Here is a 56,461-nt window from a genome sequence, read left to right on the forward strand (position 1 = left end):
CGGGGGGGGGGGGCCCCCCCGCGGGGCCGGGGCGCTGCTGGCGGGGGCTGGGCCGGGCGGCTTTGATGCCCTTTCTTTTCCCGTCTCGGGGGGGGGGGGGGGGGGCCCCCCGGGCCCCCCCCGCGCCGACGTGTTCAGCCCTTCCGGGCAGACACGCGTTACGTCGTGAACCGGTGACTGCCGGAACCGACCCGGTACACCACGCTGCCATCCTCCTCGCGCAGGAAGGTCGCGCGGGTGTGGACGACCGCGTCCGGGCTGTCCGCGGGGATCCATACCTCGGCGGTCGTGTTGGCAGGCACCGTGCACGTCAGGACGAAGCCGCCGGACCGCTGTTGCCACCGCGTGGAGATCAGACCGTGGATCGAGGTGAACTTGGCTCGTGCGGAGGTGACATCACCGCCCGGACGGGGCCGGATGACGATCTCCCGGTAGCCGGGCCGGCCCGCCGAGATGCCGGCGATGTTCGTGTACATCCACTCGCCCACCGAGCCGTAGGCGTAGTGGTTGAAGGAGTTCATGTCCGGTGTCTGGAAGTCGCCGTCGGGCTCGATGGAGTCCCAGCGTTCCCACATCGTGGTGGCGCCCTTGTCGATCTGGTAGCCCCAACTGGGGAAGGAGCGCTGTTGGAGCAGCCGGTAGGCGACGTCGGTGTGCCCGGACTCGGTGAGGACGGGCAGCAGCCGGGGCGTACCGAGGAAGCCCGTCGACAGGTGCCAGTCCTTGGCCTCGATCAGCGCGACGAGCCGGTCGGCCGCCGCCTTCCGCAGGGCGTCCGGCACCAGGTTCATCGACAGGGAGAGGACGTACGCGGTCTGTGTGTCGCCCTTCACCTTGCCGTCGGCGGTGACGTAGGCGGCCTGGAACGCCTTGCGGACGCGTTCGAAGAGGTCGAGGTAGGGAGCGGGGTCCTTGCCGAGTTCCTTGGCCGTCCGGGCCGCGAGGTCGGCGCTGTGCGCGAAGTACGCGGTGGCGATGACGTCCTTCGGTGTCTCGTCCAGGATGTTGAGCCAGTCTCCGTACCCGCTGGCCGGCCGCAGCAGGCCGGTGCTGTTCTTCTCCAGGTACTTCAACCAGGCCTGGATGGACGTCCAGGCGTCCTCCAGCACCTGCCGGTCCCCGTACGCCTGGTACAGGGACCAGGGGACCGTGACGCCCGCGTCGCCCCATCCGGCGACGCCGTTGCCGATCGTCCCGACCATGGGCGCCACATCGGTGAAGGCACCCTCGGCGGTCTGTGCGTCACGCAGGTCCACGAGCCACTTGCTGAGGAAGCGGGCCGATTCCATGGTGTACGCGGCCGTGGGCGCGAAGACGTTGATGTCTCCCGTCCATCCCAGGCGTTCGTCGCGCGCGGGTGTGTCGGTCGGGATGGAGAGGAAGTTGCCGCGCTGCCCCCAAGTGATGTTGCTGTGCAGCTTGTTGAGCATCGGGACGTTCGTCTCGAACTCGAAGGTGAAGGGCGCCGCCGTGTGCATGACGCGGCCGGTCATGGCCTTCGCCGAGGGCGTGCCGGGGAACCCGGTCACCTCGACGTAACGGAACCCGTGGAAGGTGAAGCGCGGCTCGTACGTCTCCTCGCCACGGCCTTTGAGGATGTACGTGTCGGTGGCCGCGGCCGTGCGCAGGTTCGCGGTGTAGAGGGTGCCGTCCGGGTTGAGGACCTCGGCGTGTCTCAGCCGCACGGTTGTTCCCGCGGGGCCCGCGACCCGCAGCCGGACCGAGCCGACCATGTTCTGGCCCAGGTCGAAGACGAAGACTCCCGGCTTGGGTTCCGTCACCTTCTTGACCGGGAGTTCCCTGGCCACGCGGACCGCGCCGTCCACCTGGGCGACGATCAGGTCGGGAGCGGCCTCGCCTGCGGCGCGGACACCGAGCCATGTCCGGTCGTCGAAGCCGGGTGAGGTCCAGCCCGCGGTCTCCTTGCGGGCGTCATACGTCTCGCCGCCCAGCAGGTCGGCGGAGACGATGGGCCCGGAGGCGGCCCGCCACTGGGTGCCCGACATGATGCGCTCGCTCGTGCCGTCGGCGTACTCGACCTCCAACTGCGCCAGCAGCGCCGGGCGTTCACCGTACTGGTGAGGCCCGAACATGCCGACGTTGCCCGAGTACCAGCCCGGCGCCACGTACGCGCCGATGGCGTTTCCGCCGGCCCGTACGAGCTTGGTGACGTCGTACGTCTGGTACTGGACGCGTTCGCGGTAGTCGGTCCAGCCGGGGGCCAGCTCGTCGCGGCCCACGCGGCGGCCGTTGAGGTGGGCCTCGTACACGCCGAGGGCCGTGGCGTACAGGCGCGCTCGTGACACCTTCTTGCGCGGCAGCCGGAACTCGTGCCGCAGTTGGTTGGCGGCGTACACCACCGGGACGACCCTCCCCCACGGCCCGGCTCCCCACGCGGCTGCCTTCTTCGCCGCCGGCCAGCCGTTGTCGTCGAAGTCGGTGCCGCGCCAGTCGTCGGCGGGTTCCTTGTCCGTCGACTTCCAGGAGGTGTCGGTGACGATCTTCTGTTCGCCGGCGGGCGTCCGGACGGTCAGGACGGCGATCAGGCCGGCCGGTCCCACGCTCGCGTTGGTCGCCGAGACCGCGAGGACGTTCTTGCCGGAACGCACCTGGGCGAGTACGTCGAGGACGGCCGGGCGGCGCCAGCCGTCATGGTCCGTCGCCAGGTCGGTGCGGGCCACCTCGGTGCCGTTCACGGAGACGGCGTACACGTTGTCGACGGTGATGGCCAGGGTCGCCGACGTGACTCCGTCCGGGAGGTCGAAGGTGCGACGGAACCAACGGGTTGCCGCGGGCGCGCTGTTGGCCGGGTCGCCCTCGGGGAACCAGACCCAGTCACAGCCTTCGAGGGACGGCGCGTCCGTGAGTGCCGCGGGGGCGGAGATCCAGTCCGCGGACCACTGCGCGGCGCCCATGAGGCCGGTCTCCCACCACGCCGGCGCGCTCCAGCCGGACGCCTCGCCGTTGCCGTCCCACACACGTACCGACCAGAAGTAGCGTGTCCGCGGCTTGAGTTGAGGGCCCGCGTACGGAACGAGGGACGAATCGCCGGAGACGACCTTCCCGCTGTCCCAGACATCCGGGCGGGACAGGCGCGACTCGCTGGAGGCGACGCGGACCTGATAGGCGCTCTGGCGCGAGCCCGCCTTCTCCGAGGCCATCGGCCAGCTCAGGCGGGGGTGTTGTGCGTCCAGGCCCAGTGGATGCTGAACGTACTCGACGGTCGGCACGGTGACGCGCAGGGCGCCGCGCTGTGCGGACGCCTGAGCGGTTGCGGACGCGGGCGCGGCGACGGCCGGCCCTGCTCCGGCGGCAACACCGGCCACCGTGGCCGCCGCGCTCGCCAGGATGTTCCTCCTACTTATCACTGCAGGCCCCTAACGCAGAATGATGAATCGATTCACGCCGTTGGACGTAGGTGAACGTAGGGGCGTGCGAGGCATGGGTCAATGAGCGTGCAGGGATTTCTTGACGGGCAGTTGGATGAGGGTGCGTCTTCGGCTGGGTCCATTACGGCCACGACGGGGGACGATTGAACGGTTTCAATTCCCAGGGGATGCAGGCGTCGCATCAGGCGCGAGGCACCGATCCCGACACGTACACGACGGAACGCTCAGGGGCGGCGACGGCCCGCCTGGCGTGACGGCTTCAACCGGTTCTCGGTCCTGAGCAGTCATCCGGTACGCGGGCTCCCTCAGGAGTGACGGGTACGCGCTGGTCGAGGCCGGTGTCGTCCCCGCCGGGCGTGGGCCCGGGGAACCGTTGCAGGCTCGATTCGAGGTCGTCGAGGGCCCGGCGCGCGGCCATGATTCGCTCGCGCAGTTCGCGTCCGGCCTCCTCCGCCGTCGCGGCGGGCGGCTGTTCGGCCGGCCTGCGCGCCTCCTCCTGCTGCGACTCCTGCTCGCGCTCCAGTTCGCGGGCCTCGTCCAGCGAGCTGATGACGACTCCGATGAGGACGTTGACGAGAACGAAGGAGGCGAGCAGGACGTAGGAGGCGTAGTAGACGATGCTCCAGCGGGAGATCTCCAGACCGGCGCGAACCGCGTCGCCCAGGCCGTCCAGGGTCATCAGGAGGAAGAGGGTGAGCACGGCGCGGCCGAGGGAGCCGAAGTGCCCGGGGTCGTTGTCGGCGAAGAAGACCCAGCCCACCATCGCGTAGACGTACAGCAGCAGCGCGCCGATGAGCAGGAAGCTGAAGGTTCCGGGCAGGCTGCGGCCGACGGCGACGAGGAAGACGCGCAGTTGGGGCAGGAAGCGGGCCGTGCGCAGCACGCGGGCCAGGCGCAGCAGCCGTAGGATGGTGCCGTTCTCCCGGACGACGGGCAGGAACACGGAGACCACGACGGCCAGGTCGAAGAGGTTCCACGGGTCGCGGAAGAAGTCGCGCGGACGGTCGGCGTGCGCGCAGACCCGGAGCAGTATCTCGACCGTGAAGGCCACCAGAAAGCTGTGCTCGACGAACTTCAGCACCTCCTGCCAGCGGTGGACGACACCCGCGTAGGTCTCGACGCCGAGGACGACCGCGTTGGCGAGGATCAGCGCGAAGACCAGGATGGCGAACCAGCGGGCCTCGGTGAGGGCGCGACAGCGTTCGGCCAGGGCCTGGCGCGTGGTCAAGCCCGTGGTGGTGTCATCCGTCATCGCGCTTCCCGGCTCCCTCTCCTCAATACGTCAGCTTCCTCAAGTGCGTCAGCCTCGTCAGGTGCGTCAGCCGCTCCTCAGGTGCGTCATCCGCGTGCCGCTCGCAGAAGTGGATCTTAGAAGCCTCGTCGCGCCCGACCGAACCGGGCACAGGATGTTCGGGTCCGGCAGGGTGGGTCCTCCCTAGCGTTGGTGATCGAAAGGGAAGGAGACCGGGGTGCTGGAGCGGCTCAACCAGGCCATGGAACACATCGAGGGCCACCTCGATCAGCGCATCGAGGCGTCCGAACTGGCGCGGATCGCGGTGACGTCGGAGTACCACTTCCGGCGGCTGTTCTCAGCGCTGGCGGGGATTCCGCTGTCGGAGTACATCCGGCGCAGACGCCTGACGATCGCGGGTGCCGAGGTGCTGGCCGGTGAACGGACACTGCTGGAGATCGCGGTGCGTTACGGCTACTCGTCGGGGGAGGCGTTCGCGCGTGCGTTCCGCACGATGCACGGCGTCGGTCCCGGCGAGGCCAGGCGGGTCGGTGCGAGCCTGTAGTCCCAGCCCCGGATGTCCTTCCGACTCGTCGTCGAAGGGAGCAGCAGCATGCGGTACAGGGTCGTGGAGAAGGAGGAGTTCCGTGTGGTGGGCAGGAAGGCGCGCGTCCCCCTCGTGCATGAGGGGATGAACCCGGCGATCGCCGGGTTCATCCGGGGCATCGGCAAGGAGACGATCCAGCGCATCGAGCGGCTGTCCGATCAGCAACCGGAGGGCATCGTCTCGGTGAGCGACAATCTGGACGAGAGCCGCGCCGAGGGAACCGAACTCGACTACTACCACGGCGTGGTGACCCACGCCGCCGTGCCTGAGGACATGGACGCGCTCACCGTCCAGGCCGGGACCTGGGCCGTCTTCGAGAACTCCGGGCCGTTCCCGCAGGCGCTCCAGTACCTGTGGCGGGACGTGTTCACCCAGTGGTTCCCGTCCAATCCGTACCGGAGCCGGCCAGGGCCCGAGTTCCTGCGGACCCGGCTGTCGCAGGACGCCACGCACACGGACGCGGAGCTGTGGATCCCCGTGGAGCGGACCACGGTCTGAGAGTCGGCGCGCGGCCCGGGCCGGGGGGCGGGCCGTGCGCCGGCACGGCAGCCGGTTCCGCAGGCGCCGAGTCCGACGCCGTCCGCGCGTTCGGGTGGATGACGTTCTTGCGGATGACGGAACGGCGGCTCGAAGGGTCTATCGTGTCGGCATGTCCGTCCCTGAACTGATCCGTATCGTCTCGCGCGACTCGCCCATGGCGCTGGCCCAGGTGAAGCGCGTCCAAGGCGAACTGGCAGCGCTCCACCCGCACTTGCGCACCGAAGTGGTGCCCGTGAAGACGACCGGCGACAAGTGGATGGGCGATCTCGCCCAGGTCGAGGGCAAGGGTGCGTTCACCAAGGAGGTCGACGCGGCGCTGTTGGCCGGCGAGGCGGACCTGGCGGTGCACTGCGTCAAGGACGTGCCCGCCGACCGGCCGCTGCCGGCAGGCACCATGTTCGCCGCGTTCCTCAAGCGGGACGACATCCGCGACGCCCTCATCCATCCGGCCGGACTCACCCTCGACGAACTGCCGGACGGAACCCGGATCGGCACCTCCTCGGTGCGCCGCATCGCCCAGTTGGCCGCCTCCCACCCGCACCTCCAGTGCGTGCCGTTCCGCGGCAACGCCAACCGGCGCCTGGCCAAGCTCGCGGCCGGCGAGGCGGACGCGCTACTGCTCGCGGTCTCCGGTCTGGAGCGCATCGACCGCACCGATGTGATCAGCGAGATCCTCTCCCCCGAGACCATGATGCCGCCGATCGGCGCGGGCATCCTCGCCCTGCAGTGCCGCGAGGGCGACACGACGGTCATCGACACCGTCAGCGCGCTCGGCGACCCGGACACCCACCGCGAAGCCACTGCGGAGCGCATGTTCCTCCACGTCCTCCAGGGCCATTGCAACTCCCCGATCGCCGGCTACGCCACAGCCGCACGGAACGGCGAACTCTCCCTGCGCGCCTGCGTGTTCACCCCGGACGGCAAGACCCAGCTGAACGCCCACGAGTGGGCCGGCCCCCTCGACCCGGCCACTCTCGGCACGTCCGTCGCCGTGGCCCTGCTGCGCCAGGGAGCCCGGGACCTGATCGACGGCATCGCCCACTGACGGTTCGGGCTCAGAGCGATTCGCCGGGCGCCAGATAGCGGTAGCCGCTGTCGGTCGACTCGGCGAGCCAGACGTTGACGCTGTTGAGGCCGCGATCGTTGATCTGGGCGTCGTGTATCGGGAACGCCCTTTGTGGTTCGATCGCGTTGACGAAGTGGATCACCTCCGACATCTTCATCCACGATCCCTGGGCCGGGACCAGGAGTGTCTCGACCGGCTGCTCAGGGACGTGGAGCGAGTCACCGGGGTGGTGGAGCGACTCATCGACGATGTAGCCGAGGTTCGCGCAGTCCGGCTCGCCGTCGTAGATGAACGCGTGACGCCCGCCGACCGCTCGCACGCGGAAGCCGGCGGCGGTGAACTCGCTCCCGGAGGACACCCCGATGGTCTCCAGCTGTGGAATGTCCGCGTCGGCCGGTGCGTACACCGGCACGCCGAGCCCGGCCAGACCAAGGACATCGATGTGATCGGCGTGCTCGTGCGTGACCAGCACGGCGTCCGCTCCGATCAGGGCCGCCGGCTCGCTCCATGTCCCGGGATCGATGACCAGCACCCGGCCATCGTGTTCGAACCGGACACATGCGTGGATGTACTTCGTGATCCGCATGGCGTCCCAACGTACGCCGTATGCCCGCTGGTTCCAGGATCCCTACGCAGTCGAGTGCACGGTGGCGGTAGCCGCGAACGGGACTCGTGGCGTGTGGTGAGCCGTCACGGCGTGGCGTCGGTCCCGCCCGGGTCGTCGGGGTGGGACTGGGGTGCGGTGACCGTGAAGGTCATCCACGGGCGAAGCAGCAGCGTGCCGAGCACCTTCGCGTGGAGTTCCTCCTCGTCGGAGGCCCGCCGGATGCCGATGCTGCGCAGTTCGCCGACCGGGCGCGGACGGCTTCGGCCGCGCGTCGCCGGTCGACCTCGTCCTGGCTCGTTCCCTCGGGAACAGTGGTCGTGATCTCGACCAGGAACTCTCGCATGGTCCTGCTCCGCTCGATGGGTGTCCGGCGAGAACCGGAACGCCGCGATGGTGATCGCGTCCTGTGGCCGTCATCGTCCGCCCGCCACCAGGCCCGACGCCACGACCGGCTTCCTCGCTGCTGGTAGGTACAACTCCTACCGGACGTACGCCGGTCAGCGTGGAGTTGCGCCAACTGCGGTACTTCGTGGCGGTGGCCGAGGAGCTGCAATTCGGCCGGGCCGCCGAGCTGCCGATCCTCGTAGAACAGAACCTCGGAGCGGTGGGGCGCTGCCGAGCAGCCTCCGAAACCGTTCCACCATGTAGCGGACCGCATCGAGCATCACGCGGTGGCCCGCCCGCCCCCTCCAACCAGGCCGGAACAGGCCGGAACCGGCAGCGCCGCCCGGACGGCCTGCCACTCTGCCTCCGTCATGTCCGAGCCGTAGCACGGGGTGTGGTCCGGCCGGTCCGCAGCGTTACCGAACCTGTGCGCGAGGCAGTCACACGACAGGGACGGCACGTCGGACTCCACCCACGCGGACGCGAAAGACTGCGGCAACAGGGCCTCCTCCAGTACGACTCACGCGCGCCTCAGCGGTACCTCCACCGTCCGCGAAGGGTGCAGGATCACCGGCCCGATCAGCCCTGATGCGGCTGTCTCGCCGCGCGCGTTGGCTCCGGTGTTGGTTACCCGGACCTGCACGGTGTTGCGCCCTGGGCGCAGTGCATCAGTGACCTCGATCCGGTACGGGGTCCACAGTCGGGATCCAAGTGCCTTGCCATTGACCAGGATGCGGGCGACGTCGCGTACGACTCCAAGTTCCAGCGTCCAGCGACGGTCGGCCAGAGCCTCCGCGTCCATCTCGAAGGTCTTCTCGTAGTCGGCCGTTCCGGAGTGCCTTGGGTCCAGCTCGGTCCAAGAGCCCAGCGGCAGGGAAAGGGACTCGGCTCCATCACGGTCGAAGCGGAAGGCCCAGTTGCCGTCCAGCACGATCGCGGTGAGCGGATCGGTCACCTCAGTGCTTCCCTTGAAGGTGCGTCGTCCATCGGTCGCGGCTACCGTGACCTCGCCGGGCTTGGCCGCCACGACGGTCACGAGAGCGCCGTGTGACGTAGTGCGGATCTGCTGTACCGGAGCTGAGGACGAGGTGGCGTGGAGGGGTTGCCGAATGGTCGCCCTCACCACGACCAGCAGCGTCGCTCTGGCCTCGATCCGTATTTCCACAGCCGTGCCGTCCGTGCGCCGGCCGGGGAACGGGGCCGGGCGCCACACCCCCGCGGACGTGACGGTTCCGGTATCCGGGTCCCATATCTCCGGTGTGCCGGCCACCGGCAGCGTCAGGGTGGTCTCCGTGGCCGCCGCGTGTTCGTTGGTCACAACGAACGCCGTGTCATGGCCGTACTCCAGCCGTAGCACCCGCACGTTGCTGGTGTGCGGGGACACGACCGCCGCGGCGCAGCCGACGGACACCACCACCCCTGCCGCTGCCGCGCCATCGGGGACTCGGTGCGCCGACCTCTCGGCGAACAGCCGATCCAGTGCGCGGCGCAGGCCGGCGTGATCACCGCCGGCCTCGTGGTCGGGAAGATCTCCGACGGCCACGACCGTGCCTCCACCGTGCGCGAAGCGCCGCAGCGTTTCAACAGTGCCCAAGGCCAGCATGGGAGTCCGGGACAGCACCACAGCGCGGTACTCCTGGTGGCCGACGACCAGTCGTGTCCCGTCGGTCCGGGCGACGGCCCGTAGTGCTGGATCGTCGTCGAGTGATCCTTCGTCGAGGAAGTCGAAATCGACCTGGGAGTCCTCCAACGCGTGGGCAGTGGCAGTGAAGTCTTTGTCGAGTTGCCCCGCTAGGGATGTGTCCTGGTAGGCCTCAGCGGCTCGTTGGGGTTGCAGAAGAGCGGTGTGGGAGCGCGCAGGCGCCCGGCATGCCTCCATCAGGCGGCCGATCCAGTCGTTGAGCGGCTGCGAATGGTCCCACCAGGGGTTCACTGGCTGGAACGGCGGCGGGTACACAATCTGCTTCTCGTTGCTGAAACTGGCGTGCAGAAGGGTGTGGTTGACGCCGCGTACGGCGAACGCGCCGACCACCTCGCGTGTCAGAGCCGGTGTGACCGACCAGCCGGTGGCTCCCATCGCCTCAAGGTAGACGCGTTCCTTGCCGAGTTGGTGGGCGGCGCTGGCGGGCCAACGGGACATAGTGCGGTGGTATCCGCGCTGGTAGTGGTCGGCGATCAGGTCTGTTCCGGGGATCTGCGCCCACTGATTGCTCGTGTTCAGGTTGCCGGAACTGCGTATCTGCTCCGCCGGGCCATATTCGTCCCACAAGGGGTTGGAGATGAAACGCAGCCCCCTTTTCGCCATCCAGGCTCCCTGGCGGCGGTAGTAGGCGGCGGCGTAGCGGTTTGAAACCGCGCGCCAATAAACCCCGCGCAGCGGACCGCCGTTGGCTCCGAGGGTGGTCAGGGCAGCGGCCAGTGCCGGGCCGGGTTTGGCGCCGAGCCGGTCGAGTTCCTGTTCCAACGTCGTCGACCAGGGGAGGGCGTTCAACGACCGTGAGTCGGCCGAGGCGAGGAACGGCTCGTCGTCGGCGAAGCCACGCAGTACGGTTCCGACCGCCCACGGGAACCGGCGGATGTATTCGCCGGGGATGGTGTCAAGGAACAGGTCGACGGCCTTGTCGTCGAGCAGGTTCAGGTAGTTGCGGGTGGAATCCGCGTTCTGAGCCAGCTCCCGCAGGGGGAACAGCGCGACGTGCCACTGCCCGCTGGGGGCAGTCCATGTGTCCCGCGCGCGTGCCTCGTCAGTGAGGTCGATCAGACTGTCCGTGGACGTCGCGCCCTTCGGCCAGGCTGCTGCGCCGACCATCGGAGGGGGCTCGGGCAGGAGGAAGGCATCGAGCGCGTCCGGGCTGTCGAATGTCTGGCTGTACAGCTGATCGCCGTCGGCATCGCGTACGGACAGGGCATCCCATGCGGAGCGCTGGCTCGCGGTGGCCCTCACGCCCACACGACCGGCGACAACAGCGTTGTCCTCACGGGGCGGGAGGCTTCTCCCGTCCAGGGAAATCTGTACTTGAGAACCCCGCAGTACTACGTCCAACTGGTGGGGAACCGCCGGGTCGAACCCGCTGCTGGGCTCGCCCCGGTGCAGAAGGTCGAACCGGCCGGCACGCTGACGCCACAGATCCACGGCCCCGTCCGAACGCAGGTCCACCAGCAGGCCGTTGACCTCGTCCGTGCTGCGAACCATGAGCCCCGCGGTGGCCTGCTCGATCCGGACAACCGCGTGCACGTCGTAGTCACGCCACTCGGACCCATTGCGCAGCAAGGTCACCCCATCGTGCACCCGTGCATCGACCAGCAGGTGACCGTCGACGACCGAGAGGGGTTGCGCGACGAGCCGGACAGTGGTCCCGCCCGGCACGTCCAACTGCGTCACTCCGACACCCTTCAGCCCGAATTCCGGCCGCGGGGGCAGGACCCGGTCGCCCACCCGACCGCCTGCGACGACGAGTCCGCCTGCCCGGCCGCTCGGGAAATAGTCGTCGTTGAACAACCACATGTGCATGCCATGGCGTTGAGCCTCACGCAGGGCGACGCCGATGAGAGAGAACCATGCCTCACTGAAGAAGCGGGGCTGCAGTTCCTCGGTCTCGAAGGGGAAGACAAGCACCTCGTGGATGCCCTTGTCACGCATGTCGGCGAGCTGGGCGCGGACCAGGTCGTCGGTGACAGTGCCGTTCCAGAACCACAGGATCGTGGGCCTGCTGTCGGAACGGGGGTGGGCAAAGCGATCCACCCGGGCATCGTCGACGGATGCGGCCGAGGCGGCGGCAGCCGGCTCAGCCGCTGCCAACGGGGCGGACGCGGCCAGTGCGACAGCACCGGCCAGGGCGAGCACGGTGCGCCGGGAGGGTTCGGCACCGTCATTGGTAGTCACGATCTCAACGGCACTTCTGTCGTTCATCGTTGCTCCACAGGGCGAGAGGACCGAGGCGCAGGACAACGCAAGGCACTTCCGAAGCAGTTCGTACTCCCGGGCCACATGACGACGGGGACTGCACACACAGGAAGCACCACGACCATTGAAACGTTTCACGTTACCTTAGGGGTGCATGTTGCTGCCGTCAACAGTTACGAGTTGGTGTTCAGCAGACATTGAGCGGCCTGCAGACAGCGCCCCTTCTCGCCCGCAACGGCCACGAGGTGACAGTCCCGGAACGCGATCCGCGGCCCCCGCCGCCCGATGCGGAACCCGCGTGGTCGCGGCGACTGCGCCCCGGTATCGCCCAGTTGCACCAAACCCGCCTCCCGCTCGCGCGATGGCTTCAGCCGGCCGAGGCCCATCCGCCGGACCTGGTCCGGGAGATGACGGAGGCAGGCGCCGTCCGGATGAACGTGCCGGCGCCCGAGCCGGCCTTCCGTGGTCCGCCGATGACCGGGGACGAACGGTTCGACACCCTCGCCGCCCGGCGCTCCCTGCTCGAATCCGCCGTGACGCGCGTCGCCGAGATGGACGCACACGCGACGGGTACCTCCTACCGGAACCCGGAGTGGACCCGCGCGAAAGCACTCGCCCTGCTCGCCCTGCTCGCCCAGCGGGACACCGACGCACTGCGCGCGGAACGATCCGCCGCCCATCTCCTGCCCGGCGCCCGCGAGGCGCTGCGTGTTCCGGGCCTCGCCGACGCGGTCACCCGGCTCGTCCCCGAGGTGGAGCAGCACATGCCACCCGGTCCCTCACGGGCCGACCTCCTCAAGGCCATCCGCTCCCAGTGCCGTGACGCGACTCGTCGCAGTGCTGGAGGCCGAACAACGCCGAGGTGTCCGGTCGGCGCCCGGCTCGGGCGCACAAGGGCGGGGAGCCGTACCCGGGCATCGGCCCGGGTGCGGCTCCCCACGAGGATGCCGGATGCGGCTCAGTTCACGCCCAGGGCGTTCAGAATCGCCACGGAGACCTCGTCGGCGGCGTTCTTGTGGCCCTTGGCATTGGGGTGCACGAAGGCCACATCGCTCGGGAACGTGGTGAAGACGCCCTCCACCCACTTGCCCGCGTCGCAGACGCTGTGGTTCCCGGAGGAGGGAGCGAGGTCGACGAACGTGTCCCCGTGCTCACCGGCCGTCTTCTCGATGGCGGCATTGAGCGGTTTCAGGACGTCGTCACGCAGCCAGTCCAGGTCTCCCGGGGTGATCGAGGCGAACTGCTCCCAGTCGTTGTACCGGCACTTGGAGGTGTCCTCGGGGATGACCGTGGGGTATCCGACGTTCACGATCTTGGCGTGCGGGGCGCGCTCGTGCAGGGTGGCGAGCATCTCGTCGTAGTCCTCGCCCACCCTGGTCAGCCGGGCGGGGATGTTGTCGGCGAGGTCGTCCCGGCACGGCGTGCCGACGCCGCCGCTGCCATCGCCGAGTTGCAGGCAGGTGAAGAGGATTTCGGCGAACCCGAGGGTGTTGCCGCCGACTCCGACAGTGACCACGTCGGTGCCGGGGTTCACCGCCTCGGACTGCGGAGGCACCGGCGGGAACGGGTAGTCCGGGTCCTCGGAGAACGGCGGCAGGTGGCGGCCGATCGGCTGCTGAGCGTTGAAGGTGACGTCCTCGATGGTGGCGGCGCCGCAGCTGACGTTCGTCAGATCGATCAGGGAGCCCAGATCGCGGTCGATGACCTGCGGGTACGACAGGCCGGTGCGCTCGCAGCCGTCACGGGGGACTTCGAACGTCTCGCCCGCTGCCGGGATGACCCCGGCGGTGTAGGAGTCGCCCAGGGCGACCCAGTCGTAGGCCGCCGCGGCTGCCGGGGTTGCGCCGGCGAGTTGTACGGGGACGAGGGCGGCTGCGGCGAGAGCCGCGGCGGAGCCCAGTACGGCCAGCCTGGTGCGCACGTTTACCACGAATCCTCCAGAGATACGGTTTTGACGGCGCTATGACCGTACGAGGATCGTCACTTACCGCACTAGATCCGATACGGACAGTCACAGCCCGTTGGATCTCTTGGGTATCCCCGACCACTGGTGGCGTGTTCTGAACAGGTGAGCTCCGCATCCGGACCGAGCACGCCACTCTGGTGACAGATCCGGCACAGTGTTTGATCGCCGCAATGGGCTCCCGGGCAGTTCGCCGAATTCTGGCCCGCCGCCTGAACCCCGCCCGTTGTCCTGTTCACGCCCACCGACCGGCTCGGGCTCCGACCGCCGGAGCCCTGATCGCCTGGGCCCGGGTCGTACTGCCCGGCCGCCCCGCCCCCCGGTGCCACGTTTCCCGAAAATCCGGTGGCGGCCCCGTCCGGCGGCGGTGACGATCACGGCATGGGCATCTCCCTGGAGACCGACCGGCTCGTGCTGCGGCCGTTCACCGCCGACGACGTCGACCAGCTGCTCGCGCTGGACGGCGATCCCGACGTCATGCGCTTCATCAACGGTGGCCGTCCGGTGAGCCGTGAGGAGATCCGGGCGAAGACCCTGCCACGGCTCCTGCACGACCACCCGGGCCTCGGGACGCGCGGCTACTGGGCCGTCGAGGAGAAGGCCACCGGGCTGTTCCTGGGCTGGTTCGAATTCCGGCCGCTGGACGAGGACAGCGCTGCCGTGGTCGAACTCGGCTACCGGCTCAACAAGGCGGCCTGGGGCCGCGGTTACGCCACCGAGGGGTCGCGGGCCCTCATCGACAAGGGCTTCGCCGACCTCGGCGTCGAGCGGGTCACCGCGAACACCATGACGGTGAACACGGGATCCCGGCGGGTGATGGAGAAGGCGGGCCTGTCCTTCGTCCGGACCTTCACCCAGGACTGGCCGGACGCGCTCGCGGGCTCCGAGCACGGCGAGGTCGAGTACGAACTCACCCGGACCGAGTGGCAGCGACAGCGGTAGGCGTCCGTGGACCGTGGCGGCCCACCGGACGCATCCCTCGCACCACACCGTCACGGGTGAGCGTCACAACGGCACCGGCAGCCCGGCCGTCGTCACACCGCCCCGCTACGGCTTGACGCCCACCCCGGTCCACAGGCTGACCTCGGCGTCCGTCGGCCGGTGCTCCGAGGCAGCGTTGTCATCCTGTGCGTCGGGGCGCCAGCGGTGGCCGACGGTGACGCCGGGGTCGAGGAGATCGAGGCCGTCGAAGAAGCGGGCGACGTCCTTCTGGGAACGGAACTGCACGGGCGTGCCGGCGCCCGTGTAGATCGCGGTGACCTTCTCCCAGGTGGGCGGGTCGAAGTCGGGCGTGCAGTGGCTCAGGGCCAGGGCGCTGCCGGAGGGCAGGACGTCCAGCAGGCGGCCGACGATCCCGTACGGGTCCTGGGCGTCGGTGATGAAGTGCATCAGGGCGTTCAGGGACAGCGCCACGGGCCGGCCCAGGTCCAGCACGTCGGCCAACTCGGGGGCGTTCAGGAGTGATTCGGGGTCGTTGGCGTCCGCCTCGATGTACGTGGTGCGGCCCTGGGGGGTGCTGCGCATCAGGCGCTCGGCGTACTTGAGGACGAGGGGGTCGTTGTCGGCGTAGACCACTCTGGCCTCGGGGACCACGCTCTGGGCGACCTGGTGGAGGTTCGGCTCGGTGGGGATGCCGGTGCCGATGTCGAGCCACTGGCGGATGCCGTGCTCCCGTGCGAGGACCCGGGTGGCGCGGTGCATGAAGGCCCGGTTCTCCCGGGCGCACACGAAGATGCCGGGATAGGCCTTCGCGACCGTCTCCGCCGCCTGCTTGTCGATGTCGAAGTGGTCCTTGCCGCCCAGGTAGTAGTCGTACATGCGGGCGGAGTGCGGCCTGCTGGTGTCGATGCCCCGCGCGGCCTGGGAGTTGCTCATTCTTGCCCCTTCAGTGGTGTACGTCGGCGTGCCGGGCAGGTCGCAGCCTGGGTCGGCCCGGGTTCTTCCCGTTCGTGCTGTGGTTCAGCCGGCCGCCAGATGATCGGCGAGGCCCTTCTTGACGCCGGCGACGAACGCGGCGATCTCCTGCGGTGTGTAGATCAGCGCGGGACCGGCCGGATCGGTCGACTGCCGCAGCGCCACACGGCCGTCGGCGAGTTGCTTCGTCTCCACGCACTGCCCCCCGTTGGGGCCGCTCCACGGACGCTCCCAGCCGTGCTCGCCGAGTTCCGACGCGGGCATTCCGTTGTACACACTTCCGTCGGTGGTGGTCATGAGTACTCCTTGCGCATGCGGTTCAACAGGGCCTTGCTGTCCGCGGACGAGGTGAGCAAGGACATCCGGTTGTGCGCCTCCAGATGACCGGCGACGTCGGAACGCTGGTCCAGGTACACGGAGGCGGAGAGGATCTCGCTGTAGACGATGTCCGGCAGTTCCCGCTCCTCGAACCGGAAGTAGGTGAAGGGGGCGCAGGCCCCGACGTGTGACCCCGCGGTGAACGGCACCACGTCGACGCTCACATGCTCCAGCTCCGAGACCTCCAGGAGCCGCTCGATCTGCTCCCGCATCACCTCGGCACCACCCACCACCCGGTGCAGTACGGTCTCCTCCATCACGACCCACAACGTGGGCGCGTCGGGTCTCTCCAGCAGACCCTGCCGCCGCAGCCGCAGGTCGACCCGCCGCCCCAGGTCCTCGCAGCTCTCGTTCGGGAAGCCCCCTCGCAGCACGGCACGCGCGTAGTTGTACGTCTGCAGCAGCCCGGTGACGTAGTGCGGCTCATAGGTGCGCAGTGTCTTGGCGCCGGTCTCCAGGCTCACATACGCGCTGAACCAGTCGGGCACCACATCGCGGTACGCGTGCCACCAGCCGGGCTCGTTGGCCCGCTCGGCCAGGGTGACGAACTCGTCGACCTCCTGCTGCGCGGCCCCGTAGGTCTGCAGCAGTTTCTCCACATAGAGGGTCTTGAGCGCGACCTCCGCCTTCTCCAGCCGGCGGATGGTCAGCGGCTTCACGTGCAGGGCCTTCGCCGCGTCCTCCAGCGACACTCCCGCGCCCTGCCGCAACTCCTGCAGCCGCTTTCCCAGGATCATGCGGAGAACAGTCGGCGCACTGGTGCCGACGCCCGAACGTGCTTCGCTCACGCCCTACCTCCTGAGGAACTGTCACCGCTACGAGTCTGACAGCGACTTGCTGATGGCACCAGCCGGATATCGCCTTCGTGAAATTATCAGGGAGATGGTTGCAGCGTGAACTGAGCTACGAGCATAGTTAGTTCTGTGAGCGATCCCACCGAACGCACGCACATCGTCGTCAACACCCGCCACGCCCCGTGGAGTTGGCGCACCTCAGCGTTCGGACCGCAGACCGCCGGAACACCCCTCCGGACGGAGCCCATGGTCGCGAGCCCCAACTCTCCCAGCGCTCCTCCCTGTTGGAAGGCAACCACCGTGTCCCCCCACACGACTCCCTCCCTTAGGTTCTTAGGCTCCACGAGTCCGGACACACACTGGATCGAACTCCCGGCGCACCGGACCAGCGTCAAGGTCGCCCGCAACACGCTGGGCGAGCGGCTCACCGCGTGGCGCCTGCCCTGCGAGTTGCGTGAGGACGCCGTACTGCTCCTGTCCGAGCTGACCACGAACGCCGTGCTGCACACGGTCAGTACGCGGATTCTGTGCGGCGTCGGCCTCATGGCGGCGGGGGGCCTGCGCCTGGAGGTGCACGACCAGGACCGCTCGGGCCGCCTCCTGCCCCGATGCGATCCGGGCCCCGACGACGAGAACGGGCGCGGGCTGCTCCTCGTGCAGCACATAGCCCACACCTGGGGAGTCGACCGCTCCACGCTCACCGGAGGCCACGCGGTCTGGGCGACCCTGACCGAAGGCGTCTGAACCCACCGGGTTCGAGACCCCTCCCGGATGCCGGCGGGCACGGCCCCCGCCGGCATCCACCGCACCCCTGCCAAGTCGGACTCACCGGAAGCGCACCCCCAGGTCCGCACGGTCCGCGACCTCTCCCATGCGGTCAGTAACCACTGTGACGTCTGAGGCCCCTGCTCACGCTGTCGGAGTGGTGGCCCGCGCCGAGACGCGATGCCCCGTGCCCGGATCTCCCCGCCATTTCCATGACGTCTTCGCCGGACAACCACTGCTGTGTTGGGAGATGGTGAAGGCAGACGAGAACGGCACCGGAGGAAACGGTGGGCACGATAGAACAGGGGACAGTCGGCACAGGGAACGGCGTGCCGCGTAAACGGGCGAAAGCGGTGCCTGCAATGAGCGCAGCCGGAATTCCCGTGTCCGAGGACGACGAGCGGGTCCGCGGGCCGTTACGGCCGAGCGCGCTGCTGGACGTGCTCGGCGTGGCCTCGGTGGTGCTGGACGCCGAGGGGCGCGTCGTGCTGTGGAGCCCGCAGGCCGAGGAACTGTTCGGCTACACGGCCCTGGACGCGCTGGGCGAGTACGCGGCCCGGTTGATGGTGCACGATCAGCACGTCGACCTGGCCGTCAAGCTGTTCACCGACGTCATGGACACCGGTCGGGGCTGGGCCGGCGGCTTTCCCGTCCGGCACAAGGATGGCACCACGCGGCTCGTGGAGTTCCGGAACATGCGGCTCCTGGACGACCGCGGTGGCGTCTACGCCCTGGGACTCGCCGCCGATCAGTCGACGGTGCACCGCCTCGAACGGGATGTCGCGCTGTCCGTACAGATGGTCTCGCAGTCCCCGATCGGGCTGGCGGTCCTGGACAGGGACCTGCGGTACGTGTCGGTCAACCCGGCCCTGGAGCGGATGAACGGCATCTCCGCCGCGGCGCACGTCGGCCGGACGATCCGCGAGGCCCTGCCGTTCCTGGACGCCGAGGCCATAGAGTCCGCGGCACGCCAGGTGCTCGACACCGGCGTCCCTGTCGTCGAACAGCCCACGGTCGGCCGGACCCCGGCCGACCCGAACGAGGACCACGCCTGGTCGGCCTCGTACTACCGGCTGGAGGACTCCCTGCAGACCGTGCTGGGGGTCGCCGTCTCGGTCGTCGACGTGACCGAGCGGCACCGCTCGGCGATCGAGGCGGAGACCGCACGACGACGCCTCACGGTCATCGCCGACGCCTCCGCCCGTATCGGCACCACGCTGGAGCTGGACCGCACCGCCCGTGAACTCGCCGACGTCGCCGTGCCGGAGCTCGCCGACATCGCGTCCGTCGACCTGCTGGAGGCGGTGGTGGAAGGCCGCCGCAGCGACCTCGGCCCCACGGAGCCCACCCTGATCCGCACTCTGGCCGTCCGGACCGATCACACCGCCACCGAGGCCCCTGACGAGGCCGCACCTCGCGGACAGGTGGCCCGGTACGGCTCCGACCGCCTCGTCACCCAGTGCATACGTACGGGCCGCCCGGTCATGGTGTCGCAGGTGAAGGACGACGACCTGCTCCGTATCGCCCAGGACCCCCAGGCCGCCGTGCTTCTGGGCCGGGCGGGCGTCCACTCGTACCTGGCGGTGCCGTTGGTCGCGCGCGGCGAGGTGCTCGGCGCCCTGGATCTCAAGCGGACCCGCGACCCGCGGCCCTTCAGCAACGACGACCTCGTACTGGCCCGGGAGCTGGCCGCCCGTGCGGCCGTGCAGATCGACAACGCCCGTTGGTACCAGAACGCCCGCAACACCGCCGTCGCGCTGCAGCGCAGCCTGCTGCCCAGCCACCCGCGTATGACCGCCGGGCTGGAGGTCGCCTCCCGCTACCAGCCGGCGGGAGCGGCCGGTGAGGTGGGCGGCGACTGGTTCGACGTACTCCCCCTCGACGGCGACAAGACCGCGCTCGTCGTGGGCGACGTGATGGGCAGCGGCATCAACGCGGCCGCGGCCATGGGCCGTCTGCGCACCGCGACGAGCACCCTGGCCTCGCTCGACCTCGATCCCGCCCGGCTCCTGGAACACCTCGACAAGACCACCGGGGGCCTGGACGAGTCCATCGCCACCTGCGTGTACGCCGTCTACGACCCCCACAAGCACCAGTGCAGGATCGCCAACGCCGGGCATCTGCCGCCGGTCCGCATCCGCGCCGGCCACCCTCCTGAACTGCTCGACCTGCCCACCGGGGCGCCGCTGGGCGTGGGCGGCGTCGCCTTCTCCACGACCACCGTCGACCTCGCTCCCGGCGACCAGCTCGTGTTCTACACCGACGGGCTCGTCGAAACGCGCCAGCACGACCTCGACGACCGACTGAACACGCTCCTGGGCCTCCTCGACGACCCCACACGCCCCCTGGAGGACGTCTGCGACCTCCTCCTGAGCACCCTGCACCACCCCGACAACCACGACGACGTGGCCCTGCTCATCGCCCGCGCCCAGCCACAGGCGTAAGGATCCCTCGCCCATGACCAGCCTCGCCCAGTTGCGCAGGACGGCGCTCTCGCTCCCCGAGACGGCGGAGCGAGACATCGGCCCCGGCACGAAGTCGTTCACCGTGCGCGACAAGCGGTTCGCCTCGATGGACGAGGACGACCACGTGCGGCTTCACCTCCCCGTGGCGGACGCGGACGAGGTCCTTGCCGCGCACCCGACCGCCGAGCGGCTGACCCGCGGTGAGACGCCCATCGGCGTACGCCTTCCGATCGGTGACATCAACGGTCAGCAGCTCAACCACTGGGTATGTCGCGCCTGGCTCGCGCACGCACCGAAGCGACTGGCGGTGCAGGCCGAAGCTGCGGACACGGCGGCTGCCGGTGAGGTCGGCGACCTGCCCAGGGCCATCGGAAGTCCCGCCACCCGGGCGCTCGCCGCCGTCGGCATCACCACGCTCTCCCAGGTCGCCGAAATGAGCGAGGCCGAGCTGCTGGCCATGCACGGGGTCGGCCCGAAGGCCGTTCGCCTCCTCGGCGAGGCACTCATCGCGACGGGACACCAACCCAAGGACTGACGCGAGCGCCGCAATGGCCGCTCGGCCGACCACGGATGGCACACGGCGGGTGTGCGGTCTCAGGGTTCGATGACGAGGCGTTCGACGAGGCCCTCGCGGAGCGTGAACCGGTAGTGCAGATCTACGGTGCCGCCGGGGAAGTCGCCTTCGAGGTGCTGGGTGGCGATGTAGTGGTCCGCGTCGGTCTGCTGGGCGTCGGTGAGCTCGACGGTGTAGGTGAACTCGGTGGCGGCCCGACCCAGCCACCCCTCGATCGCCGCCGTGCCCTCGTAGGTGCGGCCGTCGTCGACCACCGTGGCGTCGACGGTGAACGCCGTGACCGCAGTCGCGGTGTCGTGGTCGCGGTGCGCCGTCAGATAGCGGGTGATCGCCTCAGGCAGGGCATCCAGGGCGATGGTCCGGGGCTCGGTGTCGTGCATGACGCTCCTCGTGGAGGGGGGTGAACGGTGGTGCCGGGGTCAGACGGTCGGGGTGGTTCCGCCGTCGATGACGTGCTCGGCGCCGACGATGGCCGAGGCACGGTCGGAGACGAGGAAGGCGACGAGTTCGGCGACTTCCTCGGGCCGGTTGGGGCGTCCGAGCGGGATGCCGCCGAGGGAGTCCATGAGCCGGCCCAGCGCCGCTTCCTCGGTGATGCCCGCCTCGTGGGCGATCCGGGCGACGAGGTCGTCGGCGGCCGACGTCTGGACGAAGCCGGGCGAGACGGAGTTGACGCGGACGCCCTGCGGGGCGACCTCGTTGGCCAGGCCCTTGCTGTAGGTGGTCAGGGCGGCCTTGGCGGCGGCGTAGGCCAGGGTTCCGTTCCACAGCGGCATGCGGCGCTGGATCGAGGTCACGTGCACGATCGCACCCTTGCCGCCGGCGATCATGTGCGGCAGGAGAGCACGGTCCAGACGGACGGCGGCCAGCAGGTTCGTGTTCAGCTCCCTGGTCCAGTCGTCCTCGCCGAGAGCCGCGAAGCCACCGGCCGGCGCCTCGGATCCGCCGAGGGTGTTGACGAGGATGTCGACACCTCCCAGACGGGCGTCCACCTCCGCAGCCACGTGGGCGGCGCCTTCGGCGGTGGACAGGTCGGCTCCGACGAAGGTCTTCTCCTCGACGTCGTCGGGGCGGCTGCGGGCGGTGACGAGCACAGTCGCACCGGCCTGGGCGAGGCGTCGGGCGATGGCGGCTCCGGTGCCTTTCGTGCCGCCGGTGACCAGGGCGCGGCGGTCTTCGAGGGATTCACTGAGGGGTGTGGTCACGGTGTTCCATTTCCAGGTGGGGGCATGCGAGATCCGGGGGCCGGCATGGTGCGCCGCCGCCCCCGGTTCAACTGCTAAAATAGAAGCTACTAACTTCGACTTTAGCAGTAACTGAAGGGACGGTCGCCGTGGCAAGCCGGATCAGGCTGGAGGACCGGGAGTGCCCGCTGTCCACGACGGTGCAGCACGTCGGCGAGTGGTGGACCTTGCTGATCCTCCACGACGCCTTCGACGGCTACAGCCGTTTCGACCAGTTCCAGGAGAACCTCGGCATCTCCTCCAGCATGCTCACCACCCGGCTCAAGACCCTCGTGGAGGACGGGCTGCTGGAGCGTCGTCCCTATCAGACCAACCCCGTCCGCCACGAGTACGTGCTCACCGAACTCGGGCACTCCCTGCGACCGGTGATCGTCACCCTGGCCGCGTGGGGCAACTCCCGTCTCCCGGAGGCGGAGCGCAGCATGATCCTCGTCGACGCGCACAGCGGCCAGGAGGTCGAGCCCGTCGTGGTCGACGCGAGGACCGGCCGTCGGCTCGACGACAGCGACGACTATGTCTTCGCGGCGGGGCCCGCGGCGAGCGATGCTATGCGCAGCCGCTATGTGGCGCGGCCGGGGAGCCCGGCTGAGGAGGCGTAAGGCGAGGGCGCCCGGCCGGGGCTCTCGTGTGGGCGCGGCGCGCGGCCGGTGGGGGCTTCCTCATGCGCCGGACGCCTCAGCTCGTGAACATCGCCGTCCCGTTCACCCACGTCCCGGTGACCGCCCCGGCCCGCCCCGAGGCGAGGAACGCGGCCAGTTCCGCGACCTCCTGAAGCCGCGGTGACGCGGGAAGCATGCGCAGGCCGTCCAGCGTGTCGAGGATGCCCCGCAGTGCCTCGGGGCTCGCCATCGCCGGGTTCACGGCGCCCAGCTTCTCCGGTGTCAGGGTCTCCGGTACTCCGGCCACCCACAGCCCGAGCGCCCGTACGCCCTTCGGTCCGAGCTCCTGTGCCAGCGCGCGGATCAGCGTGTCGATCGCCGCGTCCGCGGGGCACGTACCGCCCATCATCGGACTGGCGTGCGCGGAGCCGCTGTTGAGGGCGAGGATCACGCCGGAGCCCTGCTCCGCCATGCGGCGGCCGGCGGCCCGGGCGGTGACGAAGTTGGTGGTGACGCCGGTGGTCACCGGGGCGGTGTAGTCGGCCACCGACATGTCCACCACGGGCGTGCCCTGCACGTCGTTGCGGGTGATGAGGTTGAACGAGATGTCGACCGAGCCCACCTCCGCCAGCACGGTGTCGGCGTGCTCCTCCACCGACCGCTCGTCGAGTGCGTCGACCACGGCCACGTGTGCCCGGCCGCCCGCCGCCTCGATGTCCTTGGCCACCGCCTCCAGCGTGGCGGCCGTCCGCCCGGCGAGGAAGACGCGGGCGCCCTCGCGGGCGAAGGTGCGGGCTACGGCGCCGCCGATGTTCCCGCCGGCGCCGTAGATGATCGCGTTCTTGTCCTGCAGCAGCATGATGGCTCCTGGTCCGCAGCTGTCGTGATCCGAAGATGTCGGCCATACAGACGCACGGCGAGCGCGTCAGTCATCGCTCCTGGTCGGAAATTTTCAGCGGCAGCCCGAAAGCCGGCAACAGGTGCGGCTCGAACGTGGTGATCTCCGCGATGCGGCCGTCCTCGATACGCAGGACGTCCAGGGTCTGGGCGCGGTAGACGGTCGTCCCCGGCCGCTGGACGTAACCGCCCATCGCCGGCAGCCCGTTCGCCCAGGTCGGCAGGTGCCGCCACCGGCCGAAGTACATCGGAGAGGCCGGGTCGAGAGTCTGGCCGACGAAGGCGAGAATCGCGTCGCGTCCGGCGAACCAGAACGGGTTCGGCGGCATGGTGAGCTTGGCGTCGGCGGCCAGCAGCTCCGCCATCGCGGACAGATCGAGCCGCTCGGCCGCGTCCCGGTAGCGCTCGACCACCTCGCGCTCCTCGCGGGTCGGCGCGGCCGTCGGGGCCCATTCCGTACGGCGGCCCGCGGGGAGGTGCTCGCGCAGTGCGGGCCGGGCGCGCTGCAGGGCGCTGTTGACGGAGGCGGTGGACAGCTCCAGCAGGCCGGCGGTCTCCGTGGCCGGCAGACCCACCACGTCCCGCAGGATCAGTACCGCCCGCTGCCTCGGCGGCAGATGCTGCAGCGCGGCGAGGAAGACCAGCTCGACCGTCTCCCGCGACAACGCCTGCGACTCGGGGCCCGCCTCCTCGGCGGGGATGTCGGCGAGCAGCTCGTCGGGGTACGGCTGCAGCCACTCGATACGTGTCGGCGGCTCGCCCTTGCCGTGTTCCATGCCGGGCAGCCGCTCGTACGGACGCGGGGTGCGCTGGTGGCGGCGCAGGTGGTCCAGGCAGGTGTTGGTGGCGATGCGGTACAGCCAGGTGCGTACGCTCGCCCGGCCCTCGTACGCCTCCCGGTTCCGCCAGGCCTTCAGGAACGTCTCCTGGACCAGGTCCTCGGCTTCGTCGTACGAGCCGGTCATGCGGTAGCAGTGCACCTGCAGTTCGCGGCGGTACGGCTCCATGAGGTCGGCGAAACCGGAGTCGGAGTCGGTCTGCTGCGGCACGACGGAGCCTTTCGGGCGGCGACTCGGGGCTGATGCGCCGTCATTGTGCCAGCCGGGAGGCGTCGCGAGTCGGATCGGGCCGTGGCACCGTGGGCCCAGCGCGCGCATCGGGCTCACCGAGGCGGCTGAATGCATGGACGGGTACGTCGCCACCGGGGCGTTGTCAGTGGTGGGAGGCAAGATGACAGGCATGACGACACCAGTTGCAGTGATCGTGGATGCCGCCGCCTACGCGCAGGCGGTCGAGGACGCCGTGAAGGCTTCGGCCGCCTACTACGCGGGCGGCACCTCGGTGCTGGACGACGACTCCTACGACCGGTTGGTGCGCGGTATCACGGCATGGGAGGCCGATCATCCCGACGAGGTGCTGCCCGAATCCCCGAGTGGGAAGGTCGCCGGAGGCGCGGTGGAGGGGGACGTGCCGCACACGGTGGCGATGCTCAGCTTGGACAACGTGTTCTCGGCCGAGGATTTCACCGCCTGGACGGCGTCGCTGGCCCGGCGTATCGGCCACGAGGCTGAGCGGTTCAGTGTCGAGCCGAAGCTGGACGGTCTGGCGATCGCGGCCCGCTACACGCGCGGGCGTCTCGACCGGTTGATCACTCGGGGCGACGGGACGGCCGGGGAGGACGTGTCGCACGCGATCGGCACGATCGAGGGACTGCCGCGGGAGCTGGCCGAGCCGGTGACCGTGGAGCTGCGCGGTGAAGTACTGATGACCACCGCCCAGTTCGAGCACGCCAACGAGGTGCGCACCGAGCACGGCGGGCAGCCGTTCGCGAACCCGCGCGGCGCCTCGGCGGGCACTCTGCGGGCCAAGGAGCGTGCCTACACGGTCCCGATGACGTTCTTCGGCTACGGCCTGCTGCCTCTCGCCGACACCGAGGCGGAGCTCGCGGAGCGGCTGGGCGAGAGCGCGCACAGCGACCTCATGGTGCGGGCCGCCGGGCTCGGGGTGAACACCACCGCCACGACCGCCGTGCCCGGCGTCACCGCGGAGACGGCCGAGCAGGTGCTGGACCGGGTGCGGGAGATCGCCGCGCTTCGGGCCGAGTTGCCGTTCGGGATCGACGGCATCGTCATCAAGGCGGACCTGGCGGCCGACCAGCGGGCCGCCGGTTCCGGTTCGCGCGCCCCGCGCTGGGCGATCGCCTACAAGCTGCCCGCCGTGGAGAAGATCACCCGGCTGCTGGAGGTGGAGTGGAACGTCGGCCGCACCGGCATCATCGCCCCGCGCGCGGTGCTTGAGCCGGTGGAGATCGACGGCGCCACCATCACGTACGCCACCCTGCACAATCCGGCCGACATCACCCGCCGCGATCTGCGCCTGGGCGACCACGTCATGGTCCACCGGGCCGGCGATGTCATCCCCCGCATCGAGGCCCCCGTCGCCCATCTGCGCACCGGTGCCGAACAGACCATCGTCTTCCCCGAGGTGTGCCCGCGCTGCGGGGCCGGCATCGACACCAGCGAGCAGCGCTGGCGCTGTGAGAACGGCCGCAACTGCCACCTGGTCGCCGCCCTCTCGTACGCGGCGGGCCGCGACCAGCTCGACATCGAGGGCCTGGGCCACACGCGCGTCGTGCAGCTCGTCGAGGCGGGGCTGGTCACCGATCTCGCCGATCTGTTCTCCCTCACCCGCGACCAGTTGCTGAGCCTGGAGCGGATGGGCGAGACCAGCACCGACAACCTCCTCGCCGCGCTCGGCACGGCGAAGGGGAGACCGCTGTCCCGGGTGCTGTGCGCGCTCGGGGTCCGCGGCACCGGCCGGTCCATGTCCCGCCGTATCGCCCGGTACTTCGCCACGATGGACCACATTCGCGCCGCCGACGCCGAAGCCATGCAGCAGGTGGAGGGCATCGGCACGGAGAAGGCTCCGTCGATCGTCGCCGAACTGGCCGAACTGGCCCCGCTGATCGACAAACTCGCCGCGGTCGGGGTGAACATGACCGAGCCCGGCGCGACCCCGCCACAGCCGGCCGCCGAGAGCGGCGAGGACAACGGCGGGGCGAGCGTCGAGGAGAAGGGCGAGGAGAGCGGTTCGAGCGAGGCGGCCGGTCCGCTCGCGGGGATGACCGTGGTCGTCACCGGTGCGATGACCGGGCCGCTGGAGAAGCTCAGCCGCAACCAGATGAACGAACTCATCGAACGCGCAGGTGGCCGCTCCTCCTCCAGCGTCTCCAAGAAGACCACCATGGTCGTCGCCGGTGAGGGCGCCGGCTCCAAGCGCGCCAAGGCCGAATCCCTCGGTGTCCGGCTCGCCACGCCCGACGAGTTCGCGGCCCTGGTCACCGACTTCGTCGAATGATCCCGCTGATCCCGTGCCCGACGGACCGGCATCGCTCGGCGCGGGACCGATGAGTTTCTCCCGCCGAGGTCGTCCTACATCCGATGAGCGTCGACGAGTGACAAGGAGGAGATGTTCACCATGGACGGATCGGCACGGCAGGAAGCCTTGGAGAGGCTGGACGTTCTGGTCGGCGAGTGGGTGGTGGAGGCCGAGTTTCCCGGCCTGGACCAGCCTGACCCGCCTTCCGCACGCAGTGTGTTCGAGTGGACCCTGGACAGACGGTTCCTGGTCCAGCGCACCGAGATCTCACTGGCCGAGGCCCCGGACAGCACGGCGATCGTCGCGACCGACCCGGAGACGGGCGCGTACACACAGCACTACTTCGACTCACGGGGTGTCGCCCGGCTGTACGCGATGAGCTTTGCCGACGGGGTGTGGCGGCTGCTGCGCGAGGCGCCGGACTTCTCACCGCTCGACTTCCGGCAGCGGTTCACCGGACACGTCAGCGACGACGGCACCACCATCCGTGGCACCTGGGAGACCTCGCACGACGACTCGACCACCTGGGAGCACGACTTCACACTCACCTACCGCAGGAGTCGTTGAGATGACAGTCAGCGGATCACCGGCCGAGGTCGGACGCAACATCGTCGATGCGAACAGGTACATGGTGCTCGCCACCGCCGACCGAGCGGGGATGCCGTGGAGTTCCCCGGTGTACTTCGCCCACCGGGGATACCGCGAGTTCTTCTGGGTCTCCTCGCCGCAGGCCACCCACTCACGCAACATCGCGGTACGCCCTCAGGTGGGCATCGTGGTCTTCGACTCCTCGGTGGCGATCAGTACCGGGCAGGGTGTGTACATGTCCGCCGTCGCTGCCGCGGTGGACGTCGCGGACGCGGAGGACGCGATCGCCGTCTTCTCCCGCCGGTCGGTCGCGCATGGCGGCCGGGTGTGGACGGCCGGGGACGTCCAAGACGCGCAAGGCGTCTCGGGTGTCGCCCTCTATCGCGCGGTGGCCGAGGAGCATTCGATGCTCGCCAAGGACGGCCGGCCGGATCATCGGGTGCCCGTCCAGCTCGCTGTCTGATCGCCTGCGTGCGGCAGGTTCAGGGCTCGAACCTGATGCCGGCGGCGACCGGGAGGTGGTCGCTGCCGGTGGCGGGCAGGGTGCGGATGCCGGTGACCGCCATCGAGCGGGTCATGACGTGGTCGATCCGGGCGACAGGGAAGGCAGCGGGCCAGCTGAAGGCGAAGTTGCGCCCTGCCGAGTCCATCTCCCCGGTGACCGGGTCCAGCCCGCGGTCGTCCACCGTGCTGTTGAGGTCGCCCAGCAGGATGACCTTGGCCAGCTTCTCGGCGGCGATGGCGTCCCCCAACAGGCCGGCGCTCTCGTCCCGCCACCCGGAACTCAGGCCGTTCCATCGGATGCGGACCGAGGGCAGGTGGGCGACGTACACCGCGATGTCGCCCTGTGGTGTGCGTGCCGTGGTTCGCAGGCCGCGGTTCCAGCGCTCCGGGATCCCCTCCGGTTTGATGTCCACCGGCCGGACGTCCGACAGCGGGTACTTCGACCAGAGTCCGACGGTTCCCTCGACCGCGTGGTGGGGATAGTCCGACGCCAGGGCCGACTCGTAGGCCGGCAGTGCGGAGGGCGTCAGCTCTTCCAGGGCGATCACATCCGGTGCGGCCTCGATCAGGTCTCTCGCGGTGCCCGCGGGGTCGCTGTTCTCGTCACTGACGTTGTGCTGGACAGCCGTGATGTCGCTCGCGCCGCTGTCCTCGTCGGCCGGCACCAGCCCACCGAAGAGGTTCCCCCAGACCGCCACGGGCAGCAGCAGGGCCACCAGGGCGAGGGCCGAGCGGCGCAGCAGCGCCAGGACGAGCAGCAAGGGAACGGTCAGGCCGAGCCAGGGCAGAAACGTCTCCAGCAGGCTGCCGAGACGGCCCACCGCGTTGGGTACGACGGAGTGGAACGCCATCAGCCCGGCGGTCAGCACGGCGAGCGACGCCAGAACACGCCCCCGCGCCCAGGGCGACCGGCCTCCCGCACCCTTGCCCCACGGCCGCCATTCGACGGCCCTCAACCACCGACGGACCGCCACACCCCTGGCCCCCGACGCCACACGGCTGTTCCCCTGCTCCCCCACGCCCCACCCATCTGCCCCGGCCCCGTCCCCGCGCCACATCCATGAGCACGACGTGCCCAGTACGACGCACAGTCCGAAGATCAGGTTCCGGACAGCAGGCGAGGAATCTCGCAGCAGGCGACACTTCTGCTCTGCGAAAATATGGACGCCCTCCGCCGAACAGATCGACGTGCACGAGACTGTCCTGCGTGAGCGTGCCTCGTTGTTCGTCGGCGGTTTGTCGGCGGGCGTTGACCCGGGAGGAATCGACAGCATGATCATCTTTGGTACCAAGGGATATCTGTACCAGCTCGCGATACTGACGCTGGTGTGCGGGCAATGTGGTAATCCCTCCGCACACACGCTCAGGAAGCGCGTCACGAAGTTCACGCTGTTCTTCGTGCCGCTGTTCCCGTTCTCGACGAAGTTCCAGACGCAGTGCACCTTCTGCGGTGCGGAGCAGAAGGTGACCAAGGAGCAGGCGGAGCAGCTGCAGGCTCAGGGTGCGGGTGGCCAGGGCGGGCAGCCGTACGGGCAGCCGCAGCAGCAGCCGTACCAGTCCTGAATCGGGCCGGGAGCGAGGGCGCGGGCAGGTCGCCGGCCTGGGCGGATGGCGCCCAGGCCGGGTGCACCCGGCGGCCGACCGGGGTGAGGAAAAGGCAGTGTCGTGGCCGGCCTCGGAGCTACGACGCGATCGGGCGGTCCGACAGCTGGGCGAGCCTGGTGAAGTAGGCACGGTAGAGAGGCTCGTCGGCGGTCGGGATCTCAAGGGTGGCGCGCAGGTGGGCGGAGTTCGTCGTGCTCGCGTAGATCGGATCGTCGAGCTGCTCGACGCAGCCGAAGTGCGGCCGGGTCAGGCCACCCGTCGGTCGGCGAGCACGGCCAGGTCTGTGAAGTACACGCGGAGCATCGGCTCGTCGCTGCGCGGCACCCGGACCGCCCGCGCGGATTCGAACTCACCCCGGTCCACACGCACATGCGGGTTCTCGTGGTCGAACGTGAGTGGGTCCATGCGGGGAAGGTACCCCCGTGCACACCGCTCGTCCGGCATCACAGCAGCAGCACCGCCCCGACGACGACCGCCGCCACTCCGAGGAGCAGCGCCACGACGCTGAAGGCGGTGTCGAGCGAGCGTGAACGGTGTTCTGTCGCGAGGTCCGGGGTGAAGACGGCCGGATCGTCGGGCGTGTAGTGGATCGTGAGGTCCCGGCCGTGGGACTTCGTCGGGTCGGGCAGCCCGTCGGCGCAGTAGGCGGTGACGGCGGTGCCCTCGTGGGTGGTGAAGGTGATGACCGGCGTGTGGCTGGTAAAGGTGTCACCGTCGGCGTCGGTACTGGTGTCCGTGAGTACGGCGATGACGCGGCCCCGTACAGGGGGTTGGGAGGTCAGCGCGTCGATACGGCGGTTCACCACGCGTGCGTTCTGGGGCATGTAGCACACGCCTGACACGGTCCAGGGCACGCCGAAGCCGATCAGGGCCCACGGCCGGCCCCAGTCGATCGCGGCGAAGACCACCAGTCCGACGTAGATCAGGAAGACCGCGAAGTTCGGCCACCCGAGCCCGCGTCGGCCTGCCCAGAGGTCACCGACGAACCGGTAGGCGTGCGGTCTCCCGCGCGGATAGCGCACACCGATCTCCCGGCCCGTCCAGGCCACCGTGATCCTCTCCCCGTGGTCACTGTCGTTCGTCACGGTGAACTCCTGCCCGGTGGACGGGTCCTGGAAGGAGACGACCACGGGTATCCCGTCGTGCTGCGAGCTGCCGTGCCTGGGCTCGCGCACCCGCTCGATCCGTCCCATGACCCGGACCGCCCGCTGGGCCCGGGTCACTCCGGCCAGCGACAGGCCGTACCCGACCAGCGCGAAGGCGCCGAACGCTCCGCACCACAGCGCCAGATATCCCTGCAGCCCCATGTGTCTTCCATTTCTTGAGCGGGATGCGGCGCACCCCGGCGTCCGTCAGTGCGCCGGGGTGCGCCGCACCACCTTGCCCTGTACGTCCGCGTCCAGCGAGGCCCTGCCTTCGGGACCGGTGACGCCGACCCGGATGGTGAGCGAGCCGGTGAGGCGTTCGACGGTGACCTGCCAGGTCTGCGGGGAACCGACACCCAGGTCGGCCCTCGCCTCCTCGACCAGGGCCGGGAAGCGGTCGTACGGCAGGGAATCCGGGTCGAACGTCGGGGCCTGCGAGCCGGTGGGCGCGTACACGACCGACAGCAGCCGATCCTGTACGACGACGGTGAGCGCCGCGCGTGTGTCCGTGCCCCTGGCGAGTGAGCCGACGGCCTTGCGCAGCTCGCCCTTGTCGAGGAACGACTGGCCGGGGCCGAGGGCGACCGTGCCGGAGGCCGACGACATCACCGTGGTCGACGAAGACGAAGAGGCGGAGGAGGACGGGGAGACCGACGGCTTGCCGGAGGTGCCCTCGTCGTACAGGTCGGCGCGGAACAGCAGGACCACACCGGCCGCCGCGAGCAGCAGGCCGAGCAGCCTGACAAAGCCGACGGCAGAGCTCTCGGAGGGCTCGCTCACCAGGACCGGCCCCGGCGCCGGGTCGAGGCGGGCGCCGGCCACCCGCTCCTCCCACTCCGGCGTCGGCCGCTTCACGATCCTCACCCGCCACGGCCGGTCCGGCGGGTACTGGACCACCACGACGACGCCCGGCCGGTAGTCGGGCAGGTCCGCGAGGTTGACGTTCTGCGTGAACGCGACGCGGTACGCGGGTACGTCGTCCGGCGCGACCGTCAGATCGAACCGCACCGCCACGTCGCTCGTCGCCTCTCCCCCGACGGCCTCCCGACTCTCGACCATCGCGAGCGCGGTGCGCGGCACGACCGCCGCCTCCCGAACGCGCCTCGGCGCACCGGCGAGGAAGGAGAACAGGCCGTAGGCCGCGGGCAGTCCCACAGCCGCGGCACACAAGGGCACGCTCTCGATGACACAGCCGACGACGAAAGCAGCCAGGGACGCCCCGATCACACCGCCCGTGAGGAAGCCCAGGGCGACGGCGACGGGGGTGTTGCGCGTGGGCGGCGCGGCCGTGGTGATCGTCATACCGGGGATTGTGCCGGGCTCGGGTGACCGCCGGTAGATCTCCAAGCGTCTGCCTCCGGGGCTGCCGGGAACGAACTCATACGGGGAATGGGTGGGCCCGCACGAGGTGTCCTGACCTGGTGCCCGGCCTCACTTGAGGCCCGAGCGGGCCAGGCCCTCGACGAAGTGGCGCTGGGCGACGACGAAGACGGCCAGGACCGGCAGGACGGTCATGGTGGCGTCCGTCAGTCGGGTGTTCCACATGTCGCCCCCGTAGGCGTCGGTGAACCGGGTGAGTGCCTGCGGCAGCGTGAACAGTTCAGGCGAGGTGAGGTAGACGGTGGGTTCCAGGTAGAGGTTCCACGAGGTGAGGAAGGTCAGGATCGCGACCGCGGACAGCGCCGGCTTGGCCAGCGGCAGGAAGATCCGCCACCAGAGCGCGGGGCGGCCGAGGCCGTCCAGCCGGCCCGCCTCCTCCAACTCGGCAGGCAGGGCGATGAAGAACCGCCGCATGATGAAGGTGGCCAGGACGCCGGGTCCGGCCAGCGCGGTGACCAGGATCAGCGGCCAGTGCGTGTTGATCGTCCCGGCTCGCTTGAACATCTGGAACAAGGGCACGATCGTCACCTCGCTGGGCACCGGGAGGCCGGCCAGCACCACCAGGAACAGGGCGTTCGCGCCGGGAAAGCGGATCCGGGCGAAGGCGTACCAGGCGAGGCTGGAGACCAGCAGCGTGATCAGGGTGACCAGGACGGCGATGTAGACGCTGTGCGCGTACTGCCGGGCGAAAGGCCGGAAGCTGAACGCCTCGGTGTACGCGGACAGCGTGGGGTCGGCGGTCCACAGTGACGGCGGGGACTTGAAGATCTCGGGCAGCGGCTTCACCGAGGCCGCCACCATCCAGATGGTCGGCACGACGAACGGGATGGCCAGTACACCGAGCGCCGTCACCAGGAACACTCGCCGCAGGACGGATTTCGACCTACTGCTCATGGAACACCCACTTCCGGCGCAGCTGCCACTGCAGCAGGGTCAGCAGCATGACGAAGGACAGCAGCATCAGCGCCGGCGTGGAGCCGTAGCCGATGTGGTTGAACTCGAAGGCCTGCTGGAAGACGTAGTACACGAGCACCGTGGCGCTCAACTCCGGGCCGCCACTGGTCAGTACGGCGATCTGCGCGAACGACTGCAACGCCCCGACGATGGTGATGATCGAGGTCAGCAGCACCGTGGGTGAGATGAGCGGCAGGGTGATCCGGGTGAACATCACTCGGCTCCCCGCGCCGTCGATCCGGGCGGCTTCGTACAGGTGCGACGGCACGCCCTGCAAGGCGGCCAGGAAGAGCACCATGTTGACGCCGACGCTGCGGATCACCTGCGTGATGATCACCGACACCATCGCGGTGTCGCCGTGCTGGAGCCAGTTCGGCCCCCGTGATGCCGACCGTGTCGAGGACGCCGTTGACACCGCCGTTGTCCTGGAGCAGTAAGCCCCAGACCAGGGTCCACGCCACCACGGAGACGACGACCGGGGAGAAGAACAGGGTGCGGAAGAACGTCGCTCCGCGGAACCGCCGGTTCAGGAGTACGGCGAGCAGCAGCCCCAGGCTGATGTTCAGGACCACGACGCGACCGGCGTACGACAGGTGGACGCGGTCGGGCAGATCCGGCAGATCCCGGTCGCCAACGGCAAGGCGACGCTGACACTCGACGGCGTGCCACGGATCTACTACGGCCTCATACCGCGCACGGACAGCCAGGGGCATCACATTCTGGTGGGCGCCCGGCCGAGACGCTCCAACGGGTCTTGAACCGGCCGTCATCGTTGAAGAGCGCACACCGACAACCGGACCAAGGAGCGACACCCATGTCCCCCACCACCGCCCCCTGGTGGCGCAGTGCCGTCATCTACCAGGTCTACGTCCGCAGCTTCGCCGACGGCAACGGCGACGGCGTCGGAGACATCGCCGGCATCCGCTCCCGGCTGCCGTACCTCAAGTCCCTTGGTGTGGACGCCCTCTGGATCAACCCGTGGTACAAGTCCCCGATGGCCGACCATGGTTACGACGTGGCCGACTACCGCGAGATCGACCCGCTGTTCGGCACGGTCACCGAGGCCGAGCAGCTCATCGAGGAAGCACACGCGCACGGGATCCGTATCGTCCCGGACATCGTCCCCAACCACTCCTCCGACCAACATGCCTGGTTCCGGGCCGCGTTGGCGGCTGGTCCCGGAAGCCCCGAACGCGAGCGGTACGTCTTCCGCCCCGGCCGCGGCGTCGACGGCGCCCTGCCGCCCAACGACTGGGACTCCCGCTTCGGCGGCCCGGCCTGGACCCGGGTGACCGACGGCGAGTGGTACCTGCACCTCTTCACGCCCCAGCAGCCGGACCTCAACTGGCAACACCCGGATGTGCACGCGGAGTTCGAGTCCGTCCTGCGCTTCTGGTTCGAGCGCGGCGTGGACGGCTTCCGTATCGACGTGGCGCACGGCCTCGTCAAGGACCCCGAACTGCCGGACCTGGCGAAGGCGCGGCACGGTCAGGCACACCCCTTCTGGGACCGCGACGAGGTCCACGACATCTACCGTGCCTGGCGCAAGGTGGCCGACGACTACCCCGGCGACCGCGCCTTCGTCGCCGAGGCGTGGACGGACACCCCCGAGCGGCTCGCCGCCTATCTCCGCCCGAACGGCCTGCACACCGCCTTCAACTTCGACTACCTGATGACCGACTGGAACGCGAGGGACCTGCGCGCCGTCATCGACGACACCTTGGCGATGCTCGGCACGGTCGGCGCCCCGGCCACCTGGGTCATGTCCAACCACGACGTCATGCGCCACGCCAGCCGCTACGGTCGTAAGGCCGCCAGGAAATGGGTGGCCAACGAGTCCTACGTCCCCGCGGGCCCCGCCGACCTGGAGCTGGGAACCCGGCGTGCCCGCGCCGCCGCCCTGCTCACGCTGGCCCTCCCCGGCGGCGCCTACGTCTACCAGGGCGAGGAACTCGGCCTGCCCGAGGTCGAGGACCTGCCCGAGGAGGTCCTCCAGGATCCCGTCTGGGAGCGTTCCGGCCGTACCGATCGCGGCCGCGACGGCTGCCGCGTCCCGATCCCCTGGTCAGGACGGACCGCGCCGTACGGCTTCAGCCCCGAGGACGCCACCGCCGCGCCCTGGCTGCCCCAGCCCGCCGACTGGGCGCGGCGCACGGTGGAGGCCCAGACCGGTGACGAGACCTCCATGCTGGAGCTCTACCGCAGCGCCCTCGTGCTGCGCCGCCGGCACCCGGCCCTCGGTGACGGCGACCTGACCTGGCTGGACGCCCCCGACGGCGTCCTCGCCCTCCGCCGCGTACCCGGCTTCGTCTGCGTGGTCAACCTCTCGGCGGAGCCGTACCGGTTGCCCGAACACAACTCGGTCCTGCTGACCAGTGGTCCCGTCGAGAACAACCGCCTGGCCCCGGACCAGGCGGCCTGGCTCACGGTGTAGCGGGCCACACCCCGGAATCCTCAGTAGGTGACAAAGAGCCGTAAGGCATCGGGGCGTGGTGGACATTGCTGGGCATGAACGCGGATGAACGAAGTGAACGGCTGGAGCGGTTGTTCCGGCAGACCTTCCGCCGGGTGATGGCGTGCTGCCTGCGCCGGGCGAGTGAGGCGGCGGCGCACGACGCGGTGGCCGAGGTGTACGCGGTGGCCTGGCGCAAAAGGCGGCAGCTGCCCGCCGATGACGAGGAGGCGGTGCTGTGGCTGCTCGGCATCGCACGCCGGGCCTCGCGGGCCAGCTGCACGGCGATGGAGCCGACGCCGCCCGCGGCGCCGTGGATGAGTACGCTCTGCCCGGTGATCAAGTGGGCGTGGTCGAACAGGGCCTGCCAGGCGGTGAGCCCGGAGATCGGCAGCGCGGCGGCCGTGACGTGGTCGACATCGGCCGGGAGCGGGGCGAGGTTGCGGGCCTCGACCGCCGTGTACTGGGCCAGCGAGCCATTGCGGCTCCAGTCGGTCAGACCGAACACGCGCTGCCCGACCGTCAGGCCGGTGGTGCCGTAGCCGAGCTCGGTGACCACGCCGGACAGCTCGTGGCCGGGCACGCTCGGGGTCCGGTCACGACCGGCCCGGTCGGTCCAGGTGGCGGGCCAGTCCAGCTCGCCCAGGGTGAACCCGGCCGCGTGGACCTCCACGATCACGTCGTTCTCGGCGGCGTGCGGGTGGGCCAGTCTCTGACTCCGGTCACCCACAGCCACACACGTCCCCGGCCACGCACGAAAGCGTGCCCCGGGCGGGAGTCGGCTTGCTGCCGGACCTCTGTCGAGAACAGACGCCGCACTGTACATTTTGGTCTGACCTTTGGCATGTTTCGGGCTCGTCGAGGACGCTCAGGCGTCTCGGAGGTGTACCGCACGTGGACTTCCAGCTGACCGAGGACCAGGAGACGATCCGCAAGGCAGTCGCGGGGCTGCTCCGTGACTTCGACGACGACTACTGGATGCGCAAGGACCAACAGCACGAGTTCCCGGACGAGTTCTACGCCGCCGTCGCCGACGGTGGCTGGCTGGGGCTGACGATTCCGGAGGAGTTCGGCGGCCACGGGCTCGGGATCACCGAGGCCACGCTCCTGCTTGAGGAGGTCGCCCGGTCGGGCGGCGGCATGAACGCGGCGAGCGCCATCCATCTGAGCATCTTCGGCATGCACCCGGTGGTCGTGCACGGCTCGCAGGAACTCAAGCAGCGCACCCTGCCGCGCATCGCCACCGGCGATCTGCACGTGTGTTTCGGTGTCACCGAGCCGGGCGCCGGTCTGGACACCACGCGGATCACCACCTTCGCGCGCCGCGACGGCGACCACTACGTCGTCGACGGGCGCAAGGTGTGGATCTCCAAGGCCATGGAGTCGGAGAAGATCCTGCTCCTCACTCGCACCACACGTGCCGACGACGTGAAGAAGAAGACCGACGGCATGACGCTGTTCCTCACCGACCTGGACCGCGCGCACATCGACGTCCGGCCCATAGCGAAGATGGGGCGCAACGCCGTGACCTCCAACGAACTGTTCATCGACGGGCTGCGCGTGCCCGTCGCCGACCGGGTCGGCGAGGAGGGTCAGGGCTTCAAGTACATCCTGGACGGGCTCAATCCGGAGCGGATGCTGATCGCCGCCGAGGCGCTGGGGATCGGGCGGGTCGCGCTGGAGCGAGCGGTGCGGTACGGCAACGAGCGGGAGGTCTTCGGCCGGCCTATCGGCATGAACCAGGGGTTGCAGTTCCCGCTCGCGGACTCCCTCGCACGGCTCGACGCCGCCGAGTTGATACTGCGCAAGGCGACTTGGTTGTACGACAACGGCAGCCCGTGCGGGCGCGAGGCGAACACCGCCAAGTACCTGTGCGCGGACGCCGGGTTCGACGCCGCCGACCGGGCGCTGCAGACCCACGGCGGCATGGGGTACGCGGAGGAGTACGCCGTCGCCCGGTTCTTCCGGGAGGCCCGCCTGCTGAAGATCGCCCCGGTCAGCCAGGAGATGATCCTCAACTACCTGGGCTCGCACACCCTCGGCCTGCCGAGGAGCTACTGAGCCCCCACCCCGCATGCGACACCTGGACGGACCGGATGGAGAGCATTCCCGTGGCCCCCGAGAACAGCGCAACTCCCGTCGCCGGGCCGCGTTTCACCGCGCTCAGCGTCCCGAAGGCGGCGGACGTGCTGGCGGCCGACATACGGGAACGCATCCTCTCCGGGGAGCTCGCCGAGGGCTCGGCGCTGCCTCCGGAGCGGGAGTTGGTGGAGCGGACGGGGCTGAGTCGCGCCACGGTTCGCGAGGCGCTGCGCATCCTTCAGGTGGAGAAGCTGCTGCGGATCAGACCGGGCCGGGGCGGCGGCGCGTTCGTGCACCGCCCGGACCACGAATCCCTCGCCGGTGCCGTCGAGTTGGTGATCCGGGGCCAGCGCATCCGGCTCGACGCACTGCACGAGACACGCGAGGCCGTCGAACCCGCCTGCGCCGCACTCGCCGCCGCCCGCCGTACCGAGGAGGACCTGTCCCGACTCGACGCGGCCCACCAGGAGTTGGTGGAGGCCGGTGACGCCGGAGACGTACCGCGGTTCCTGCGCGGCAACGTCCGGTGGCACACGGCCGTGGCCCGCGCGTCGGGCAACGAGCTGCTGATCGGCTTCATGAGCGCCCTGGCCAGTTCGATCTACTCGGCCACGGACATCGAGCACTTCCTGGACGGCGACATCCGCCAGGTCACCGCCCGGGCCCACGCGCGGGTCACCAAGGCGATCCGGGAGCGGGACGAGGCGGGGGCCAGGCGCCGCATGGAGCGCCACGTGTGCGCCTTCGCACGCGCGGCGGCACGGGTGGACCGGCGGGAACGGCTCGACCTCGATGAACTCGACGGTCCCGATGGCCCCGATGGCCCCGATGGCCCCGATGGCTGAAGCGTCTGACGCGTCAGACCGCCCGGCCGCCCACGAACGCCGCCCGTACGCAATCCGCGGACAGCCCTTCGAGCGCCTCCCGCAGGGGTACGTGGAGCAGGCACAGATCCGCCGCGGCGCCCGGCGCCACCGTGCGCGGCAGGCCGCCCGGGGCGAGCGCGTCACCCAGGAAGAGACCGAGCGCGGCACGCGGGGTCAGGCCTTCGGGCCCCTGCCGCCCGGCGGCGGCGCGCATCACCTCCCAGGGGTCCGCCGTCCCGTACGGGGCATCCGTGCCGGCGGCCACGGGGATCCCGGCCGCGGCGAGCGTGCCGCAGCGGTACAGGTGAGGCCGGTCGTCGGGGGCCACGTCCGTCTCGTACGCGGCAGCCCGCTCCACCGGAAAGTGCGGCTGGGTGACCACGGTGACGCCGAGCCGCCGCAGCCAGTCCAGGGCTTCGGCGGGGATCACGGCACCGTGCTCGACGCGGTCGCCGGGGACGCTGCCCGCCTCGTCGAGGGCGAGCAGGGTCACGAAGAGCTGGACGCGGGTGACGCAGTGGACGGCGACGGGGCGGGGCCGGGCCCGCATCACGCTCGCCGCCAGGTCGTCGGGGGTGGGCAGCGTGAGGTCGTCCAGGCGGATCTTCACGGGGGCGGCGCGGTCCAGGCCCAGGACGGTGAGGCGTTGGGGCAGGGACCGCAGGAGTGCGCGCAGGCCGGCGGCGGGGTGGGGGTCGGCGTTGGTGAACCCGGTGACGCCACGGGCGGCGGCCCGGCGCCCGACTCCTTTCAGATCCAGGGGAGTCGGCGGAAGCCGGGCGCGCAGGAGCTCGTCCGACCGCCAGAACCTGCCGTCCCCCGTGTCGTCAAGGCCCGCGGCGCGCAACGCGGTCCCGTTCCACACCCACAGCTCGCCGCTGCGGTGCTGCACCCGCACCGGCCGGTCGGCGACGAGAGCGTCGAGTACCGCACGGTCCAGGGTGCCCGCGACGCTCTCGTGATAGCCGACGGCCCGCACCCACTCCCCCGGTGCCCCGGCCCCGAGCGCCTTCGCCAGCCCCTCGGGACCCGGCACGTCCATCGGCCCGACCCGCACCGAAGCCGACTCGGCGGCCAGTGCGGCAAGATGCACATGGTGATCGTGCAGCCCCGGCAGCAGCGCCCCGCCCCGCCCGTCGATCCCCGTACGCCCGTCGAGCCGCCCGCCCACCTCCACCACACGCCCGGCCGCCACCCGTACGTCGACCCGGCCCCGAGCCTCGACCTCCACATCCCTGATCAGCACGGGCAGTCGCCGCCCGGGCCCGTCGAGCCGCCCGGCACCGGAGAGTTCAGGCACCGCCCGGCCTCGGCGAGTTCCGCCGCGCACGCCGCCATGGCGACGTCCACGAGGTGCCCGCCCCCGTCCCGCAGCGAGCGGACGGCGGCTCGGGCCGCGTAGAGCCCGGTGACGGGGTCGGCGAGAGCGTCGCCGAGGAACGCGGGGTCCGTACCGCCGCCGGACGGCCGTGCCACGAGCCCGCCCGCCACCGCCGCGTCGTCGCCGAAGGCGATCCGGTCGTCGTCGCGCCCGTATCCGGTGATGCTCACCCACACCCGGCCGGGCCTCGCGGCGAGGAACCGTCGCGCGTCGAGTCCGGCACGGCGCAGGGCGCGCGGCCGGGACGCCTCGATCACGACGTCGGCCTCGGCCACCGCGGCACGCATGGCGTCGGGGTCGGCGAAGTCAAGGACGACAGCGCGGTGGCCGTGGTGCAGGTGCCGGTAGAAGGCGGGGTTGCCGCGACGCGTGCCGTCGGGCCGTGTCGTGCTCTCCACCTTCAGCACCTCGGCGCCCGCGAGGCCGAGCAGGCGCGCGCACAACGGGCCTGCCCACAGCGCCGAGAAGTCCACGACGCGCACGCCGTCGGGCGTCCGCGCCTCACCCGCGGGCCCGACCAGTGCGCGGTGGACGGGCGCACGGCGGTGCCGCTCGGACGCGAGGACCGCGGCGGCCACGCCCAGGAGTTGGGCATGCCGGACGGTCTCCGCCGCCGGACGCGCGGCGACCGCGTCCGTCAACTCCCGCGCACCGCCGAGCAGGTTGAGCAGTGCGGGCAGGCACGCGTGGTCGTCGGGTCGTGCCAGGTTGACGGCCACCCAGCCGTCGGCGGCCCGCAGCAACCGGCAGGAACCACCGGCCGACGTGCGCCCCGGCGGCGCGAAACCCGCGAGCCGGGCCCGCAGGAACAGCTCGGTGTCGAGGTCGACCGGAACTCCGGTGAGCGCGGCGAGTTCACGGGCGACACCGACAAGGGGCCGCAGCGGACCGTCCAGGAGCCGCGCCCCGGCGCCGGCCCAGCCGGGGCGATCGCCTCCTTCCCCGGGTACGTCGAGCCCGGCAACGCCAGCCCCGGGTGCGTCAGCCCCAGGTACGCGAAGAGCAGCGTTCTCCAATCCTGCAACCACCCTTCTGCGAAGTCGTTCGACAAATTACACTCGCGCCGACGCGAACGGGAGACCCTGGCGGAGGACCGTTCGGTGGATCTGAACGGCGAACGGAGCACCGGCCCGCATGGGGACCCCCTGTGAACTCGTCGACCTCGACCTCGACCACGCCCGCTACCGCGTCCACGACCGTTCGGCGAGGGACACCCTCTTCGACGCGCGGCCTTCCGTCGTCATCGGCTGCGCCGCACGACCCGTCGACGTCTCGGCGGATGCGTACGACGTGCTCCTGACCGGCTCACCGGACGCGCCGCGCCCCTGGGTGTCCTGCGCCGACCACCGTAAGACCGCATCCCGCCTGTGTGAGCTGGTGGAGGCGCGCGCCGACGCGGCGCTCGCGCTGGTCCAGGTCCTGCGCCTGGGGCGGCACCTGAGCGTGCCGGAGCGCCTCGTCGCCGAGTCGCTCGCCTACTCCGTGCTGCAAGGCGGCGCGGTGTTCCGGCAGTGGCTCGCGACCGCGCCGCGCGGCACCGCCCGGCCCGCCGCGCGACCGGTGCGCCTGGACCGCGACGGCGACCGGCTGACCGTCACGCTCGACCGCCCCTGGGTGCGCAACGCCGTCGACGCGGCGACCAGGGACGCCCTGTGCGAGGCCCTGGCGGTCGCCGACGCCGACCCCTCGGTGAGCTGGGTCGACCTGCGGGGCAACGGTCCCGCCTTCTGCAGCGGTGGAGACCTCACCGAGTTCGGCACCTCGCGCGACCCCGCCCGCGCCCACCGGATCCGCGTCGAGCGCAGCCCGGCCGCCCTGTTGGCGCGCTGCGCGGACCGGGTCACCGCCCATCTGCACGGCGCGTGCGTGGGCGCGGGCATCGAACTCGCGTCGTTCGCCGGCCGGGTCGTGGCCGCCCCGGACACCCGTATCCAGCTGCCCGAGGTCGCCATGGGGCTGATCCCGGGCGCCGGCGGCACGGCCGGGCTCCCGCGCCGGATCGGTCGCCACAGGACCGCCTATCTCGCCCTGTCGGGCACGGTGTTGACGGCGCGCGAGGCCCGGGCGTGGGGATTGGTGGACGAGGTCATCTCGCGCGTTTAAGGCAGTTGACTTCCCGTTGCGGCCATGCTTCGATTCCCGCTGAGCGGAAATATAATTCTCTTTAATGCGCAACGCTCCTCTGCGTAACTTGCCTCTTCGAGGGGTGGTGTGTCGTGACGTCGTCGTCCGTCAAGGAACAGATCGCCCTGGCCGCGGAGCGGCTGTTCGCCGAGCGCGGGCTCGACGGGGCGTCCCTGCGACAGATCAGCGCGGCGGCCGGGAACGGCAACAACACCGCGGTGCAGTATCACTTCGGCTCGAAGGAACGTCTGGTCCAGGCGATCTTCGAGTACCGGCTTCGGGATCTCAACGCACGGCGTGACGCACTGGTCGCCGAGCTGTGCCCGAACGACCTCAGGTCCTGGGTGGAGTGTCATCTCGTGCCGGCGCTCGAACAGAGCGAGCGGGAGGACAGCCGCTATCTGAGTTTCGTGGCGAAGCTGCAGCAGCACGGCCGCCGGGACGTTCTGGCTCTCCTCTCCCCCGAGCTCCTTGCGCCCACCCAGCGCTTCCGTGACCGGGTGGGCGCGCTGCTCCCTGATGTTCCCGAGCCACTGCGGGCGCACCGGATCGCCCAGGCGACGGCCTTCAGCGTGCACATGGGGGCGGAGCGGGAGCAGAACCGCGCCCGCGACGAGCGGGTGCTGCCGTACGCCGTCCACGTGGGCGATCTCCTCGACGGCGTCGTCGGCTTCCTCGCCGCCCCGGTGTCCGCGGCGACGCTGGCCGCACTCGACACGCCGCTGCCGTACGAACCCGCCCTGCCACTCCATCCGTAGTCACGGGACTTCCCCGGTTCTGGCGGGTCCCGCCAGGTCACCTACCTCCCAAGTCTCCCCAAGGACACGTCCCTTCCAAGGATTGGTCGTTCGATGAGCGTGGATCTGCACGATGCCGTCGCCGTGGTCACCGGCGCGGGCAGCGGGATCGGACGGGCCGCCGCGCACGCCTTCGCGCGGCGCGGCACGCGGGTGGTGGTCACCGATCTCGACGCCGAGCGAGCGAGCGCCGTGGCCGGCGAACTCGGCGGCCCGGCTGTCGCCGCCCCTTGCGACGTCACCCGGGTCGAGGATCTCCAGGCTGTCCGGGATCTGGCCCTCGACCGGTTCGGACGCGTCGACCTGGTGATGAACAACGTGGGGATCCTGGCCGTCGGTCCCGTCGAGGACATCCCGCTCGACGCCTGGCAGCGCGTGATCGACGTGAATCTGCTGGGCGTGGTGCGCAGCAACCTGGTGTTCCTGCCGCTGCTCCTGGAACAGGGCTCGGGGCACGTGGTCAACACCGCGTCCACGGCGGGCCTGTTGCCCTACGGCTTCGACCGGCTGCCGTACACGGCGACGAAGCACGCGATCGTCGGCCTGTCCGAGGCACTCGCCCTCTATCTGCGACCGCGCGGTGTCGGGGTCACATGTCTGTGCCCGGCCGGGGTCGCCACGAACATCGTCGAGCAGATCGCCTTCTACGGGGAGCCCGCGCCGCCGCAAGGGCCGGCGTTCCCCGTCGTGGACGCCGAGTCGGTGGGCGAGCTGGTCGCCGACGGCGTCAGCGAGGACCGGTTCCTGCTGCTCACCGCGCCCGAGGCCGCCGACGAACTCCGCGCTCTGGGCGCGGACGTCGACCTGTATCTGTCCCAGTTTCCGTCCCGCCATCCGAACCGGCATCCATCCCGACAGCCGTCCCGGCATCCCTCCCGACCGACGCAGGACCCGCACTAAAGAAGGTAGGTCCCCATGAGCAAACCCCTCGACCGTATGCGTCTCGACGGCAAGGTGGCCGTCGTCACCGGTGGCGCCGGAGCCATCGGCCAGGTCTACGCCCGGGCCCTCGCCGAGGCCGGGGCGCGGGTCGTGCTCGGCGACCTCGACGCCGAGGGCGCCGACCGGGCCGCCAAGTCCCTTGCCGCCGACGGGCTGGACGCGGTGGGTGTGCCGGTCGACATCACGGATCGTGACTCGGCCGCCGCCATGGCCGCGCGGGCCCGCGAGGCGTTCGGCGGGATCGACATCCTGGTCAACAACGCGGCGCTGATGGCGGACATCCCACAGGGGGATCTCCTCGACCTGCCGGTCGAGTGGTTCGACCGGGTCATGCGGGTCAACGTGTTCGGCGCGATCGTCTGCGCGAGCGCGGTGAAGGCGTCGATGGTGGAGCGCGGCGGCGGACGGATCATCAACCAGGTCTCGGCCGGGGCGTTCATGGGCGGCGGCGTCTACGGGGCGAGCAAGCTGGCGCTGGTCAACGTGACGGTGGGGCTTGCCCGTTCGCTGGGCCCGCTGGGCATCAACGTCAACGCGATCGCGCCGGGCCTCGTCGAGAACGAGCCCGGTTTCAAGAGCCTGCCCGCCGAGCATCCCGCGCGCGCCGCGCTCGGCTCCGCGATCCCCGGCAAGAAGCAGGCGCCCGCCGAGGACCTGCTCGGCACGCTGCTCCTGCTGGCCTCGCCCGCCGGTGAATGGATCAACGGCCAGACGATCAGCGTCGACGGCGGCTGGGTCACCCGGCTCTGACAGCACTCCCGCGCCGTGCCCGAACCATCGCGGCGCCACGCCCGAACCGCCGGCCCGGCACGGCACGGTCCGGCACAGCGAGCGGCTCCCCGGCCCGCCGAGCACGCGAGGTGTTCGTCGTCCCGAGGCACGCCCCCGCCGAGTGCCCGACGCTCCCCCGCGCACCCGCCCCAAGAACCCGTACGAGACGAAGGCGGCTCCGACATGACCACGACCTCGACCTCGACTCCCTCGCCCACGACCGCCGAACTCGGCGTCACCGGCCCCCTCATCGACGGCACCTGGCGCGACAAGACCTCCGTCGGCGCGGTGGACCACGTCAACCCCGCGACGGGCCAGGTCAACGGCTCCGTACTGCTGAGCGGCCCGCAGGAGGTCGACGAGGCCGTGGCCGCCGCGCGGGCCGCGTACCCCGAGTGGCGGGCGATGTCCCCGGCGCTGCGCCGGCGCATCCTCCAGCGGATCGAGGAGCTGATGCTCCAGCACGTCCCGGACCTCGGCCGGCTCACCACCCTGGAGGTCGGCGCGCCGCTGACGCTGTCGTCGGCGCTCGCCCATCTGTGCGCCGGCTGGTTCGGCTACTACGCGGGCTGGGCCGACAAGATCGAGGGCCTGTCGAGCCCGTCGAACCCGGTCATGGTGCCGGGCCTCGGCTACACCGTCCCCGAGCCGTACGGCGTGGTCGGCATCATCCTCACCTGGAACGGTCCCGTCATGTCGACCGGCATGAAGATCGCCCCGGCGCTCGCGGCGGGCAACTGTGTGGTGGTCAAGTCGCCCGACCTGGCACCGTTCGCCGTGGCGCGGTTCGGCGAGATCGCCCTGGAGGCGGGGCTGCCGCCCGGCGTCATGCACATCCTGCCGGGTGGCGCGGAGGCCGGTGATCACCTGGTGCGACACCCGGACGTCGACATGATCTCGTTCACCGGCGGCATTCCGACCGCGCAGAAGATCCTCGACGCGGCACGCCACACCCTCAAGCCGGTCCTGCTGGAACTCGGTGGCAAGACCGCGAGCGTGGTGTTCCCCGACGCCGACCTCGACGCGGCCGTCACCGACACGGTCCGCTCGTGCATGACCCTCGCCGGCCAGGGCTGCAACCTCAGTACGCGCCTGCTGGTCCACCGGGACGTCTACGACGAGGTCGTGCGGGCCACCGCGACCGCCGCCGCCGCGGTGACCGTCGGCGACCCCTTCGCCCAGACGACGACGCTCGGCCCGGTGATCGGCCCGGCGGCCAGGGACCGGATCCTCGGGGTGATCGACCAGGCGGCGGACAGCGGCAGGATCGTCGCCGGCGGCCACGCCGTCGCCCCGAGCAGCCTGCCGGCGCAGGTCAAGGGCGGCTACTTCGTCGAGCCGACCGTCCTGGCCGACGTGGATCCGGGCAGCGAGGTGGCCCGGCACGAGGTGTTCGGACCGGTGCTCTGCGTCATCCCCTTCGACTCCGAGGACGAGGCGGTGGAGCTCGCGAACTCCACGCCGTACGGACTCGGAGCGGTGCTCTACACGCGGGACGTGCAGCGGGTGCAGCGTCTGGTTCCCCGGTTCCAGGCGGGCACGGTGCATGTCAACGGGGCGTCCGGGCAGCCGGCGAGCGCGCCGTTCGGCGGCTACAAGCAGAGCGGGCACGGCCGCGAGGGCGGCAAGGAGGGCCTGTACGAGTTCCTGCAGACCAAGAACGTCTTCATCCGCGCGTGACCGTCAGGAGCCGACGATGACCAGTTTCCCCGAAGTCATGGCCACCACCGAGGGCGAACTCCCGTCGCCGGACACCCCGTTCGGCCGCGCCGCCCGCGACTTCCTCTACGGCGACGTGTGGGCGCGTCCGGGGCTGAGCCGGCGCGACCGCCGCTGGGTCACCCTGACCTGTGTGGCCGCCGCCGACTCTCCCGAGCCGATCGAGCAGCACGTGTACGCGGCGCTCGCGAGCGGTGACATCGCTCTGGAGGAGATGCTGGAGTTCGTGCTGCACTTCGCGGTCTACTGCGGCTGGCCCAAGGCATCGCACGTCGAGGGCGCCATCGCCCGCCAGTGGGACCGCATCCACCGGGAGCGCGGCGAAGAGACCCCGCCCTGGCCGGAGTTGACGAACGACGCGCTCGACCCGCAGGACCACGAGAAACGCCTTGAGCGCGGCACGCGCGAGTTCACCGACGTCAACCTCACCCCGGCCCCGCCGCCGAACTCGCCGTACCGGCAGGCGGGCATCCTGAGCTTCGTCTTCGGGCACGTCTGGCAGCGCCCCGGCCTCGGCCGCCGCGAACGCCGGATCATCACGGTGGCGAGCGTCGCCCTCGACGACTCCCCCGTCCCGCTGCGTACGCACGTCACGTCGGCGCTGCACTCCGGCGACCTCACCAAGGACGAGATGGACGAGATCGTGCTCCAGTTCGCGGCCTACTACGGCTTCGCGAAGGGTGACGCGCTCGCGGGCGCGGTGGAAGCGGCCTGGGCTGCCAGGCCCGAATGACCGTATGCCGCCCCGCTGTTGGCGACTGTTGGGGCGGCCCGACCGATACGAGTGCGGGGCCGACAGTCATGTCGGCCCCGCATTCGTGCGTCGCGTCCGTGCGTAGTGGCGGTGGTTACTTGAGCATGGCCCCCGCGTCGATGGTGTGTGTGGTGCCCGTGACGAAGCGGCCCTCGTCCGAGGCGAGATAGAGGATGGCGTTGCTGATGTCGCGCGGCTCGACCCAGGGCGTGGGCAGGAGGTGCATGCCCTGGGACACGGCGGCGAAGTCGTCGATGGTGGGGTTCTCCAGGTCCGGGCGGAACATCTTGAACGTCCTGTCGTGCATGACCATGGGAGTGTTGACCTGGGTCGGGTGGACCGAGTTGACGCGGATGTTGTGCTCGCCGAGCTCCCAGGCCAGCGTGCGCATGAGGCCCACGACGCCGTGCTTGGCGGCGATGTAGTGCCCGATGTTGGCGTGCCCCCGCAGACCGCCGACGGAGCTGGTCAGGACGATCGAGCCGCCCCTGCCGCCCGCGATGATGTGCGGGATGGCGACCTTGGCGGTCAGCCAGACGCCGGTGAGGTTGACGTCGATCATGTCGCGCCAGGTCTTCTCGTCCATCAGGTGCATCCGCTTGCCGTCGCTGCCAAGCCCCGCGTTGGCACAGACGATGTCCAGACGTCCGAACCGTTCCACGCCCTCGGTCACGGCGGCGTCGAGCGCCTGGAGGTCGCGTACGTCGGCCTGCACGGCGTGGATGCGCCGGCCCAGCTTCTGCACCTGCTCGACCGTCTCCTCCAGGTCCTCCGGTGTCGACATCGCGAACGTGACGCCGTCGAGCTGCTTGCACACGTCGACGGCGATGATGTCGGCGCCCTCCTCGGCGAGCCGCACGGCGTGGCTGCGGCCCTGACCGCGCGCCGCTCCCGTGATGAACGCCACTTTGCCTTCTACTCGTCCGGGCATGAGGTACCTCGTTCCTGGTGAAGGTGGTGCACGGTGTTGAGACGCGGAATCAAGAGAGGAATCAAGAGAGGAAGGCGCGTCGGTCGCGCCACGTGCTGAACGAGTGTTCAACCAAGGTGCTGAACGACTGTTTAACACCCGCGCTTCGCGATCGTCAAGCACAATGACCGCATGACTGCCGCACCTCGCCGGATGGGTACCGAGAACTCCAAGACGCGCCTGTTGCTGCTCGACATCGCGGAGCGGCTGATGCTGGAGGAGGGGTACGCGGCCGTCGGCGTACGGCGGGTGGCGCGTGAGGCCGAGGTGGCCCCGGCGCTGGTCCTGTACTACTTCCGCGCGCTCGACGACCTGTTTCTCGCCGTGCTGCGGCGGCGCGCGGAGCAGGAGTTGGAGCGCGTGGTCCGCGCCCTCGACGGCCCTCAGCCGCTGCGCACGCTGTGGAGGCTCAACAGCCATCCCGGCAACGCGCTCACCACGGAGTTCACCGCGCTGGCCAATCACCGCAAGTCGATCCGCGCCGAACTCGCCGCCCACGCGGAGCGCTACCGGGAGGCCCAGGTCGAGGCCCTCACCCGCAGGCTCGCGGAGACGGGCGTGGAACTGCCGCCCGGGATGTCCCCGGCGGTGCTGCAGATGCTCACCAACGCGCTCGGCAGGACCCTCACGATGGAGACCACGATGGGCATGTCGACCCGGCACGCGGAGACCCACGCCTTCGTGGAGAGCCTTATCAGCCGCTACGAGCAGGAGAGTTCGCCCACGGAATGAGGCGGGCCCGCGCTCACCGCAGGTCCGCGGCGATGGCGGCCACCGTCTCACGGGTCCTGCGCTTCGACGCGACCAGTTCGTCGCGGCCCTCTCCGATGGGCAGCAGCCGTACGGACAGGTCGGTCACGCCCGCGTCGGCGAACCGCTGGAAGCGGGCCCTGATCGCCGTCTCGTCGCCTGCCGCGCACAGATCGCCGACGTCGCGCGCGTCCCCGTACTCCAGCAGGCGCTGGTAGTTGGGCGAGATCTCGGCCTCGCCGAGGATACGGTTGGCGCGCTCGCGCGCGGTGTCGACCTCGGAGGGGCGGCACAGGCAGACGGGGATACCGGCGACGATCCGCGGCGCCGGGCGCCCGGCGTCCTGTGCGGCCTTGGTGATGCGCGGCACCACGTGGTCGGCGACGGAACGTTCGTCGGCCATCCACAGCACGGTCCCGTCGGCCCGCTCCCCCGCTATGCGCAGCATGACGGGGCCGAGCGCGGCCACCAGGACGGGCAGCGGTGCGACCGGTGCGAGGCCGAGCGGATTGTGGACCGTGAAGGTGTCGTTCTCGACGTCCACCGAACTCGTCCCGCCGACGGCCGGGTTGAGGACGTCGAGATAGTCACGGGTGTACGCGGCCGGCTTCTCGTAGGGCAGGCCGAGCATGTCCTTCACGATCCAGTGGTGCGAGGCGCCGACGCCGAGCGCGAGGCGCCCCTGGGCGGCGGCGTGCACGGACAGGGCCTGACGGGCCAGGGCGACGGGGTGCTGGGCGTGGACCGGCACGACGGCCGTGCCCAGCTCGATGCGCGAGGTCACCGATCCCATGAGGGCGATGGCGGTCAGCGCGTCGAAGTCGGTGGGCACCTGTGGCACCCACACCGTGTCGAAGCCGGCCTCCTCGGCCCACCGCGCGTCGTCGAGCATGCGGGCGGCCTTGCGCGCGGTGTCGCCCCGCTCGGGGCCGGACATCACTCCGATACGCATGATTTGTTTCAGTCCTCACGGTCGGCGGTCACGGTTTGCGGGGCAGGCCGGACCGGGTGCGAACGGCGGCTTTCGTCATGGGAGTCGAGGCTCCTGCTCGTGCGTCGGTGTGCCCTGGGTCAGCTGGTCCTTGAGGACCTTGCCGGTGGCTCCCAGTGGCAGCGCGTCGCGGAACTCGATGTGTCGGGGCACCTTGAACCCGGCCATCCGCTCCCGGCTCCAGTCGATGAGGTCGTCGGCGGTCACCGGTTCGCGTGTCACCACGAAGGCCTTGCCGACCTGGCCCATCCGGTCGTCGGGCACGCCGATGACGGCGGCCTGGGCCACCGCGGGATGTTCGAGCAGGAAGCCCTCGATCTCGGCGGGGTAGGCGTTGAAGCCGCCGACGATGAACATGTCCTTCTTGCGTCCGACGATCCGCAGCCGGCCCTCCTCGTCGAGCTCGCCCAGATCGCCGGTGTGCAGCCAGCCGTCGGGGTCGATGGCCTCGGCGGTGGCCGCGGGGTCGTCGAGGTAGCCGCGCATCACCGCGTAGCCGCGCACCAGTACCTCGCCGTCGTCGGCGATGCGCACCTCGATGCCTTCGCACGGCCGGCCCACCGTCGTGGCGACGGCCTCGTACGGGTCGCCCGGCCGGGACGCGGACACGGTGCCCGCTTCGGTGAGGCCGTAGCCCGTCATCAGGTGGCGGAAGGGGAGTTCGGTGGTGACACGGCGCACGAGCTCGACGGGGATGTCGGCGGAGCCGGTGACCGCGACGCGCAGCGAGGACAGGTCGCGTCCCGGCGGGGCCTGGAGCAGCGAGTGGTAGAGGGTGGGCGGCCCGGGCAGGACCGTCACGCGCTCGCGTTCGACCAGGTCGAGCACCACGTCCGTGTCGAACACGGGGACCGGCAGCATCGTGGCGCCGCGCAGGAACGAGGCCACGAGGCCCGCCTTGTAGCCGAAGATGTGAAAGTACGGGTTGACCATGAGGTAGCGGTCGCCCTGCCGCAGCCCGGCCAGCTCGCACCACTCGTCGTACAGGCGCAGTGTCTGCCCGTGGGTGGTCATGACGCCTTTGGGGCGGCCCGTGGTGCCCGAGGTGAAGACGATGTCGGCGATGTCGTCCTCGTCCACCTCGCGTTCGAACGCGCTGCCCGAGGCGAGGAATCCGGACGTCACGTCGATCACCGGGACGCCCTCGGGTCCGGTGAACTCCCGGTCCAGGAAGCCGTTCTGGACCAGTACCGCCTTGGCTCCGCTGCGGCGCACGATGTCGTGCGCCTCGGCGTCCTTGAACCGGGTGTTCACCGGTACGAGGACGCCCCCGGCGGCCGTGAGACCGAAGGCCGCGACGATCCACGCGGCCGAGTTGGGCGCCCACAGCGCCACCCGGTCGCCCTTGCGGATGCCGAGTTCGCCTGCGTAGGCACCCGCGGCGACCCGGATCCGCTCGGCGAGTTCACGGAACGTGAGGCGCAGCTCACCGTCGACGACGGCCTCCGCGTCGCCGAACCGGTCGGCGGCGCTGAGTGCCATCTCGGGGATGCTGCGCCACTTCAGAGTGCCGGCGGCACTCATGGGGCCATCAGGCGGGCCAGGTTGCCACCCATCACCTTCGCCTTGTCGGTGTCGTCGAGCTTGCCGAGGACGTCCACGTACGTGACAGGGTCAGCAAGACCCTCCGGGTGCGGGTAGTCGGAGCCGAACAGGACGCGTTCGATGCCGATGAGGTCGCCGAGGGCGGCCATGTCCTCCTCCCAGAACGGGCTGATGTGGATGTGCCGCTTGAAGACCTCGACCGGGTTCTCCTGGAACTCGTGCGGCATCTTCTTGTACACATCGCGAAGACGGCTCAGCACCGGCTCCACCCAGGAGGCGCCCTGCTCGATCACCGCGACCTTCAGCTCGGGGAAGCGGGAGAGCATGCCGTGGCAGATCATCGAGGCCACGGCGTCCTCGATGGGGCGCCATTCGGCGATCTGCCGGAACGCGTTGGGCTTGAAGGGCAGGAACTCGCGGGTGCCGCCCTCCCAGTCGTTGGCGTAGTTGGAGTAGCCGCTGTCGGAGGAGTGGAAGGTGACGAGCACCCCGAGCTCCTGCACGCGCTTCCAGAACGGGTCGAACTCGGGCAGCGCGAAGGAGCGGGTGACACCGCCCGGGCCCGGCACGGGCGCGGGGCGGACGAGGATCGCGCGGGCGCCGCGCTCCACCACCCAGTTCAGCTCCTCGATCGCCTTGTCCACGTACGGCAGGGTGATCACGGGCACTGTAAAGATGCGGTCCTTGTAGACGAAGCCCCAGGTTTCGTGGAGCCACTCGTTGAGCGCGTGGATGACCGCGTGGATCAGCTCCGGGTCGTCCTTCATCCGCTCCTCGATGAGGCTCGCGAGCGTGGGGAACATCAGGGAGCGCTGGATGCCGAGGTCGTCGAGGAGCTGCAGCCGCGGCCCCGGTTCACGGAAGGCCGGGATGGAACGCATCGGTTCACCGAAGATCTCCCGGCGGGTCTTGCCGTCGGGGTTGCCGAACCTGAAGTACTCCTCCATCGCTCCCGGCCGGGCGACGACGTCGAAGGTCGGGTTCGGGATGTACTCGCTGATCTGGCCGCGGATCGCGATCTTCGTGCGGCCGCGGACATCGACGTACTCGATCGCCCCGTCGTACTGCTTGGGGAGGTACCTGGTCAGCGCCTCCCGGGTCTCGTAGAGGTGGTTGTCCGCGTCGAAGAGCGGATAGGGCAGGGTGCGGGAAGACATGGAATCCTCCTTAGCGACTTTTGAGAATAGTATTCTCACCGAGAGATCAAGGCAATGTCCCTACGGGGCAATGTCCCTACGGAGAACGAACTTCTTGACCTTGCCGCTGGCGGTGCGCGGGAACTCGTCGACCGTGTGCACCTCCTCGGGCCACTTCTGGCGGGCCATCCCGGCGTTCTCGAAGTGCGCGCGCAACTCCGCCAGATCCGGGGCCTGTCGGCCGGGCAGCATGCGCAGCACCGCCGCCGCGTGCTCACCCAGCCGGGCGTCGGGGGCGGCGACCACGGCGGCCTCGGCCACTCCGGGCATGCCGAGCAGCACCTCCTCGACCTCCAGGGCGCCGATGTTCTCGCCGCCGCGGATGATGACGTCGGACTTCCGGTCGGTGATCGACAGGAAGCCGTCCGCGTCGAGGACGCCGATGTCACCGGTCCGGTACCAGCCGTCGGCGTCGAAACACGACTTGGTCAGTTCGGGATCGGTGTAGCCGAGGCAGAGGTCGGGTCCGCGGGTGAGGATCTCGCCGTCCTCGTCGAGCCGCAGCTCCACACCGTCGAGCGGTGCGCCGTCCGTGTGCAGCCGAAGGCGGGCGGGGCCGTCGTGCGGGGCCCAGGTGACGGAGGGGTGCTCGGTCGAGCCGTAGGAGCGGAACGCTGTGATCCCGAGGCCCTCCAGACGGGTCGTCACGGCGGACGGGACGGTGGAGCCGCCGAGCCCCGCGTACTTGAGTCTGGCCACATGCTCCGGGGTGCAGTCCGGGTGGTCGAGCAGGCTCGTCATGTAGTAGGTCGCTCCCCCGCCCACGACCAGGTTCTCGCGTGCCATGAGGTCCAGCGCCTGCGCCGGGTCCCATACGTCGCCGAGGTTGACGGGCGAGCCGTCGAGCACCGGTATCAGGAACGCGTTGATCATCCCGATGAAGTGGCCGACCGGGGCCACGGTGAACTGCCTGCCTCGGTCCGGCGGGTAGGCCGCCGACAGCTGGCGCGTCTCGCACACCAGGGTCTGGTGGCTGTGCACCACGCCCTTCGGGTCGCGGGTGGTCCCGGAGGTGAAGGCGATCAGGGCGGGCGCCGCCGGGTCGACGGGCAGGGTGCCGGCCATCGGTTCGTCGGCGAGCAGCTCGTCGAAGTCGCGCCCGACGACCCCCACGATCGGTACGTCGGCGCTGAGTTCGGGCCTGAACTCCTGGTGGCCGAAGCGTTCGGCGGCGAAGAAGGCGCTCGGCCGGGTGGAGCGCAGTATGTAGCCGACCTCCTTGGGCCCGTAGAAGTGCACGATGGGCACGACGACCGCACCGAGGAGCGCCGAGGCCCAGAACACGGCCGCCGCCTCCATCCAGTTGGGCAGCTGGAACGCGATGGTGTCGCCGGGCCCGACGCCGCGCTCACGCAGCCCGGCCGCGAGCCGGCGGGCCGTTCGCTCCACGTCACCGAAGGTGCCGGACCAGGGGCGTACCCGCGAGTGCACACGGAACTCGGCGTCGGGGCAAGCCCGCAGACGCTCCGTCAGGAGTTCTCCGAGGGTCTCGCGGGTCCACAGCCCCGTCGCCTCATAACGCTGGGCCAGCTCCGGCGGGATCGTCCTGAGCGCGGTGACCGGGATCGTCGGCATGGGAAGAACCAACCTCCTCGTGAGATGCTCACCAATGCATGAGAATTGAACTCTCTCAGACTGAGAAGGCGAGATCCATACATCGCGCACGACGTGATCGGGCTCGCCGGCGCGACGGCAGCGGCGGACAGCGGCGGACAGCAGGATGACACCGGCCGGGACGGCGGTCCTGGTCCGCTCAGCGCGACAGAGCCTGCGATATTAACATTCTCTCTCTACGAGAGTACTGTTTCCGGCATGACGGAGCCGAGCCGCACGTATCGCGTCGTCCAGTGGGCGACCGGCAACATCGGGAGTCGTACGCTGCGCGGGACCGCCGAGCATCCCTGGCTCGATCTGGTCGGCGTCCTCGTGCACAGCGCGGCGAAGGCGGGCCTGGACGCGGGTGAGTTGGGCGGCTGTGCGCCGCTCGGCGTCCGCGCCACGACCGAACTCGACGACGTCCTCGCCCTGAAGCCGGACTGCGTGCTGTACGCGCCGCTCGAACTCGACGCGGACGCCGTGTGCGCACTCTTGGCCGCCGGGATCAACGTCGTCTCCACGCGCACCGACTTCCACCACCCTGCCGCCATGGACCAGGCCCTGCGCAGCCGTGTCGAGGCGGCCTGCGACGAGGGCGGCAGCAGCATCCACAGCACCGGCAGCAGCCCCGGCTTCGTGACGGAGGCCCTGCCGCTCGTGCTCGCGTCCATGCAGCGGCGCCTCGAAGGGATACTGGTCGACGAGTTCGCCGATCTGTCGCAGCGTCCGTCGCCGGAGCTTCTCTTCGAGGTGATGGGCTTCGGCAGCCGGCAGGAGGAGTTCGACGAGCCGCGGCTGGCCAACTTGCGGGCGAGCTTCGCGCCGTCGCTGCGCGTGGTCGCCGACGCGCTGGGGCTGCCCGTCGAACGTTGCGAGACACACGGCGAGTTCGCGTACGCGCGCTCCCGGACCACGATCGCCGCCGGGGTGCTCGACGCGGGGACGGTCGCCGCTCAACGCGTCACGGTCGCCTGGACCCGCGCGGGCCGGCCTGTCCTGCGGTTCCGGGCGACCTGGTACTGCACCGAGGACCTGGACCGCGACTGGGAACTGCGCGACAACGGATGGCGGTTGACCGTCGACGGCGACGCCCCGCTCGAAGTGTCCATCCGCTTCCCGATAGCTCCCGAGAACCGGGCTGCCACCTACCCCTCGTACACCGCCAACCGCGCGGTCAACGCGGTGCCCTGGGTCTGCGCGGCTCCGGCCGGGATCCTGACGACGGCGGACCTGCCGCACCTGGTGTCACCCTTCGCCTGAGCGCGCGGGCCACCGGCTGCGGGCCGCGGGCCGCCCGTACGGGGCGGGGAGACCCCACCCGTGCGTCGAGCCGCTCGTGTGGGTAAGCCCCCGACGGACCCGCCAACGGGTCGGCACAGGCGGCAGATCCGCACAGAACCGGAGGATGTGTGACGATGCGATTCCTGTTCCACTACCCGGAGGCGCACGGGCCGGACGCCGACCTGCTGGATGCCGGCCGGCTGACCGAAGTCGCCCGCGCCGCCGAGGAGTTCGGCTTCTCCGGCCTCTCCTTCAGTGAGCATCCGGCGCCCGGGGCGCGCTGGCTGACGCACGGCGGCCACCAGACCCTGGACCCGTTCGTCGCGCTTGGTCACGCCGCCGCCGTGACCACCCGGCTGCGGCTTCTCACGTATCTGGCCGTCGCCCCGTACCGCAACCCTCTGCTGCTCGCCAAGCAGGCGGCCACCCTCGACCGCCTCTCCGGCGGGCGGCTGATCCTGGGGCTCGGGGCCGGGTACCTCAAGGGCGAATACCACGCTCTGGGCGTCGACTTCGAGGAGCGCAACGTCCTGTTCGACGAGGTCCTGGACGTGCTGCCGCTGCACTGGAGCGGTGAGCCGTTCAGTTACGAGGGCCGGCACTTCAGCGCCCGTGACGTGGTCGCTCTGCCGCGTCCCGCGCAGCGGCCGATCCCGATCTGGATCGGTGGCAACTCACGTCTGAGCCGACGCCGGGCCGCGCAGCGGGCGCAGGGGTGGATGCCGATGTCGGGCGGCGCGGAACTCAGCGCCACCGCACGGACCCCCGCACTCGGCCCGCTGCCCGAACTCGCCCGATCCATCGGCGAGTTGAGGGAAGCTGCAGCGACGGCGGGACGCGATGACGCTGTCGTCGACGTGCTGTACTCCTACTCCTCCCACGAGGACGGACTGACGGATCCGACCGTCGACGCGGACCGCCACCGGGAGGCGTTCGCCGGGCTGGAGAAGGCCGGGGTGACGTGGACGGTCGTGTCGTGTCCGCACCGGTCGGAGACCGCGACCCTGGAATTCCTGGAGTCGTTCGGCACGAGGTACGCACGCTGAGCGGAGCCCAGGCGCAGGTCCGGGAGCGGTTCGTCCGGGCCGGGCGTCGGCCGGCTCACCAGGCGGCTGCCCGGTGAGCCGGCTCCTGCGCGGGCCGCGAGGAATCCGGATCACGGGAGGGGGCGTTCGTCACCCGCGTCGAGGAAGTCGGTCACGAGCCGACGGGCGTACGCGGCGTCGAGTCCGGCCGGGCGGAAGAGGATGCGGTACATCATGGGGGCGACCACGCGGTCCATCGCCGTCTCGACGTCGGGAGTGTCCTCCTCGCGGCCGATCGCGCGGGCGAGCATGACGCCGACCTGTTCGGCCGCGTAGGCCGAGCA

The 56,461-nt window shown here is 70.3% G+C and carries 51 protein-coding genes and 3 pseudogenes (1 of these 54 running past the window's edge); 25 read left to right on the top strand and 29 right to left on the bottom strand.

Features of this window, described 5'->3' with window-relative positions; translation table 11 throughout:
• Positions 1-158: 158 nt before the first annotated feature.
• Both ACH4YP_RS29310 and ACH4YP_RS29315 read right to left on the bottom strand, forming a co-directional pair.
• Positions 159-3,368 (bottom strand): alpha-L-rhamnosidase, encoded by a 3,210-nt coding sequence (locus ACH4YP_RS29310; RefSeq protein ID WP_398493529.1) that lies wholly within the window; start codon positions 3,366-3,368, stop codon positions 159-161.
• 280 nt (positions 3,369-3,648) lie between these two features.
• On the bottom strand, positions 3,649-4,641 hold the full coding sequence (locus ACH4YP_RS29315) for an ion transporter (RefSeq protein WP_398493531.1): 993 nt from the start codon (positions 4,639-4,641) through the stop codon (positions 3,649-3,651).
• A gap of 217 nt (positions 4,642-4,858) precedes the next feature.
• Between ACH4YP_RS29315 and ACH4YP_RS29320 the strand changes: the two are divergent.
• Positions 4,859-5,725, top strand: a pseudogene (locus ACH4YP_RS29320) (GyrI-like domain-containing protein).
• Between the two features lie 151 nt (positions 5,726-5,876).
• Positions 5,877-6,812: a hydroxymethylbilane synthase gene (gene hemC, locus ACH4YP_RS29325; RefSeq protein ID WP_361061121.1), complete on the top strand. Its 936-nt coding sequence runs from the start codon at positions 5,877-5,879 to the stop codon at positions 6,810-6,812.
• Positions 6,813-6,822: 10 nt separating this feature from the next.
• Here hemC and ACH4YP_RS29330 read toward each other — a convergent pair whose 3' ends face one another.
• Together ACH4YP_RS29330 and ACH4YP_RS29335 are read right to left on the bottom strand one after the other, a co-directional pair.
• Positions 6,823-7,419, bottom strand: a complete 597-nt coding sequence (locus tag ACH4YP_RS29330) for an MBL fold metallo-hydrolase (RefSeq protein WP_398493533.1) — start codon at positions 7,417-7,419, stop codon at positions 6,823-6,825.
• A 104-nt stretch (positions 7,420-7,523) separates the two neighbouring features.
• Positions 7,524-7,783 (bottom strand): annotated as a pseudogene (locus ACH4YP_RS29335) (muconolactone Delta-isomerase family protein).
• 159 nt (positions 7,784-7,942) lie between these two features.
• Between ACH4YP_RS29335 and ACH4YP_RS29340 the strand changes: the two are divergent.
• Positions 7,943-8,038, top strand: a pseudogene (locus ACH4YP_RS29340) (LysR family transcriptional regulator); the annotation flags it as partial.
• Between the two features lie 306 nt (positions 8,039-8,344).
• Here ACH4YP_RS29340 and ACH4YP_RS29345 read toward each other — a convergent pair.
• The 3 genes from ACH4YP_RS29345 to ACH4YP_RS29355 form a co-directional block, all read right to left on the bottom strand.
• A complete protein-coding gene (locus ACH4YP_RS29345) occupies positions 8,345-11,707 on the bottom strand; it encodes a glycosyl hydrolase (protein ID WP_361061117.1) in 3,363 nt (1,120 codons plus the stop codon).
• Between the two features lie 194 nt (positions 11,708-11,901).
• Positions 11,902-12,492 carry a hypothetical protein gene (locus ACH4YP_RS29350; RefSeq protein WP_398493535.1) on the bottom strand — a complete coding sequence of 197 codons (591 nt, stop codon included), beginning with the start codon at positions 12,490-12,492 and terminating at the stop codon, positions 11,902-11,904.
• A 194-nt stretch (positions 12,493-12,686) separates the two neighbouring features.
• Positions 12,687-13,649: an SGNH/GDSL hydrolase family protein gene (locus ACH4YP_RS29355; protein ID WP_398493537.1), complete on the bottom strand. Its 963-nt coding sequence runs from the start codon at positions 13,647-13,649 to the stop codon at positions 12,687-12,689.
• A gap of 423 nt (positions 13,650-14,072) precedes the next feature.
• Between ACH4YP_RS29355 and ACH4YP_RS29360 the strand changes: the two genes are divergently transcribed.
• Positions 14,073-14,633, top strand: a complete 561-nt coding sequence (locus ACH4YP_RS29360; protein WP_398493539.1) for a GNAT family N-acetyltransferase — start codon at positions 14,073-14,075, stop codon at positions 14,631-14,633.
• 105 nt (positions 14,634-14,738) lie between these two features.
• On the opposite strand, the gene ACH4YP_RS29365 is transcribed toward ACH4YP_RS29360, so the two are convergent.
• The 3 genes from ACH4YP_RS29365 to ACH4YP_RS29375 all read right to left on the bottom strand — a co-directional run bounded on the left by ACH4YP_RS29365 (position 14,739) and on the right by ACH4YP_RS29375 (position 16,771).
• Positions 14,739-15,566, bottom strand: a complete 828-nt coding sequence (locus tag ACH4YP_RS29365) for an SAM-dependent methyltransferase (protein WP_361061112.1) — start codon at positions 15,564-15,566, stop codon at positions 14,739-14,741.
• Positions 15,567-15,650: 84 nt separating this feature from the next.
• On the bottom strand, positions 15,651-15,902 hold the full coding sequence (locus ACH4YP_RS29370) for a DUF397 domain-containing protein (RefSeq protein WP_361061110.1): 252 nt from the start codon (positions 15,900-15,902) through the stop codon (positions 15,651-15,653).
• Complete coding sequence (locus tag ACH4YP_RS29375) at positions 15,899-16,771, bottom strand: helix-turn-helix transcriptional regulator (protein ID WP_361061108.1); 873 nt, start codon at positions 16,769-16,771, stop codon at positions 15,899-15,901. Before ACH4YP_RS29375 ends, ACH4YP_RS29370 begins: the two co-directional genes overlap by 4 nt.
• A 306-nt stretch (positions 16,772-17,077) precedes the next feature.
• On the opposite strand from ACH4YP_RS29375, the gene ACH4YP_RS29380 reads away from it, so the two are divergent.
• From ACH4YP_RS29380 to ACH4YP_RS29390, 3 genes are all read left to right on the top strand, one after another.
• Positions 17,078-17,521: an ATP-binding protein gene (locus ACH4YP_RS29380; RefSeq protein ID WP_361061106.1), complete on the top strand. Its 444-nt coding sequence runs from the start codon at positions 17,078-17,080 to the stop codon at positions 17,519-17,521.
• A gap of 383 nt (positions 17,522-17,904) precedes the next feature.
• Positions 17,905-19,986, top strand: coding sequence for a SpoIIE family protein phosphatase (locus ACH4YP_RS29385; RefSeq protein WP_398493542.1), 2,082 nt, complete (start codon positions 17,905-17,907; stop codon positions 19,984-19,986).
• A 13-nt stretch (positions 19,987-19,999) separates the two neighbouring features.
• The gene (locus ACH4YP_RS29390; protein WP_398493544.1) at positions 20,000-20,542 is read left to right on the top strand and encodes a hypothetical protein; all 543 of its coding nucleotides are present in this window, start codon (positions 20,000-20,002) and stop codon (positions 20,540-20,542) included.
• 59 nt (positions 20,543-20,601) lie between these two features.
• Here ACH4YP_RS29390 and ACH4YP_RS29395 read toward each other — a convergent pair whose 3' ends face one another.
• Both ACH4YP_RS29395 and ACH4YP_RS29400 read right to left on the bottom strand, forming a co-directional pair.
• A complete protein-coding gene (locus ACH4YP_RS29395; RefSeq protein ID WP_361061100.1) occupies positions 20,602-20,961 on the bottom strand; it encodes a nuclear transport factor 2 family protein in 360 nt (119 codons plus the stop codon).
• Positions 20,962-21,000: 39 nt separating this feature from the next.
• On the bottom strand, positions 21,001-21,786 hold the full coding sequence (locus ACH4YP_RS29400; protein WP_398493546.1) for an SDR family oxidoreductase: 786 nt from the start codon (positions 21,784-21,786) through the stop codon (positions 21,001-21,003).
• A 128-nt stretch (positions 21,787-21,914) separates the two neighbouring features.
• On the opposite strand from ACH4YP_RS29400, the gene ACH4YP_RS29405 reads away from it, so the two are divergent.
• On the top strand, positions 21,915-22,424 hold the full coding sequence (locus ACH4YP_RS29405; RefSeq protein WP_361061096.1) for a helix-turn-helix domain-containing protein: 510 nt from the start codon (positions 21,915-21,917) through the stop codon (positions 22,422-22,424).
• Between the two features lie 76 nt (positions 22,425-22,500).
• Here the strand turns inward: ACH4YP_RS29405 and ACH4YP_RS29410 are convergent, their stop codons facing one another.
• On the bottom strand, positions 22,501-23,283 hold the full coding sequence (locus ACH4YP_RS29410; protein WP_398493548.1) for an SDR family NAD(P)-dependent oxidoreductase: 783 nt from the start codon (positions 23,281-23,283) through the stop codon (positions 22,501-22,503).
• Positions 23,284-23,353: 70 nt separating this feature from the next.
• Complete coding sequence (locus ACH4YP_RS29415; RefSeq protein ID WP_398493819.1) at positions 23,354-24,478, bottom strand: sigma-70 family RNA polymerase sigma factor; 1,125 nt, start codon at positions 24,476-24,478, stop codon at positions 23,354-23,356.
• 82 nt (positions 24,479-24,560) lie between these two features.
• Between ACH4YP_RS29415 and ligA the strand changes: the two genes are divergently transcribed.
• The 3 genes from ligA to ACH4YP_RS29430 all read left to right on the top strand — a co-directional run bounded on the left by ligA (position 24,561) and on the right by ACH4YP_RS29430 (position 27,750).
• Positions 24,561-26,678, top strand: coding sequence for an NAD-dependent DNA ligase LigA (ligA, locus tag ACH4YP_RS29420; protein WP_398493550.1), 2,118 nt, complete (start codon positions 24,561-24,563; stop codon positions 26,676-26,678).
• 120 nt (positions 26,679-26,798) lie between these two features.
• Positions 26,799-27,266: a hypothetical protein gene (locus ACH4YP_RS29425; RefSeq protein ID WP_398493552.1), complete on the top strand. Its 468-nt coding sequence runs from the start codon at positions 26,799-26,801 to the stop codon at positions 27,264-27,266.
• 1 nt (position 27,267) lies between these two features.
• Positions 27,268-27,750 carry a pyridoxamine 5'-phosphate oxidase family protein gene (locus ACH4YP_RS29430; RefSeq protein WP_361061086.1) on the top strand — a complete coding sequence of 161 codons (483 nt, stop codon included), beginning with the start codon at positions 27,268-27,270 and terminating at the stop codon, positions 27,748-27,750.
• A gap of 19 nt (positions 27,751-27,769) precedes the next feature.
• Here the strand turns inward: ACH4YP_RS29430 and ACH4YP_RS29435 are convergent, their stop codons facing one another.
• On the bottom strand, positions 27,770-28,642 hold the full coding sequence (locus ACH4YP_RS29435; RefSeq protein WP_398493820.1) for an endonuclease/exonuclease/phosphatase family protein: 873 nt from the start codon (positions 28,640-28,642) through the stop codon (positions 27,770-27,772).
• Positions 28,643-29,063: 421 nt separating this feature from the next.
• On the opposite strand from ACH4YP_RS29435, the gene ACH4YP_RS29440 reads away from it, so the two are divergent.
• A complete protein-coding gene (locus ACH4YP_RS29440) occupies positions 29,064-29,354 on the top strand; it encodes a zinc-ribbon domain-containing protein (protein WP_361061128.1) in 291 nt (96 codons plus the stop codon).
• A 288-nt stretch (positions 29,355-29,642) separates the two neighbouring features.
• Here the strand turns inward: ACH4YP_RS29440 and ACH4YP_RS29445 are convergent, their stop codons facing one another.
• From ACH4YP_RS29445 to ACH4YP_RS29465, 5 genes are all read right to left on the bottom strand, one after another.
• On the bottom strand, positions 29,643-29,801 hold the full coding sequence (locus ACH4YP_RS29445; RefSeq protein ID WP_361061082.1) for a hypothetical protein: 159 nt from the start codon (positions 29,799-29,801) through the stop codon (positions 29,643-29,645).
• Between the two features lie 38 nt (positions 29,802-29,839).
• Complete coding sequence (locus tag ACH4YP_RS29450) at positions 29,840-30,703, bottom strand: DUF3592 domain-containing protein (RefSeq protein ID WP_398493554.1); 864 nt, start codon at positions 30,701-30,703, stop codon at positions 29,840-29,842.
• A gap of 45 nt (positions 30,704-30,748) precedes the next feature.
• Positions 30,749-31,843 carry a hypothetical protein gene (locus ACH4YP_RS29455; protein ID WP_398493556.1) on the bottom strand — a complete coding sequence of 365 codons (1,095 nt, stop codon included), beginning with the start codon at positions 31,841-31,843 and terminating at the stop codon, positions 30,749-30,751.
• Between the two features lie 129 nt (positions 31,844-31,972).
• Positions 31,973-32,815 (bottom strand): carbohydrate ABC transporter permease, encoded by an 843-nt coding sequence (locus ACH4YP_RS29460; protein WP_398493558.1) that lies wholly within the window; start codon positions 32,813-32,815, stop codon positions 31,973-31,975.
• On the bottom strand, positions 32,805-33,290 hold the full coding sequence (locus tag ACH4YP_RS29465) for a carbohydrate ABC transporter permease (protein WP_398493560.1): 486 nt from the start codon (positions 33,288-33,290) through the stop codon (positions 32,805-32,807). The genes ACH4YP_RS29460 and ACH4YP_RS29465 overlap by 11 nt, the downstream gene beginning before the upstream one ends.
• Positions 33,291-33,468: 178 nt before the next feature.
• Between ACH4YP_RS29465 and ACH4YP_RS29470 the strand changes: the two genes are divergently transcribed.
• Entirely contained in the window at positions 33,469-33,633 is a 165-nt protein-coding gene (locus tag ACH4YP_RS29470) for a hypothetical protein (RefSeq protein ID WP_398493562.1), read from the top strand.
• Positions 33,634-33,689: 56 nt separating this feature from the next.
• Positions 33,690-35,309 (top strand): glycoside hydrolase family 13 protein, encoded by a 1,620-nt coding sequence (locus tag ACH4YP_RS29475; RefSeq protein WP_398493564.1) that lies wholly within the window; start codon positions 33,690-33,692, stop codon positions 35,307-35,309.
• On the opposite strand, the gene ACH4YP_RS29480 is transcribed toward ACH4YP_RS29475, so the two are convergent.
• Positions 35,299-36,063, bottom strand: coding sequence for an NADP-dependent oxidoreductase (locus ACH4YP_RS29480; protein WP_398493566.1), 765 nt, complete (start codon positions 36,061-36,063; stop codon positions 35,299-35,301). The genes ACH4YP_RS29475 and ACH4YP_RS29480 overlap by 11 nt on opposite strands.
• Positions 36,064-36,221: 158 nt before the next feature.
• On the opposite strand from ACH4YP_RS29480, the gene ACH4YP_RS29485 reads away from it, so the two are divergent.
• Both ACH4YP_RS29485 and ACH4YP_RS29490 read left to right on the top strand, forming a co-directional pair.
• Positions 36,222-37,388, top strand: a complete 1,167-nt coding sequence (locus ACH4YP_RS29485; protein ID WP_361061069.1) for an acyl-CoA dehydrogenase family protein — start codon at positions 36,222-36,224, stop codon at positions 37,386-37,388.
• Positions 37,389-37,423: 35 nt separating this feature from the next.
• Entirely contained in the window at positions 37,424-38,254 is an 831-nt protein-coding gene (locus ACH4YP_RS29490) for a FadR/GntR family transcriptional regulator (protein ID WP_398493568.1), read from the top strand.
• Between the two features lie 13 nt (positions 38,255-38,267).
• On the opposite strand, the gene ACH4YP_RS29495 is transcribed toward ACH4YP_RS29490, so the two are convergent.
• Both ACH4YP_RS29495 and ACH4YP_RS29500 read right to left on the bottom strand, forming a co-directional pair.
• Positions 38,268-39,575 (bottom strand): amidohydrolase family protein, encoded by a 1,308-nt coding sequence (locus tag ACH4YP_RS29495; protein ID WP_398493570.1) that lies wholly within the window; start codon positions 39,573-39,575, stop codon positions 38,268-38,270.
• The gene (locus tag ACH4YP_RS29500) at positions 39,515-40,672 is read right to left on the bottom strand and encodes a CoA transferase (RefSeq protein ID WP_361061063.1); all 1,158 of its coding nucleotides are present in this window, start codon (positions 40,670-40,672) and stop codon (positions 39,515-39,517) included. Before ACH4YP_RS29500 ends, ACH4YP_RS29495 begins: the two co-directional genes overlap by 61 nt.
• 118 nt (positions 40,673-40,790) lie before the next feature.
• On the opposite strand from ACH4YP_RS29500, the gene ACH4YP_RS29505 reads away from it, so the two are divergent.
• The 6 genes from ACH4YP_RS29505 (at position 40,791) to ACH4YP_RS29530 (ending at position 46,742) form a co-directional block, all read left to right on the top strand.
• Positions 40,791-41,759 (top strand): enoyl-CoA hydratase/isomerase family protein, encoded by a 969-nt coding sequence (locus ACH4YP_RS29505; RefSeq protein ID WP_398493572.1) that lies wholly within the window; start codon positions 40,791-40,793, stop codon positions 41,757-41,759.
• Positions 41,760-41,872: 113 nt separating this feature from the next.
• The gene (locus ACH4YP_RS29510) at positions 41,873-42,538 is read left to right on the top strand and encodes a TetR/AcrR family transcriptional regulator (RefSeq protein ID WP_398493573.1); all 666 of its coding nucleotides are present in this window, start codon (positions 41,873-41,875) and stop codon (positions 42,536-42,538) included.
• A gap of 93 nt (positions 42,539-42,631) precedes the next feature.
• Positions 42,632-43,477, top strand: a complete 846-nt coding sequence (locus ACH4YP_RS29515) for an SDR family oxidoreductase (RefSeq protein ID WP_361061057.1) — start codon at positions 42,632-42,634, stop codon at positions 43,475-43,477.
• A 15-nt stretch (positions 43,478-43,492) separates the two neighbouring features.
• Positions 43,493-44,269 carry an SDR family oxidoreductase gene (locus tag ACH4YP_RS29520; protein WP_361061055.1) on the top strand — a complete coding sequence of 259 codons (777 nt, stop codon included), beginning with the start codon at positions 43,493-43,495 and terminating at the stop codon, positions 44,267-44,269.
• A gap of 204 nt (positions 44,270-44,473) precedes the next feature.
• Positions 44,474-45,970: an aldehyde dehydrogenase family protein gene (locus ACH4YP_RS29525; RefSeq protein WP_398493576.1), complete on the top strand. Its 1,497-nt coding sequence runs from the start codon at positions 44,474-44,476 to the stop codon at positions 45,968-45,970.
• Positions 45,971-45,986: 16 nt separating this feature from the next.
• A complete protein-coding gene (locus tag ACH4YP_RS29530) occupies positions 45,987-46,742 on the top strand; it encodes a carboxymuconolactone decarboxylase family protein (RefSeq protein WP_398493577.1) in 756 nt (251 codons plus the stop codon).
• 115 nt (positions 46,743-46,857) lie between these two features.
• On the opposite strand, the gene ACH4YP_RS29535 is transcribed toward ACH4YP_RS29530, so the two are convergent.
• Complete coding sequence (locus ACH4YP_RS29535; protein WP_398493579.1) at positions 46,858-47,694, bottom strand: mycofactocin-coupled SDR family oxidoreductase; 837 nt, start codon at positions 47,692-47,694, stop codon at positions 46,858-46,860.
• Positions 47,695-47,865: 171 nt separating this feature from the next.
• Here ACH4YP_RS29535 and ACH4YP_RS29540 point away from each other — a divergent pair, with 171 nt between their 5' ends.
• Positions 47,866-48,465: a helix-turn-helix domain-containing protein gene (locus ACH4YP_RS29540; RefSeq protein WP_361061048.1), complete on the top strand. Its 600-nt coding sequence runs from the start codon at positions 47,866-47,868 to the stop codon at positions 48,463-48,465.
• 13 nt (positions 48,466-48,478) lie between these two features.
• Here the strand turns inward: ACH4YP_RS29540 and ACH4YP_RS29545 are convergent, their stop codons facing one another.
• The 4 genes from ACH4YP_RS29545 to ACH4YP_RS29560 form a co-directional block, all read right to left on the bottom strand.
• Positions 48,479-49,435, bottom strand: a complete 957-nt coding sequence (locus ACH4YP_RS29545) for an LLM class F420-dependent oxidoreductase (protein ID WP_361061046.1) — start codon at positions 49,433-49,435, stop codon at positions 48,479-48,481.
• A gap of 75 nt (positions 49,436-49,510) precedes the next feature.
• Positions 49,511-50,998 (bottom strand): FadD3 family acyl-CoA ligase, encoded by a 1,488-nt coding sequence (locus ACH4YP_RS29550; RefSeq protein ID WP_361061044.1) that lies wholly within the window; start codon positions 50,996-50,998, stop codon positions 49,511-49,513.
• Positions 50,995-52,176, bottom strand: a complete 1,182-nt coding sequence (locus ACH4YP_RS29555; RefSeq protein ID WP_361061042.1) for an amidohydrolase family protein — start codon at positions 52,174-52,176, stop codon at positions 50,995-50,997. The genes ACH4YP_RS29550 and ACH4YP_RS29555 overlap by 4 nt, the downstream gene beginning before the upstream one ends.
• 60 nt (positions 52,177-52,236) lie before the next feature.
• On the bottom strand, positions 52,237-53,790 hold the full coding sequence (locus ACH4YP_RS29560; RefSeq protein ID WP_398493582.1) for an AMP-binding protein: 1,554 nt from the start codon (positions 53,788-53,790) through the stop codon (positions 52,237-52,239).
• Positions 53,791-54,027: 237 nt separating this feature from the next.
• Between ACH4YP_RS29560 and ACH4YP_RS29565 the strand changes: the two genes are divergently transcribed.
• Both ACH4YP_RS29565 and ACH4YP_RS29570 read left to right on the top strand, forming a co-directional pair.
• On the top strand, positions 54,028-55,071 hold the full coding sequence (locus ACH4YP_RS29565) for a dihydrodipicolinate reductase (protein ID WP_398493584.1): 1,044 nt from the start codon (positions 54,028-54,030) through the stop codon (positions 55,069-55,071).
• 155 nt (positions 55,072-55,226) lie between these two features.
• A complete protein-coding gene (locus tag ACH4YP_RS29570) occupies positions 55,227-56,138 on the top strand; it encodes an LLM class F420-dependent oxidoreductase (protein WP_398493586.1) in 912 nt (303 codons plus the stop codon).
• A 110-nt stretch (positions 56,139-56,248) separates the two neighbouring features.
• On the opposite strand, the gene ACH4YP_RS29575 is transcribed toward ACH4YP_RS29570, so the two are convergent.
• Positions 56,249-56,461: the end of a TetR/AcrR family transcriptional regulator gene (locus tag ACH4YP_RS29575; protein ID WP_398493588.1), read on the bottom strand. 366 nt of this gene lie beyond the right edge of the window; only the last 213 of its 579 coding nucleotides appear in the window; the start codon falls outside the window, past its right edge; it ends in the stop codon at positions 56,249-56,251.

The organism is Streptomyces sp. NPDC020747, from assembly GCF_044334695.1.
Taxonomy (GTDB): Bacteria; Actinomycetota; Actinomycetes; order Streptomycetales; family Streptomycetaceae; genus Streptomyces.

Coding starts and splice junctions, on each gene's coding strand:
- ACH4YP_RS29460 (WP_398493558.1), bottom strand. CDS start 32,815: ATGAGCAGTAGGTCGAAATCCGTCCTGCGGCGAGTGTTCCTGGTGACG.
- ACH4YP_RS29390 (WP_398493544.1), top strand. CDS start 20,000: ATGACCAGCCTCGCCCAGTTGCGCAGGACGGCGCTCTCGCTCCCCGAG.
- ACH4YP_RS29440 (WP_361061128.1), top strand. CDS start 29,064: ATGATCATCTTTGGTACCAAGGGATATCTGTACCAGCTCGCGATACTG.
- ACH4YP_RS29370 (WP_361061110.1), bottom strand. CDS start 15,902: ATGACCACCACCGACGGAAGTGTGTACAACGGAATGCCCGCGTCGGAA.
- ACH4YP_RS29315 (WP_398493531.1), bottom strand. CDS start 4,641: ATGACGGATGACACCACCACGGGCTTGACCACGCGCCAGGCCCTGGCC.
- ACH4YP_RS29450 (WP_398493554.1), bottom strand. CDS start 30,703: ATGGGGCTGCAGGGATATCTGGCGCTGTGGTGCGGAGCGTTCGGCGCC.
- ACH4YP_RS29415 (WP_398493819.1), bottom strand. CDS start 24,478: ATGCGCGCGCTGGGCCCACGGTGCCACGGCCCGATCCGACTCGCGACG.
- ACH4YP_RS29550 (WP_361061044.1), bottom strand. CDS start 50,998: ATGAGTGCCGCCGGCACTCTGAAGTGGCGCAGCATCCCCGAGATGGCA.
- ACH4YP_RS29555 (WP_361061042.1), bottom strand. CDS start 52,176: ATGTCTTCCCGCACCCTGCCCTATCCGCTCTTCGACGCGGACAACCAC.
- ACH4YP_RS29365 (WP_361061112.1), bottom strand. CDS start 15,566: ATGAGCAACTCCCAGGCCGCGCGGGGCATCGACACCAGCAGGCCGCAC.
- ligA (WP_398493550.1), top strand. CDS start 24,561: ATGACGACACCAGTTGCAGTGATCGTGGATGCCGCCGCCTACGCGCAG.
- ACH4YP_RS29425 (WP_398493552.1), top strand. CDS start 26,799: ATGGACGGATCGGCACGGCAGGAAGCCTTGGAGAGGCTGGACGTTCTG.
- ACH4YP_RS29565 (WP_398493584.1), top strand. CDS start 54,028: ATGACGGAGCCGAGCCGCACGTATCGCGTCGTCCAGTGGGCGACCGGC.
- ACH4YP_RS29430 (WP_361061086.1), top strand. CDS start 27,268: ATGACAGTCAGCGGATCACCGGCCGAGGTCGGACGCAACATCGTCGAT.
- ACH4YP_RS29455 (WP_398493556.1), bottom strand. CDS start 31,843: ATGACGATCACCACGGCCGCGCCGCCCACGCGCAACACCCCCGTCGCC.
- ACH4YP_RS29540 (WP_361061048.1), top strand. CDS start 47,866: ATGACTGCCGCACCTCGCCGGATGGGTACCGAGAACTCCAAGACGCGC.
- ACH4YP_RS29395 (WP_361061100.1), bottom strand. CDS start 20,961: ATGCACGACACCGAGCCCCGGACCATCGCCCTGGATGCCCTGCCTGAG.
- ACH4YP_RS29535 (WP_398493579.1), bottom strand. CDS start 47,694: ATGCCCGGACGAGTAGAAGGCAAAGTGGCGTTCATCACGGGAGCGGCG.
- hemC (WP_361061121.1), top strand. CDS start 5,877: ATGTCCGTCCCTGAACTGATCCGTATCGTCTCGCGCGACTCGCCCATG.
- ACH4YP_RS29330 (WP_398493533.1), bottom strand. CDS start 7,419: ATGCGGATCACGAAGTACATCCACGCATGTGTCCGGTTCGAACACGAT.
- ACH4YP_RS29385 (WP_398493542.1), top strand. CDS start 17,905: ATGAGCGCAGCCGGAATTCCCGTGTCCGAGGACGACGAGCGGGTCCGC.
- ACH4YP_RS29435 (WP_398493820.1), bottom strand. CDS start 28,642: ATGGCGTTCCACTCCGTCGTACCCAACGCGGTGGGCCGTCTCGGCAGC.
- ACH4YP_RS29530 (WP_398493577.1), top strand. CDS start 45,987: ATGACCAGTTTCCCCGAAGTCATGGCCACCACCGAGGGCGAACTCCCG.
- ACH4YP_RS29520 (WP_361061055.1), top strand. CDS start 43,493: ATGAGCAAACCCCTCGACCGTATGCGTCTCGACGGCAAGGTGGCCGTC.
- ACH4YP_RS29360 (WP_398493539.1), top strand. CDS start 14,073: ATGGGCATCTCCCTGGAGACCGACCGGCTCGTGCTGCGGCCGTTCACC.
- ACH4YP_RS29570 (WP_398493586.1), top strand. CDS start 55,227: ATGCGATTCCTGTTCCACTACCCGGAGGCGCACGGGCCGGACGCCGAC.
- ACH4YP_RS29445 (WP_361061082.1), bottom strand. CDS start 29,801: ATGGACCCACTCACGTTCGACCACGAGAACCCGCATGTGCGTGTGGAC.
- ACH4YP_RS29560 (WP_398493582.1), bottom strand. CDS start 53,790: ATGCCGACGATCCCGGTCACCGCGCTCAGGACGATCCCGCCGGAGCTG.
- ACH4YP_RS29410 (WP_398493548.1), bottom strand. CDS start 23,283: ATGCTGCTGCAGGACAAGAACGCGATCATCTACGGCGCCGGCGGGAAC.
- ACH4YP_RS29475 (WP_398493564.1), top strand. CDS start 33,690: ATGTCCCCCACCACCGCCCCCTGGTGGCGCAGTGCCGTCATCTACCAG.
- ACH4YP_RS29505 (WP_398493572.1), top strand. CDS start 40,791: ATGGGGACCCCCTGTGAACTCGTCGACCTCGACCTCGACCACGCCCGC.
- ACH4YP_RS29490 (WP_398493568.1), top strand. CDS start 37,424: ATGGAGAGCATTCCCGTGGCCCCCGAGAACAGCGCAACTCCCGTCGCC.
- ACH4YP_RS29515 (WP_361061057.1), top strand. CDS start 42,632: ATGAGCGTGGATCTGCACGATGCCGTCGCCGTGGTCACCGGCGCGGGC.
- ACH4YP_RS29525 (WP_398493576.1), top strand. CDS start 44,474: ATGACCACGACCTCGACCTCGACTCCCTCGCCCACGACCGCCGAACTC.
- ACH4YP_RS29545 (WP_361061046.1), bottom strand. CDS start 49,435: ATGCGTATCGGAGTGATGTCCGGCCCCGAGCGGGGCGACACCGCGCGC.